The 57,671-nt window shown below is 72.6% G+C and carries 48 protein-coding genes, 1 tRNA gene, 1 other RNA gene and 1 pseudogene (1 of these 51 running past the window's edge); 17 read left to right on the top strand and 34 right to left on the bottom strand.

Annotated elements, in window-relative coordinates; all coding sequences use genetic code 11:
• The 9 genes from prmC to BGP79_RS00400 all read right to left on the bottom strand — a co-directional run.
• Positions 1-559 carry the 5' portion of a peptide chain release factor N(5)-glutamine methyltransferase gene (prmC, locus tag BGP79_RS00440; RefSeq protein ID WP_083701429.1) on the bottom strand. The gene continues 410 nt to the left of window position 1, outside the view, so 559 of the gene's 969 nt are visible here — the first part of the coding sequence; it begins with the start codon at positions 557-559; its stop codon lies off the left edge, out of view.
• Positions 556-1,638, bottom strand: a complete 1,083-nt coding sequence (prfA, locus tag BGP79_RS00435) for a peptide chain release factor 1 (protein WP_076692733.1) — start codon at positions 1,636-1,638, stop codon at positions 556-558. Before prfA ends, prmC begins: the two co-directional genes overlap by 4 nt.
• Positions 1,639-1,797: 159 nt before the next feature.
• A complete protein-coding gene (gene rho / locus BGP79_RS00430; RefSeq protein ID WP_233121045.1) occupies positions 1,798-3,831 on the bottom strand; it encodes a transcription termination factor Rho in 2,034 nt (677 codons plus the stop codon).
• Between the two features lie 726 nt (positions 3,832-4,557).
• Complete coding sequence (thrB, locus tag BGP79_RS00425; protein WP_233120990.1) at positions 4,558-5,568, bottom strand: homoserine kinase; 1,011 nt, start codon at positions 5,566-5,568, stop codon at positions 4,558-4,560.
• A 10-nt stretch (positions 5,569-5,578) separates the two neighbouring features.
• Complete coding sequence (gene thrC, locus BGP79_RS00420; RefSeq protein ID WP_076692732.1) at positions 5,579-6,679, bottom strand: threonine synthase; 1,101 nt, start codon at positions 6,677-6,679, stop codon at positions 5,579-5,581.
• Position 6,680: 1 nt separating this feature from the next.
• Complete coding sequence (locus tag BGP79_RS00415; RefSeq protein ID WP_076692731.1) at positions 6,681-8,003, bottom strand: homoserine dehydrogenase; 1,323 nt, start codon at positions 8,001-8,003, stop codon at positions 6,681-6,683.
• Positions 8,003-9,532 carry a diaminopimelate decarboxylase gene (gene lysA, locus BGP79_RS00410; protein WP_076693232.1) on the bottom strand — a complete coding sequence of 510 codons (1,530 nt, stop codon included), beginning with the start codon at positions 9,530-9,532 and terminating at the stop codon, positions 8,003-8,005. The genes BGP79_RS00415 and lysA overlap by 1 nt, the downstream gene beginning before the upstream one ends.
• A 17-nt stretch (positions 9,533-9,549) precedes the next feature.
• Positions 9,550-11,199 (bottom strand): arginine--tRNA ligase, encoded by a 1,650-nt coding sequence (gene argS, locus BGP79_RS00405; RefSeq protein WP_076692730.1) that lies wholly within the window; start codon positions 11,197-11,199, stop codon positions 9,550-9,552.
• 151 nt (positions 11,200-11,350) lie between these two features.
• Positions 11,351-12,658, bottom strand: coding sequence for an MFS transporter (locus tag BGP79_RS00400; RefSeq protein ID WP_076692729.1), 1,308 nt, complete (start codon positions 12,656-12,658; stop codon positions 11,351-11,353).
• Between the two features lie 114 nt (positions 12,659-12,772).
• On the opposite strand from BGP79_RS00400, the gene BGP79_RS00395 reads away from it, so the two are divergent.
• Positions 12,773-12,848, top strand: a tRNA-Arg gene (locus tag BGP79_RS00395).
• A gap of 109 nt (positions 12,849-12,957) precedes the next feature.
• Positions 12,958-13,500 (top strand): YbaK/EbsC family protein, encoded by a 543-nt coding sequence (locus tag BGP79_RS00390; RefSeq protein ID WP_076692728.1) that lies wholly within the window; start codon positions 12,958-12,960, stop codon positions 13,498-13,500.
• A 50-nt stretch (positions 13,501-13,550) separates the two neighbouring features.
• On the opposite strand, the gene BGP79_RS00385 is transcribed toward BGP79_RS00390, so the two are convergent.
• Together BGP79_RS00385 and BGP79_RS00380 are read right to left on the bottom strand one after the other, a co-directional pair.
• Positions 13,551-15,554 (bottom strand): amino acid transporter, encoded by a 2,004-nt coding sequence (locus BGP79_RS00385; RefSeq protein ID WP_076692727.1) that lies wholly within the window; start codon positions 15,552-15,554, stop codon positions 13,551-13,553.
• 141 nt (positions 15,555-15,695) lie between these two features.
• Complete coding sequence (locus BGP79_RS00380; RefSeq protein WP_076692726.1) at positions 15,696-16,256, bottom strand: DinB family protein; 561 nt, start codon at positions 16,254-16,256, stop codon at positions 15,696-15,698.
• A 105-nt stretch (positions 16,257-16,361) separates the two neighbouring features.
• On the opposite strand from BGP79_RS00380, the gene BGP79_RS00375 reads away from it, so the two are divergent.
• Genes BGP79_RS00375 through hrpA form a run of 4 tightly spaced genes read left to right on the top strand, consistent with a single transcriptional unit; the run spans position 16,362 to position 23,188 of the window.
• Complete coding sequence (locus tag BGP79_RS00375; RefSeq protein WP_076692725.1) at positions 16,362-17,405, top strand: YafY family protein; 1,044 nt, start codon at positions 16,362-16,364, stop codon at positions 17,403-17,405.
• A gap of 10 nt (positions 17,406-17,415) precedes the next feature.
• Positions 17,416-18,219, top strand: a complete 804-nt coding sequence (locus BGP79_RS00370) for a fructosamine kinase family protein (protein ID WP_076692724.1) — start codon at positions 17,416-17,418, stop codon at positions 18,217-18,219.
• The gene (locus BGP79_RS00365) at positions 18,216-19,163 is read left to right on the top strand and encodes a putative protein N(5)-glutamine methyltransferase (RefSeq protein ID WP_076692723.1); all 948 of its coding nucleotides are present in this window, start codon (positions 18,216-18,218) and stop codon (positions 19,161-19,163) included. Before BGP79_RS00370 ends, BGP79_RS00365 begins: the two co-directional genes overlap by 4 nt.
• An 11-nt stretch (positions 19,164-19,174) precedes the next feature.
• The gene (gene hrpA / locus BGP79_RS00360) at positions 19,175-23,188 is read left to right on the top strand and encodes an ATP-dependent RNA helicase HrpA (RefSeq protein ID WP_076692722.1); all 4,014 of its coding nucleotides are present in this window, start codon (positions 19,175-19,177) and stop codon (positions 23,186-23,188) included.
• A gap of 511 nt (positions 23,189-23,699) precedes the next feature.
• Here the strand turns inward: hrpA and BGP79_RS00355 are convergent.
• The 4 genes from BGP79_RS00355 to BGP79_RS00340 all read right to left on the bottom strand — a co-directional run bounded on the left by BGP79_RS00355 (position 23,700) and on the right by BGP79_RS00340 (position 27,315).
• Positions 23,700-24,218 carry an HIT family protein gene (locus BGP79_RS00355; protein ID WP_083701425.1) on the bottom strand — a complete coding sequence of 173 codons (519 nt, stop codon included), beginning with the start codon at positions 24,216-24,218 and terminating at the stop codon, positions 23,700-23,702.
• 399 nt (positions 24,219-24,617) lie between these two features.
• Complete coding sequence (locus BGP79_RS00350; RefSeq protein ID WP_076692721.1) at positions 24,618-25,478, bottom strand: sulfurtransferase; 861 nt, start codon at positions 25,476-25,478, stop codon at positions 24,618-24,620.
• A 40-nt stretch (positions 25,479-25,518) separates the two neighbouring features.
• A complete protein-coding gene (locus tag BGP79_RS00345; RefSeq protein ID WP_076692720.1) occupies positions 25,519-26,583 on the bottom strand; it encodes a magnesium transporter CorA family protein in 1,065 nt (354 codons plus the stop codon).
• 72 nt (positions 26,584-26,655) lie between these two features.
• A complete protein-coding gene (locus BGP79_RS00340; protein ID WP_076692719.1) occupies positions 26,656-27,315 on the bottom strand; it encodes an MBL fold metallo-hydrolase in 660 nt (219 codons plus the stop codon).
• 119 nt (positions 27,316-27,434) lie between these two features.
• Here BGP79_RS00340 and BGP79_RS00335 point away from each other — a divergent pair, with 119 nt between their 5' ends.
• Positions 27,435-27,878 carry a Fur family transcriptional regulator gene (locus BGP79_RS00335; protein WP_076692718.1) on the top strand — a complete coding sequence of 148 codons (444 nt, stop codon included), beginning with the start codon at positions 27,435-27,437 and terminating at the stop codon, positions 27,876-27,878.
• Positions 27,879-27,925: 47 nt separating this feature from the next.
• Here BGP79_RS00335 and BGP79_RS00330 read toward each other — a convergent pair whose 3' ends face one another.
• The 6 genes from BGP79_RS00330 to BGP79_RS00305 form a co-directional block, all read right to left on the bottom strand.
• Positions 27,926-28,834, bottom strand: coding sequence for a metal ABC transporter permease (locus BGP79_RS00330; RefSeq protein WP_076692717.1), 909 nt, complete (start codon positions 28,832-28,834; stop codon positions 27,926-27,928).
• Position 28,835: 1 nt separating this feature from the next.
• Positions 28,836-29,645 carry a metal ABC transporter ATP-binding protein gene (locus BGP79_RS00325; RefSeq protein ID WP_076692716.1) on the bottom strand — a complete coding sequence of 270 codons (810 nt, stop codon included), beginning with the start codon at positions 29,643-29,645 and terminating at the stop codon, positions 28,836-28,838.
• On the bottom strand, positions 29,642-30,652 hold the full coding sequence (locus BGP79_RS00320) for a metal ABC transporter solute-binding protein, Zn/Mn family (protein ID WP_076692715.1): 1,011 nt from the start codon (positions 30,650-30,652) through the stop codon (positions 29,642-29,644). Before BGP79_RS00320 ends, BGP79_RS00325 begins: the two co-directional genes overlap by 4 nt.
• 152 nt (positions 30,653-30,804) lie before the next feature.
• Positions 30,805-31,860: a hemolysin family protein gene (locus tag BGP79_RS00315; protein WP_076692714.1), complete on the bottom strand. Its 1,056-nt coding sequence runs from the start codon at positions 31,858-31,860 to the stop codon at positions 30,805-30,807.
• Positions 31,857-33,338, bottom strand: a complete 1,482-nt coding sequence (locus tag BGP79_RS00310; protein ID WP_083701424.1) for a hemolysin family protein — start codon at positions 33,336-33,338, stop codon at positions 31,857-31,859. The genes BGP79_RS00315 and BGP79_RS00310 overlap by 4 nt, the downstream gene beginning before the upstream one ends.
• 261 nt (positions 33,339-33,599) lie before the next feature.
• A complete protein-coding gene (locus tag BGP79_RS00305; RefSeq protein WP_076692713.1) occupies positions 33,600-35,072 on the bottom strand; it encodes a GuaB1 family IMP dehydrogenase-related protein in 1,473 nt (490 codons plus the stop codon).
• Positions 35,073-35,418: 346 nt separating this feature from the next.
• Here BGP79_RS00305 and BGP79_RS00300 point away from each other — a divergent pair, with 346 nt between their 5' ends.
• Together BGP79_RS00300 and BGP79_RS00295 are read left to right on the top strand one after the other, a co-directional pair.
• The gene (locus BGP79_RS00300; protein WP_076692712.1) at positions 35,419-39,279 is read left to right on the top strand and encodes a multifunctional oxoglutarate decarboxylase/oxoglutarate dehydrogenase thiamine pyrophosphate-binding subunit/dihydrolipoyllysine-residue succinyltransferase subunit; all 3,861 of its coding nucleotides are present in this window, start codon (positions 35,419-35,421) and stop codon (positions 39,277-39,279) included.
• A 127-nt stretch (positions 39,280-39,406) separates the two neighbouring features.
• Positions 39,407-40,021 (top strand): GDSL-type esterase/lipase family protein, encoded by a 615-nt coding sequence (locus BGP79_RS00295; RefSeq protein WP_076692711.1) that lies wholly within the window; start codon positions 39,407-39,409, stop codon positions 40,019-40,021.
• Between the two features lie 61 nt (positions 40,022-40,082).
• On the opposite strand, the gene BGP79_RS00290 is transcribed toward BGP79_RS00295, so the two are convergent.
• The gene (locus tag BGP79_RS00290) at positions 40,083-40,481 is read right to left on the bottom strand and encodes a VOC family protein (RefSeq protein WP_076692710.1); all 399 of its coding nucleotides are present in this window, start codon (positions 40,479-40,481) and stop codon (positions 40,083-40,085) included.
• Positions 40,482-40,667: 186 nt separating this feature from the next.
• Between BGP79_RS00290 and BGP79_RS17075 the strand changes: the two genes are divergently transcribed.
• Positions 40,668-40,742, top strand: a complete 75-nt coding sequence (locus BGP79_RS17075; RefSeq protein WP_369299106.1) for a 50S ribosomal protein bL37 — start codon at positions 40,668-40,670, stop codon at positions 40,740-40,742.
• Positions 40,743-40,823: 81 nt separating this feature from the next.
• Here BGP79_RS17075 and rsrA read toward each other — a convergent pair whose 3' ends face one another.
• Together rsrA and BGP79_RS00280 are read right to left on the bottom strand one after the other, a co-directional pair.
• Positions 40,824-41,087, bottom strand: a complete 264-nt coding sequence (gene rsrA / locus BGP79_RS00285) for a mycothiol system anti-sigma-R factor (protein ID WP_076692709.1) — start codon at positions 41,085-41,087, stop codon at positions 40,824-40,826.
• Positions 41,084-41,800 (bottom strand): sigma-70 family RNA polymerase sigma factor, encoded by a 717-nt coding sequence (locus tag BGP79_RS00280; RefSeq protein ID WP_076692708.1) that lies wholly within the window; start codon positions 41,798-41,800, stop codon positions 41,084-41,086. The genes rsrA and BGP79_RS00280 overlap by 4 nt, the downstream gene beginning before the upstream one ends.
• A gap of 227 nt (positions 41,801-42,027) precedes the next feature.
• Between BGP79_RS00280 and BGP79_RS00275 the strand changes: the two genes are divergently transcribed.
• The 3 genes from BGP79_RS00275 to BGP79_RS00265 all read left to right on the top strand — a co-directional run bounded on the left by BGP79_RS00275 (position 42,028) and on the right by BGP79_RS00265 (position 45,397).
• The gene (locus BGP79_RS00275) at positions 42,028-42,780 is read left to right on the top strand and encodes a DoxX family protein (RefSeq protein WP_076692707.1); all 753 of its coding nucleotides are present in this window, start codon (positions 42,028-42,030) and stop codon (positions 42,778-42,780) included.
• Between the two features lie 29 nt (positions 42,781-42,809).
• Positions 42,810-44,192 carry a 3-phosphoshikimate 1-carboxyvinyltransferase gene (gene aroA / locus BGP79_RS00270; RefSeq protein ID WP_076692706.1) on the top strand — a complete coding sequence of 461 codons (1,383 nt, stop codon included), beginning with the start codon at positions 42,810-42,812 and terminating at the stop codon, positions 44,190-44,192.
• A gap of 80 nt (positions 44,193-44,272) precedes the next feature.
• Complete coding sequence (locus tag BGP79_RS00265; RefSeq protein WP_076692705.1) at positions 44,273-45,397, top strand: ribosome small subunit-dependent GTPase A; 1,125 nt, start codon at positions 44,273-44,275, stop codon at positions 45,395-45,397.
• Positions 45,398-45,431: 34 nt separating this feature from the next.
• Here the strand turns inward: BGP79_RS00265 and BGP79_RS00260 are convergent, their stop codons facing one another.
• Positions 45,432-46,157 (bottom strand): CDP-alcohol phosphatidyltransferase family protein, encoded by a 726-nt coding sequence (locus BGP79_RS00260; protein WP_076693230.1) that lies wholly within the window; start codon positions 46,155-46,157, stop codon positions 45,432-45,434.
• Between the two features lie 155 nt (positions 46,158-46,312).
• Between BGP79_RS00260 and BGP79_RS00255 the strand changes: the two genes are divergently transcribed.
• The 4 genes and pseudogenes from BGP79_RS00255 to BGP79_RS16825 all read left to right on the top strand — a co-directional run.
• Positions 46,313-47,413 carry a lysylphosphatidylglycerol synthase transmembrane domain-containing protein gene (locus tag BGP79_RS00255; RefSeq protein ID WP_076692704.1) on the top strand — a complete coding sequence of 367 codons (1,101 nt, stop codon included), beginning with the start codon at positions 46,313-46,315 and terminating at the stop codon, positions 47,411-47,413.
• Positions 47,413-48,252, top strand: coding sequence for a histidinol-phosphatase (gene hisN, locus BGP79_RS00250; RefSeq protein WP_076692703.1), 840 nt, complete (start codon positions 47,413-47,415; stop codon positions 48,250-48,252). Before BGP79_RS00255 ends, hisN begins: the two co-directional genes overlap by 1 nt.
• A 260-nt stretch (positions 48,253-48,512) precedes the next feature.
• A complete protein-coding gene (locus tag BGP79_RS00245) occupies positions 48,513-49,703 on the top strand; it encodes an Nramp family divalent metal transporter (RefSeq protein ID WP_076692702.1) in 1,191 nt (396 codons plus the stop codon).
• A pseudogene (locus BGP79_RS16825) lies at positions 49,673-50,134 on the top strand (metal-dependent transcriptional regulator); the annotation flags it as partial. The gene BGP79_RS00245 and the pseudogene BGP79_RS16825, both read left to right, overlap by 31 nt.
• A 433-nt stretch (positions 50,135-50,567) precedes the next feature.
• Here BGP79_RS16825 and BGP79_RS16820 read toward each other — a convergent pair.
• The 9 genes from BGP79_RS16820 to BGP79_RS00195 form a co-directional block, all read right to left on the bottom strand.
• A complete protein-coding gene (locus BGP79_RS16820; RefSeq protein WP_143588249.1) occupies positions 50,568-51,092 on the bottom strand; it encodes a YrdB family protein in 525 nt (174 codons plus the stop codon).
• Between the two features lie 2 nt (positions 51,093-51,094).
• A complete protein-coding gene (locus BGP79_RS00230; protein WP_076692699.1) occupies positions 51,095-52,930 on the bottom strand; it encodes an alpha-glucosidase in 1,836 nt (611 codons plus the stop codon).
• A complete protein-coding gene (locus BGP79_RS00225; RefSeq protein ID WP_076692698.1) occupies positions 52,927-54,366 on the bottom strand; it encodes an MFS transporter in 1,440 nt (479 codons plus the stop codon). The genes BGP79_RS00230 and BGP79_RS00225 overlap by 4 nt, the downstream gene beginning before the upstream one ends.
• A complete protein-coding gene (locus BGP79_RS00220) occupies positions 54,363-54,587 on the bottom strand; it encodes a hypothetical protein (protein ID WP_076692697.1) in 225 nt (74 codons plus the stop codon). The genes BGP79_RS00225 and BGP79_RS00220 overlap by 4 nt, the downstream gene beginning before the upstream one ends.
• Before the next feature lie 108 nt (positions 54,588-54,695).
• Entirely contained in the window at positions 54,696-55,466 is a 771-nt protein-coding gene (locus tag BGP79_RS00215; RefSeq protein ID WP_076692696.1) for a dienelactone hydrolase family protein, read from the bottom strand.
• A gap of 158 nt (positions 55,467-55,624) precedes the next feature.
• Positions 55,625-55,996, bottom strand: a transfer-messenger RNA (tmRNA) gene (gene ssrA, locus BGP79_RS00210).
• A gap of 136 nt (positions 55,997-56,132) precedes the next feature.
• Positions 56,133-56,537 (bottom strand): hypothetical protein, encoded by a 405-nt coding sequence (locus BGP79_RS00205; RefSeq protein WP_143588248.1) that lies wholly within the window; start codon positions 56,535-56,537, stop codon positions 56,133-56,135.
• Positions 56,530-57,015: an SsrA-binding protein SmpB gene (smpB, locus tag BGP79_RS00200; protein ID WP_076692694.1), complete on the bottom strand. Its 486-nt coding sequence runs from the start codon at positions 57,013-57,015 to the stop codon at positions 56,530-56,532. The genes BGP79_RS00205 and smpB overlap by 8 nt, the downstream gene beginning before the upstream one ends.
• A 141-nt stretch (positions 57,016-57,156) precedes the next feature.
• The coding region (locus tag BGP79_RS00195) for a M23 family metallopeptidase (RefSeq protein WP_143588247.1) at positions 57,157-57,671 on the bottom strand (515 nt) is incomplete at its 5' end.

The following is a 57,671-nucleotide window of genomic DNA, read 5'->3' as shown; positions in this document are numbered from 1 at the left end:
GCCCGGCCAGGGCGGTGCGGAAGTCCCCGGCGAGCAGGTCGACGCCGGTGCCGGCAAGATTGCGCTGCGCCCAGGCGAGGGCGAGTTCGCTGCGTTCGACGGCCACCACGCGGGCGCCGGGCACCTCGGCCGCGACGGCGGCGGCGATCGCACCGGACCCGGTGCCGAGATCGGCGACCACCGGAGCGCTCAGCCCCTCGTCACGCAGCCAGTCCAGGGCCACCTGCACGACGGACTCGGTCTCGGGCCTCGGGATGAACACGCCGGGTCCGACCGCGAGGTCGACGGTGCGGAAGGAGGCGGTGCCGGTCAAGTGCTGCAGCGGGATGCGGTGCGCCCGTTCGGCGACCAGGTCCGCCAGCCCCGCCGGCGCGTCGGCGCCGGTCAGCGCCAGGGCTCGGACCCGCCCGCGGTTCACGCGCAGCAGGTGCGCGGCGAGCAGTTCCGCATCGACGCGGGGCGAGGGCACACCGGCCTCGGCGAGGGCGGACTCGGCGTCGCGCAGCGCCGCGGCCAGGTCGGTGCGACCGGCGTCGGAGAAGCCGGCGTCCCCGGTCACGCCACGTCCTCCCCGAGCGCCGCGAGGCGGGCCGCCTCGTCGGCGTCGATGCAGGACTGGACGACCGGGCCGAGGTCGCCGTCCATCACGGCGTCCAGGTTGTAGGCCTTGTATCCCGTGCGGTGATCCGCGATGCGGTTCTCCGGGAAGTTGTAGGTCCGGATCCGCTCGGAGCGGTCCATCGTGCGGATCTGCGACTTGCGCTGCGCCGAGTTCTCGGCGTCGATCTGCTCCTGCTGGTGGGCCAGGATGCGGGCGCGGAGCACGCGCATGCCGGCCTCACGGTTCTGCAACTGCGACTTCTCGTTCTGCATGGCGACGACGATGCCGGTGGGCAGGTGGGTGATCCGCACCGCGGAGTCGGTCGTGTTGACGGACTGGCCACCGGGACCGGAGGACCGGTAGACGTCGATCTTCAGGTCGTTGGCGCCGATCTCGATCTCCTCGGGCTCGTCCACCTCGGGCAGCGCGAGCACGCCGGCCGCCGAGGTGTGGATCCGGCCCTGGGACTCGGTCACGGGCACCCGCTGGACGCGGTGCACCCCGCCCTCGTACTTCAGGTGGGCCCAGACGCCCGCCGCCGGGTCGCTCGCCGATCCCTTGACGGCCACGGACACGTCCTTGTAGCCCCCCAGGTCCGAGCCGGTCTCGGCGATGATCTCGGTCTTCCAGCCCCGGCCCTCCGCGTACCGCGTGTACATGCGCAGCAGGTCGCCGGCGAAGAGGGCGGACTCCTCGCCGCCCTCTCCCGCCTTGATCTCGAGGATGACGTTGCGGCCGTCGTCGGGATCGCGCGGGATCAGCAGCCGGCGCAGCCGCTCGGTTGCGGCGTCCAGGTCGGCCTCCAGTCCGGGCACCTCGGCGGCGAGCTCCGGGTCCTCGGCGGCCAGTTCGCGCGTGGCCTCCAGGTCACCGGAGAGACTCTCGTACCGCCGGTAGGCCTCGACGATGCCGTTCAACTGCGCGTAACGCCGGCCGAGCTGACGGGCGCGCCGGGGGTCGGCGTGCACCGCCGGGTCCGCCAGCGAGGTCTGCAGTTCCGTGTGCTCGGTGAGCAACCCGTGGACCGACTCGAACATGGTCTCCTCTTCTCCTGCCGCTGTTCCTGCGTCGACGACCGCTGCCGCCTCGACGTCCTCCTGCACCGACGACGCCGCCCCGCCCGCGCGGCCCGGCCGCGCCCCTCAGGAGGAGGGAACGGGACCGGACCCGCGCGATGCGGGGCGGCGGTGACGGAGCTAGTTGTCGTCGGACTTGCTGGCGAGGGTCGTGCGACCCACCGTCATGAGGAACTCCGCGTTGGACTGCGTCTCGCGGATCTTGCCGGTCAGCAGCTCCAGGGCCTGCTGCTGCTCGAGCCCGGAGAGGACGCGGCGCAGCTTCCACATGATCTTGACCTCCTCCGGCGAGAGGAGGTTCTCCTCGCGCCGGGTGCCGGAGGCGTTCACGTCCACGGCCGGGAAGATGCGCTTGTCCGCGAGGTTGCGGGACAGGCGCAGCTCCATGTTGCCGGTGCCCTTGAACTCCTCGAAGATCACCTCGTCCATCTTCGAGCCGGTCTCGACCAGCGCGGTGGCGAGGATCGTCAGCGAACCGCCGTTCTCGATGTTGCGCGCCGCACCGAAGAACCGCTTCGGCGGGTACAGGGCCGCAGCGTCGACACCACCGGAGAGGATGCGCCCGGAGGACGGGGCCGCGTTGTTGTAGGCACGGCCGAGGCGGGTCATCGAGTCGAGCAGGACGACGACGTCCATGCCCATCTCGACGAGGCGCTTGGCACGCTCGATGGCGAGCTCGGCGACCGTCGTGTGGTCGTCGGCCGGGCGGTCGAACGTCGAGGCGATGACCTCGCCGCGCACCGACCGCTGCATGTCGGTGACCTCTTCCGGACGCTCGTCCACCAGCACCATCATCAGGTGCACCTCGGGGTTGTTGGTGGTGATCGCGTTGGCGATGGCCTGCAGGATCATCGTCTTGCCGGCCTTCGGCGGCGAGACGATCAGACCGCGCTGGCCCTTGCCGATCGGGGCGACGAGGTCGATGACGCGCGGGCCGATCCGCTTGGGATCGGTCTCCAGACGCAGTCGCTCGGACGGGTAGAGCGGCACCAGCTTGGTGAACTCGACCCGGTCCTTGTTGTCCTCGGGGTTCTTGCCGTTGACGCTGGTGAGCTTGACCAGGGCGTTGAACTTCTGGCGTGCGCTCTGGCCCTGGTTGTTGTTGTTCTCACCGTCACGCGGGGCGCGGATGGCGCCGACGACGGCGTCACCCTTGCGCAGGTGGTACTTCTTCACCTGGTTCAGCGAGACGTAGACGTCGTTCTGGCCGGGCAGGTAACCGGACGTGCGGACGAACGCGTAGTTGTCCAGCACGTCGAGGATGCCGGCGACGGGCAGCAGGACGTCGTCCTCGGTGACCTCGGTGTCGTCCACCTCGGGGCCGGCGTTGCGGCGGCGGCGATCGCTGCGGTCACGGAACCGGTCGTTGCGGTCGTCCCGGTTGTTGCGATCGTTCCGGTCGTTGCGGTTCCGGTTGCGCCGGTTCCGCCCGCCGCGGGAATCGTCGTCGTTCCGGTTGTCGTTCCGACCCTCGCTGCGGTTCTCGTTCCGGTTCTCGTTCTCGTCACGATCCCGGTTGCGGTTGCGCTCGCGACGGGACTGGCGGCTCTCCTGGCGGGAGCCGTTGTCGTCGCCGGACTGCTGGTCCTGCTTGGCCTGGGTGTTCTGGCCGTTCTGGCCCGCCTGGTTGTCCTGGCCGGAAGCGTTGTTCTGGCCGTTCTGGCCTGACTGGGTGTTCTGGCTCGACTGGCCGTTCTGGCCGTCGCGCTTCTCGTCGCGGTTCCGGTTGCGGTTGCGCTGGCGTCGGCTCTCGTTCTCGCCGGACTGCTCGCCGTCACCGGACTGCTCGGTGCGCTGGCCGTTCTGGTCCGGCTGACCCGCCGACTGCTCGGACTCGGTCGCCGACGGCGCTGCCGCCTCGACGACGCCCGTGCTGCTCGCCCGGCGGCTGCGGCCCCGGCCGCCGCGCTCGGGGGCGGTGCCGTTCGACTCACCGGCGGCGCCGTTCTGGGGAGCGCCGTTCTGGGTGGTGCCGTTCTGGGCGGCGCCGTTGTCGCCGGCACCGGCGTCGGACCGGGCCTGCGTGGGCCGGTCGGCGACGGAGGAGCCGCGCTGGTGGGCGCTGATGGCGGTCACGAGATCGCTCTTGCGCATCCGGGAGCCGCCGCTGATGCCGAGCTGGCCGGCGAGGGCCTGCAGCTGGGCGAGCTTCAGGCCGGCGAGCCCGTTGGCGCGCGGGCCCTCGGACGCTTCGTCGGCGCCGGAGGTCGTGGTGGTCGACTCCGCCGTCGCCGGCGTGGTCGGGCGGCTCGCGGTGCGCGTGCCGGCGGCGCTCGCGGCGCCCTGGTCGGCCGTCGTGGCCGGGACGGTGTCCCCGGCGACGCGGTCGTTCTCCGTACCTGGCAACAGGTCGGTGGTGTTGGTCACGAAGGATCCTTCCCCCTCGATATCCGGTCGTCACTGGACGACGACCGTCGGGTAGTGGCTGAGCCGACCGCCATGCGACCGGCTCCACGCGCCCCCGCACCCGCGGCGGAGAACTGCCTGCTCAGGGTCGGGGCGGTGTTGGCGTCTTCTCACCAGCGCCGGCGGATGCCCGGTCCGGGACTGATCCGTGCCCGGAGCGGGGGTGCTCCGAGGACGGCAGGAAGGAGAAGAACTGCACCAGGTGCGGCGGCGGGAACGAGCCGTGCGGGTCGGCCGGGAAACGGCCGGACCGCGGGAGGTTTCGCCCTGCTGGGCGCACGAGCCGTATGGCGACACGGGAAACATAACATCTGACGCAGCGCGTTCGCGGAACGTCCGCCGTGGGTCGGCGCCGCGTGTGGACACGGTGATCGCACGGTGTTCGGCATTCGCGAAGCACTGCTGTACAGGATGGCCTAGGTTCGAGGCCTCCGTCTGTCAGGCGTCCGTCTCTCACACGGTGTACTGGCCGCCTCAGTCTCGGTGCTCTTCGATTCTAGCACCCTCGCGCCCGACCCCCGGGGTGATCACGGTCCACCGGTCGCCGTCGCCGGTGCGGCTCCGGTGCTCCTGGACGGCCCGCACGACGGCGTCGCGCTGCGCCGGATCGACGGCGAGCGTGAGCACGCTGGGGCCGGCTCCCGAGATGACGGTGGCGAAGCCGAGGGCGCGCAGTGCACGGAGCAGGTCGGCGCTCGCGGGCATCGCCGCGGCGCGCACGTCCTGGTGGAGGTAGTCCCGGGTCGCGGGCGGCAGCAGCTCCGGCGCCGAGCCGATGGCGTGGACCAGCAGGGCGGCCCGGCCGCTGTTGGCCGCCGCCTGGGTGTGCGCCACCGACGGCGGCAGCAGACCCCGGCTGACCTCGGTGGACAGTTCCGTCGTCGGGATCGCCATCACGGGGCTGACGGCCGGGTGGACCGGAACGACCGCGTGACCGACCGTGTCGTCGTCACGCTCCCAGGAGAGCACGAGCGATCCGAAGATCGCGGGCGCGACGTTGTCCGGGTGCCCCTCGAGGTGGGAGCACCACTGGAACATCGCCTCCTCGTCGGCGCGGGCGTCGGCCGGCAGCAGCGCGTTGGCGGCCAGGACACCGGAGACGATGGCGGCGGCGGAGGAGCCCAGACCCCGGCCGTGCGGGATCACGTTGACGGCGCTCAGGTGCAGCGCCGGTGCCGCGTATCCCGCTCGCTCGAGCGTGCGGCGGATGGTGCGCACCACCAGGTGCCGCTCGTCGGTGGGCACCTGGCCGGCGCCCTCCCCCACCACGTCGACGGTCAGGGCCGGGCCCGGCGTCGTGTCCACGGTCAGCTCGTCCCGCAGGTCCAGGGCCAGGCCGATGCAGTCGAACCCCGGGCCGACGTTGCCGACGGTCGCCGGCACGCTCACCCGGACCCGCTGCCCGGCGGCGACGGGTGTCAGTGCCCGTTCGCCGGTGGCGAGGGCGGGAGTGGGGCCGCCGGAGGTGCCCTCGTCGATGGTCACGCCCGTCATCTCACTGCAGGCCGAGGGCGTCGGCCACGCTGACGACGTCGAACGGCACCCGGGTGGGTTCGATCGCGGAGCCGTCGGCCGACTTGAGCGCCCAGTCCGGATCCTTGAGGCCGTGCCCGGTGACGGTGATGACGATCGTCTGGCCCGGCTCGACCTCGCCCGCGGCGTGCTTCTTGAGCAGCCCCGCGACACCGGCGGCGGAGGCGGGCTCGACGAACACGCCCTCCTTCGCGGAGAGCCAGCGGTGCGCCTCGAGGATCTGCTCGTCGGTGACGGACTCGATCACGCCGCCGGACTCGTCGCGCGCGGCCTCGGCCTGCTCCCACGAGGCGGGGTTGCCGATCCGGATCGCGGTCGCGATGGTGTCCGGCTCCGTGACCGGGTGGCCGAGCACGATCGGCGCGGCGCCCGCGGCCTGGAAGCCCCACATCCGCGGCCGGCGGGTGGCCACCGGGGCGACGGTCTCGCCCGCCTGGTTCTCCCACGGCGTCGAGTACTCGACGTACCCGCGCCAGTAGGCGGTGATGTTGCCCGCGTTGCCGACCGGCAGCAGGTGCAGGTCCGGGGCGTCGCCCAGCGCGTCGACGACCTCGAACGAGCCCGTCTTCTGGCCCTCGATGCGCGCCGGGTTGACCGAGTTGACGAGGAACACCGGGTACGCCTCGGCGAGCTTGCGCGCCACCTCGAGGCAGTTGTCGAAGTTGCCGTCCACCTGCAGCAGGGTCGCCCCGTGGGCGAGCGCCTGGCTCAGCTTGCCGAGCGAGATCTTGCCCTCCGGCACGAGGACGGCGCAGGTCAGGCCGGCCTGCTTGGCGTAGGCCGCCGCGGAGGCGGACGTGTTGCCGGTCGACGCGCAGACCACGGCCCGGGCTCCGGCGGCCTTGGCCGCCGTCATCGCCATCGTCATGCCCCGGTCCTTGAAGGAGCCGGTCGGGTTCATGCCCTCGACCTTGATCCGCACGTCACAGCCGGTCAGCTCGGAGAGGTGCCGGGCGGGGACGAGCGGGGTGCCGCCCTCGCCGAGAGTCACGACCTCGGTCTGCTCGGTGACCGGCAACCGGTCGGCGTACTCGCGGATCACGCCGCGCCACTGATGAGCCATCTCAGGCCCCTTCCACTCGCAGGATGCTGGTGACCTCGTGCACGACGTCGAGCTGCCCGACGGCCTCGACGGTGCGGCGCAGGGCCGTGTCGAGAGCGCGATGGGTGACGATGCGCAGCTCGGCGTCGCCGGCCTCGTCACCGCCCCCGTCGGCGTGCGTCGACTGGCGCATGGTCTCGATCGAGACGCCGTGGTCGGCGAAGACGGCGGCGATCGCCGCGAGCACGCCGGACGCGTCGGCGACCCGCAGGCCGATCGCGTAGCTGGTGACGACGGCGTCGAGTCCCACCGGGGTGATGCTCGCGGCGACGCTCTCGGTGACGCCCGGGCCGCCGAGCACGCGACGGCGGGCGGAGCTGACGATGTCGCCGAGGACGGCGGAGGCGGTGGGCACGCCCCCGGCACCGGCGCCGTAGAACATCAGAGAGCCGGCGTACTCGGCCTCGATGTAGACGGCGTTGTACGCGCCGCGCACGGAGGCGAGCGCGTGCTCGCGCGACAGCAGGGTCGGGTGCACGCGCACGGCGACGCCGCGGTCGCCGTCGGGGGCGTCCGGGTCCGCGGGCACGGCCTCGCAGATGGCGAGGAGCTTGATCACGTAGCCGGCCTCGCGGGCCGCGGCGACGTCCTGCGCGGTGATCGCCGTGATGCCCTCGCAGGACACGTGGGCCGGGTCGAAGCTGGTGTGGAAGGCGAGCGAGGCCAGGATGGTGGCCTTCGCGGCAGCGTCCAGGCCCTCGACGTCCGCAGTCGGGTCGGCCTCCGCGTAGCCGAGGCGCTGGGCGTCGGCGAGGGCGTCCGCGAAGGAGGCCCCGGTGGCGTCCATCGCGTCAAGGATGTAGTTCGTGGTGCCGTTGACGATGCCGAGCACCTTGGTGATGTTGTCGCCGGCGAGGTTGTCGCGCACCGGCCGGATGATCGGGATGGCGCCGGCGACGGCGGCCTCGTAGGCCAGCTGAACGCCCGCCTCCTCGGCGGCCGCGTACAGCTCCGGGCCGTGCTCGGCCAGCAGTGCCTTGTTGCCGGTGACCACCGTGGCGCCGGCGGCGAGCGCGTCGAGAATCAGCGTCCGGGCCGGCTCGATGCCGCCCATCAGCTCGACGACGAGATCCGCGCCGGCCAGCACGGCCGTCGCGTCCGTGCTGAGCAGCTCGCGGGGCAGCTCCACCGTGCGGGGGGCGTCGACGTCGCGCACGGCGATCCCGGTCAGTTCCAGCCGCGCGCCCACGCGCGCGGCGAGGACGTCGGCGTCCTCGAGCAGGATCCGGGCCACCTGGGCGCCGACGTTGCCGGCCCCGAGCAGGGCCACCTTCAGCGTCTCCATCACACTCCCGTCTGCCCCGCCGGTTCCGGGACGTCCCGGGCCAGCAGGTCGGTCTCGGTCTCGCCGCGCACGATGGGGCGGGCCGAACCGTCGAGGACCGCCGTCACCCCCGGCCGCGGCAGGTAGTTGTAATTGCTCGACAGGGACCAGCAGTAGGCCCCGGTCGCGGGCACGGCGAGCACGTCCCCGGCGCGCAGGTCCGCGGGCAGGTAGACGTCGCGCACGACGATGTCCCCGCTCTCGCAGTGCTTGCCGACCACCCGGCACAGGGCGGGCCCGGCGGTCGAGGTGCGGGAGGCGAGCACCGCGGAGTAGTCCGCGTCGTAGAGCACGGGCCGCGGGTTGTCGCTCATGCCGCCGTCGACCGAGACGTAGCGGCGGACCGCCGTCGCGTCATCGGCGGCGTTCTGTCCCTCGGCGACGTCCACCCGGACGTCCTTGATCGTGCCCACCGTGTAGAGGGTGATGCCGGCGGTGCCGACGATCGCACGGCCCGGCTCGATCGAGATCCGGGGCACGGTCAGCCCGAGCTCGCCGCAGGTCTCGCGCACGACGGCCGCGGTCGCGGCGGCGATGTCGGCCGGGGCGCGCGGGGCGTCGCCGGGCACGTAGGCGATGCCGTGACCGCCGCCCAGGTCCAGCTCGGGCAGTTCGACGCCGTGCCGGTCCTTCACGTGGGCGAGGAAGCCGAGCAGCCGGCGGGCCGCCGCCTCGAAGCCGTCGGGCTCGAAGATCTGGGAACCGATGTGGCAGTGCACGCCGATCAGGTCGAGGTGTTCGGCGGCGAGCGCGGCGGCGACGGCGGCCTCGGCGGGCGACCCGGTGAAGCCCGGCGTCCCGGCCTCGCCGTCGTCGCCGGTCTCCCGCGTGTCCCCCGCCAGGGAGAGCCCGAACTTCTGGTCCTCGTGGGCGGTAGCGATGAAGTCGTGCGTGTGGGCGTGCACGCCCGGGGTGAGCCGCAGCATCACCGGGGCACGGACCCCGGCCTCGGCGGCGAGGGCGTCGAGGCGGGCGAGCTCGGGCAGGCTGTCGGCGACGATCCGCCCGACGCCGGCCTCCAGCGCGCGGCGCAGCTCGGCGTCGGACTTGTTGTTCCCGTGCAGGCTCATCCGCGCGCCGGGCACACCCGCGCGCAGGGCGACGAGCATCTCGCCGCCCGACGCGGTGTCCAGGCACAGGCCCTCCTCGATCACCCAGCGGGCGACCGCGGTGCACAGGAACGCCTTGCCGGCGTAGTAGACGTCCACGGTGGTGCGCTGCGTCTCGTCGTCGCCGGCGGCGAAGGCCTCGGTGAAGGCGTCGCGGAAGGCACGCGCGCGGGCGCGGAACTCGCCCTCGGAGAGGATGTAGGACGGCGTGCCGAACCGGTCGGTCAACTCGGTCAGGCCGACGCCGCCCACCGTCAGGGCGCCGTCGTCGTCACGGACGGCGTCAGCGGGCCAGAGGCCGGGCACGAGCGCGTCGACGTCGTCGGGCACGGTCAGCCACGCCGGGGCGAGGGGGCTCGCGTTCACGCCGGTCTTGCTCACGCTGTTCACCTGCTCGTTCACATGCGCTCCGGCGCGCTGACGCCGAGCATGCCGAGGCCGTTGGCCAGCACCTGACGGGTCGCGTCGTTGAGCCAGCGGCGGGACCGGTGCGTGTCCGTGACCTCCTCGCCGGAGAGCGGCGTCACGCGGCGCACGTCGTACCAGCGGTGGTAGGTACCGGCGAGCAGTTCGAGGTGGCGGGCCACGCGGTGCGGCTCGCGGAACTGGGCAGCCTGCGCGACGACGCCGGGGTACTGGCCGAGCGCCGCGAGCAGGGCGGACTCGGTGGCGTGGTCGAAGACGGACGCGTCGAACGCGTCGGCGCTGCGATCCACCCCGGCGGCGTCGGCGTTGCGGCCGACGGCGCAGGTGCGGGCGTGCGCGTACTGGACGTAGAACACGGGGTTGTCGTTCGAGTGCCGGACGAGCAGATCCAGGTCGATGTCGATGTTCGAGTCGACCGAGTAGCGGGTCAGCGCGTAGCGGGCGGCGTCGACCCCGACGGCCTCGACCAGATCCTCCATCGTCACCACGGTGCCGGCCCGCTTGGACATCCGCATCGGCTTGCCGTCGCGCACCAGGTTGACCATCTGCCCGATCAGCACCTCGACGGTCGCCGGGTCGTCGCCGAGGGCCGCCGCGGCCGCCTTGAGCCGGGCCACGTACCCGTGGTGGTCGGCGCCGAGCATGTAGAGGCACAGGTCGAAGCCGCGCGAGCGCTTGTCCTTGAAGTAGGCGATGTCACCGGCGATGTAGGCGGCGTTCCCGTCGGACTTGATCACCACGCGGTCCTTGTCGTCCCCGTAGTCGGTGGACCGCAGCCACCACGCGCCGTCGGCGAAGTAGAGGGTGTCCGAGGCCTTCAGCTGTTCGAGCAGCGTCTCGACCGAGCCGGCGGTGAACAGCGAGTCCTCGTGGAAGTAGACGTCGAAGTCGACCCCGAAGTCGTGCAGGGAGCGCTTGATCTCGTCGAACATCAGGGTCACGCCGACCGACCGGAACACCTCCTGCGGGTCCGGGTCGCTCAGGGCGTCGGGCCGCAGGGCGAGCACCTGGTCGGCGATCTCGGCGATGTACTCCCCGCCGTAGCCGTCCTCGGGCGCGGCCTGCCCCTGGGCGCGGGCCAGGAGGGACCGGGCGAAGCGGTCGATCTGTGCGCCGTGGTCGTTGAAGTAGTACTCGCGGACGACGTCGGCGCCCTGCGCGGTGAGCACGCGGGCCAGCGCGTCGCCGACCGCCGCCCAGCGGGTTCCGCCGAGGTGGATGGGGCCGGTCGGGTTGGCCGAGACGAACTCGAGGTTCACCCGGGTGCCCGCCATCGTGCTGCCGGTGCCGAACGCGGTGCCGGCCTCGACGACGGTGCGGGCCAGCTCGCCCGCGGCCGCGGTGTCCAGCACGATGTTGAGGAAGCCGGGACCCGCGATGTCCACCGAGGCGACGCCGTCGACGGCGGCAAGCCGGCCCTGCAGCAGGGTCGCGATCTCGCGCGGCGGGCGGCCGGTCGGCTTGGCCAGCTGGAGGGCGACGCTGGTGGCCCAGTCCCCGTGCTCCCGGTTCTTCGGTCGCTCCACGCGCACCGCCGGAACCGTCGTCAGCGCCAGATCGCCGGCGTCGACGGCGGCCTGGAGGCAGGCAGCAAGAGCGGAGGAGAGTTCTTCGGGAGTCACCCGTTCAGGGTACCGGCGCGGCGTGTCGGGCCTCGAATCGTTGCGTCGCCGCGCTTCCCCCTCGCGCAGCTCGTCAATTGATGTCGTGGCGAGACCCTGATGGACACCGGATGGGACACCTATCGACGAGCGGGCGCATGAACAGGAGCCGTCAGGGGCGGGCGAGCTGGTCCTCGAGCATCCGCGGACGGCAGCACACCGCGCCGCCGACGGCCACGACCACCAGTCCCCCGCACAGCAGGATCACCGGGGCGAGCCAGCCGCCGGTGGCCTCGTGCAGGATGCCGACGAACAGCGGGCCGAGGCACGCGAACCCGTAGCCGAGGCCCTGGGCGAAGCCGGAGAGCGCCTGCGCGCCGCGGTACGTGCGCGTGCGCAGGTTGATCAGCACGAGGGCCAGCGGGAAGCTCGCCTGACCCACGCCGAGCAGGCAGACCCACAGCCACACCGTGCCGGGCGCGGAGCCGAGCAGGCCGAAGTAGGCGACGGCGTAGGTGATCACGCCCGCCAGGCACAGCGGATAGGGGTTGCGCAGGCGAGCGGCCAGCACGGGGACGATCAGGCTCAGCGGCATGCCGATGAAGGCGAAGAGGGAGAGCATCGCCCCGCCCCCGGCACGGTCCAGGCCGGCATCGAGCACGATCTGCGGCAGCCACGTGAACATGGAGAAGGTGTTGAACGAGGTGAAGCCCATCATCGCGACCAGTCCCCAGGCCAGCGGCGAGCGCCACGGCTTGAGCGCGACCTCGGGTTCGGCGGGATCGGCGCCGTGCTCGCTGCCCGAGGCCGGCCGTTCCGACGCCGTCCGATCGGACGCACGCTGATCGGATGCCGTGCGCTGGGGACCGGTCGCGTCGTCGGCGGCGTCTCCCAGCGGCCTCCGAGCTCCCCGTCCCCGCGACCGGACGAGACCGAGCCACGGCAGCGCCGCGACGAGGCACGCGATCGCCCACGCGCCGGTGGACACCCGCCAGTCGGTGGCCTCGGCGAGCGGCACCGCGACCAGCGGCGGCACGGCGGTGCTCAGGGCGAGGATCGTCACGTAGAGCGCGGTGACGGAGCCGATGGCGTCCGGGAAGTACTTCTTGACCAGCGGCGGGAGCAGCACGTTGCCCACGCCGAGACCCGCGACCGCGAGCACCGAGAGGGCGAGGAAGACGCCGGTGTCCGACGTGAGGGCCCGACCCACCTGCCCGACGATCGAGACCGCCATCGCGAGGACGGCGAGCCACTCGCCGCTGATCCGGCGCAGCGCGGCCGGGGTGAGCACACCGAAGACGGCGAAGGCGATGGGCGGCAGCATGCCGAGCAGACCCGTGGTGGTCGCGTTCAGCGGCACGTCCCGGGCGATGGCGCTGACCAGCGGTGTGACGTCGGTGACGGCCACCCGGAGGGTGAATGCCAGCAGCATGATTCCGGCCAGGGCCAGCAACCGGCCCCTCCAACGCGTCCACTCCACCCTGCGAGGCTATCGGCTGGCGAGCCACCGGGCCGTGACGAGTCGGACGGCTCCGTGGATGCCCGCAGGATTCGGTGTCCGGGTGGCGACGCTGGTACGCTGAGGGACGCACCAGCCCGCGTAGCTCAGTGGATAGAGCGTCTGCCTCCGGAGCAGAAGGCCGTAGGTTCGAATCCTATCGCGGGCACCACAGCAGCACGAGAGCCCGGACCCGTCAAGGGTCCGGGCTCTCGTCATGTGTGCGGCCCCGGCAGCGCCGGTCACCCGTCGGTCCACCTCGCCCGTGGCAGGATCGGCGCATGGCCCTGTACACCCTCGGTTCCCTGTCCGCCGTCGCCGCCACCGACCGTCCCGACCTGCTCGGCGAGCCCGTGCGGGCGGCGCTGAGCGCGCTCGGCTGGCTGGACCGCGTCGGCGTCGTCGAGATCGACCCCGACCTCTCCGACACCGCCGCAACGGAGGAGGCCTACGGCCTGGACACGCAGACGCTGGTCAACTGCGTCGTCGTCGCCGGCAAGCGGGAGGGCATCGAGAAGGTCGCCGCCTGCGCGGTGCCGGCCACCACCCGCGCCGACGTCAACAGCACCGTCAAACGGCGCCTCGACGTGCGCAAGGCCTCGTTCCTGGCCCGGGAGGACGCCGTCGAGCGCACCGGCATGGAGTTCGGCGGGATCAGCTCGATCGGTCTGCCGGCCGACTGGCCGGTGCTCGTCGACGCCCGCGTTCCGGCGCTGCCGGTCATCTGCATCGGCTCGGGCGTGCGCCGCTCGAAGCTGCTGCTGCCCGGCGCGATGCTGGCCGACCTGCCGGCCGCCGCCGTGATCGAGGGCCTCGGCATCTGAGGCCTCTTTACCGCCCCGGCACAGCCCTGTGACGCGCGGACCCGCGGACGTCAGCCGACGTGCACGTGCGGCCGCAGCAGCACCATCGGCTCGGCCCGGCGCAGGATCTCCCGCGTCACCGGCGCCACCTCGCCCTGCCCGGAGAAGACGAAGCGCGCCAGGTTGGTCAGGGGGTTGCCCTCCGTCCACTCGAAGTAGACGTGGGGCACCTCGTCGGTCAGGTCGCGGATCTGCAGCAGCACCGCGGCGATGGTGTTCGGCACCACCGGGCTGGTGACCCGCAGGACGTCCGCGTCGCCCACCCGGATGCCGCGCACGTCGAGCTCGACGGCGAAGTCCGAGGAGTCGACCACGGTCACCTCGAGGAAGAGCGGGTGGGCACCCGAGGGCAGGTGATCCCGGCCCGTCACCTCCTGCAGCTTCTCCGCGTACTGCCCCGGGCCGCCGTGACCGGCCTCGTGGGCGATCACGGTGACGCCGTCCGGACTGTTCGCCTCCTTCAGCATCGCCAGGGCCGCCTCGTCGAAGGTCACATCGGTCTCCCGCAGCTCGAACGAACGCATCACCCGGGAGACGAAGGAGACGACGAGGATCGCCAGGATGAAGATCGCCGCGATCCGCACGCCCTCGGGGCGTTCGATGACGTTCGCGACCGTCGTGTAGACGAAGACGACGGTCACGGCCGCGAACGCGATGGTCGCCCGCCGGGTGCGCCGCCGGGCGACCGCGAGGGTGACCGCCACGGCCGCCGACGTCATCAGCACGAGCACGCCCGTGGCGTACGCGCCGCCCTGGGCGTTGACGTCGGCGTCGAACACGACGGTCACGAGCACCGCGGCGGCGAAGAACACGGCGATCAGGGGCCGGACGGCCGACGCCCACTCGGGCGCCATGCCGTAGCGGGGCAGGTAGCGCGGCACCAGGTTGAGCAGGCCGGCCATGGCGGAGGCACCCGCGAACCACAGGATGGTGATGGTGCTCAGGTCGTAGACGCTCGCGAACACCGGGCCGAGGTAGGCGTGCGCGACGTAGGCGAGTGCCCGCCCCTCCGCCTGGCCGCCCGCCTGGAACTCGGCCGGCGGGATGAGGATCGTGGTGGCGAAGCTGGAGGTCAGCAGGAAGACGCTCATGATGGCGGCCGACGTCGTCAGCAGCCGCCGGGCGCCCCGGATGCGTCCCTGCAGGCCGTCGTCACCCGCGGCAGCGGAGCCGGAACCGGCCTTGGAGCGGGACCGGGAGCTGGAACGCGAGCCGCGGATCTGCGGCATCACCGCGACGCCGGTCTCGAAACCGGACATGCCGAGCGCGAGCTTGGGGAAGACGAGCAGGCTCGTGCCGAGCACGGCCCAGCCGCCGCCGTGCACCGTGGTGACCGCGTCGACCCAGTGGTTCAGCAGCGCCGGGTGCGCGGCGACCTGCAGCAGGGCTGTGCCGACCACGACGACGTTGAGTGCCAGGTAGACACCCACGAGGACGACGGCAAAACCGATGGCCTCGGCGAAGCCGCGCAGGAAGACGACGGCGAGCAGGGTCAGCAGCACGATGGTCACCCACACCTGGCCGCCGTGCAGGAACGACGGCGCGAGCGGGTTGCCGATCAGGTGCGCCGAGGCGTCCGCCGCGGAGAGCGTCATGGTGATCATGAAGTCGGTGGCGGCGAACCCGAGCAGCACCAGGACGAAGACCTTGCCCCGCCAGCGCGGCATCAACCGTTCGAGCATGGCCACCGAGCCGGCGCCGTGAGGACTCTCCGCCGCGACCCGCCGGTACACCGGCAGCGCCCCGAACAGCGTCACGGCGATGAGGATGATGGTGGCCATCGGGGAGAGGAAACCCGCCGCGAGCGCGGCGATGGCGGGCTGGTAGCCGAGGGTGGAGAAGTAGTCGACGCCCGTCAGGCACATGACCTTCCACCACGGGTGGCGGGGATGCTCCTCCGCCGGCTGGGCGCCCGGGCCCTGGTGCGATCCCGCCTGGTCGTTCAGGCCCTCGAGGAACCAGTTGCGCAGACGACCGCGTCGTTCCTGCCGGTCCAGCAGGGACGGGTGTGCCATCGGGTCCTCCTCGTCGCCCGCGCACGCCGGACGATCCTGCCCGGGCCGGTCGGGCCGATCCTGACCCGAACCTACACCCGGCGCGGGGCGGTACCGGAGGGGTGTCGGACCAGCCTGTTCCTCCCGGATCCGCCGCCGGTTTCAGCCGGTCAGCGGCCGGTGGGCGTACAGGTCGCGCAGCAGGGCGATCTCGGCTCCGTGGTGGATCACCTCGCGGTTGATGTGCACGACGAGTTCGAGCATCGAGTGCTCCGCCCACTCCCCCTCCGCCTCCCCGATGGGCGCGGCGGCCCGCTCCGGGGTGAGGGCGGCGACGCCGTCGTTCCACCCGGCGTACACCCGGTCGAGCTGGGCGAGCGCCTCGTCCGCCGTCGCGGCGTAGGCGTGGCCGCGGTAGTCCATCGGCTCGCCACCGAAGTGCGAGGCGACCCGTGTCCCGAGGACGCCGACGATCAGGTGCCCGAGACGCCAGGCGATGGTCGTGACCGGGGCCGGCTCCGGCTCGGGCAGGGCGAACTCGATCCGGTGGGTGCCCGTGCCGACCGCCATCGGCGCCGTGATCTGCGCCTCGGGTCGGACGTTCCAGCACCCGGCGACCGGCTCCCAGACGTACTCGTCGTCGGTCAGACCGGCCAACCGGGGCTGCAGCTGGTGGTCCCAGTGCCAGCTGGGCTGATCCCGGACGATCGTGATCGGATCCATGGCTGTCCCTCATCTCTGACGGGGTGGGTGTCTCCACCGGCGTGATGCCAGCGTAGGAGCGGCTGCGGACGGAAACTGTCCGCAGGACTCGCCTAGGCTGAGACCGTGATCCAGACGTCCGCGCGCCTGCTGGCCCTGCTGTCCCTGCTCCAGGTGCGCCGCGAGTGGTCGGGACCGGACCTCGCCGACCGGCTGCAGGTCACCGAACGGACCGTGCGCCGTGACGTCGACAAGCTGCGCACCCTCGGCTACCCGATCCGTTCCTCCCCCGGCGCCTCCGGCGGCTACCAGCTCGGCGCGGGCGCGAACCTGCCCCCGCTGCTGCTCGACGACGACGAGGCCCTCGCCGTCGCGCTCGGACTGAACGCCGTCTCGATCAGCCCCGTCGCCGGTGTCGGCGAGGCCTCGGTGCGGGCGCTGGCCAAGCTCCAGCAGGTGGCCCCGCCCCGGCTGCGCGGCCGGTTCGCGTCGCTGCGGGACTCGGTCTCCGCCCTCGGCGGCCCGTCGGCGCACATCGACGCGACCGTGCTCACCGCCATCACGACGGCGATCACGGACCGGCGGGTGCTGCCCTTCGACCACGTCGGCCGGGACGAGACGGCCACCCGGCGGCTGGTGGAGCCGTACCGGCTGATCGATGCCGGCCGCCGCTGGTACCTCGTCGGGTTCGACCTGGACCGGGACGACTGGCGCACCTTCCGCGTCGACCGGATCGAGCGCACGGCCACGCCCCGCGGACGGTTCGCCCCGCGGCCCCTGCCGGCGGCCGACCTGACCGACTACGTGCAGCAGACCATCACCCGCTCCCCCTACCGGTACGACCTGTGCGTGCGGATCGGCGCCCCCGTCGAACGCGTGACCGAACTGCTCGGTCCGCTCGTGGCGCAGGTGGAGGCGGAGGACGGCGGCAGCACCCTGGTCCGCGTCGGCGCGGACTCCCTGGACTGGGCCCTCGCGCAGCTGATCGGCACCGGCGAACCGTTCACCCTGATCTCCCCGCCGGAGCTGCTCGACCGGGCCCGCGTGCTGGCCGACCGGCTGGCGGAGGCCGCCGTCGGCGACGTCGCCGCTCCCCCGGACGCCGAGGGTCCTCCCGGCGCCGTCGTTCCGCGGGATCCTGCCGTTCCCCCCGACGCTGCGCGCACCTAGGCTGGGTCGCGTGCCCACCTTCCGCAAACAGCGCACCGGTGCGCCCCCGGGATTCTTCGCCTGCGAGGCCGCCGGTCTGCGCTGGCTGACCGAGGCGCAGGGCGTCCCGGCCGTGACGGTGCTCGAGGTGGACGAGGACCACCTGCTGCTCGACAGGCTGGTCGAGGTCGCCCCGACCCCGCCGTCCGCCGTCGCCTTCGGTCGGGGCCTGGCCACCACGCACGACGCCGGTGCCCCCGCTTTCGGCGCCCTGCCCGCGGGGTGGGACGGGGACGGCTACTTCGGCCCGATGGACGATCCGCTGCCGATGCCCGCGGCGGCGGAGTCGGACTGGGGTCGTTTCCTGGCGCGCGCGCGGCTCGAGCCCCTGCTGGACCACCCGCGGGCCCGGGACGTGTTCGCCCCGCGCACCGAGGACGTCATCCGCGACGTCGTCGACCGCCTGCTCGACGGGGACTTCGACGACGGCGACCCGCCGGCCCGGCTGCACGGCGACCTGTGGAGCGGCAACGTGATGTGGACGTCCGACGGCGCCACCCTGATCGACCCGGCGGCCCACGGCGGGCACCGGGAGACGGACCTGGCCTTCCTCGCCCTCTTCGGCTGCCCCCTGTTCGACGACGTCCTCGAGGGCTACCGGCAGGTCCATCCCCTCCGCGCCGGATGGCGGGCGCGCATCCCCCTCCACCAGCTGTATCCGCTGATGGTGCACACCGTCCTCTTCGGCGCCGGCTACGCCGACCGGACCGACCGGGCCGCCCAGGCCGCGCTCGCCCTGCCCGGCGTCACCGCGGGACGGGACCGGTCGCGGTGAACGGGGCCGCTGTCGAGGCGCAGCGGGAGGACGTGATCGGCCGGTTGCGCCGCAGCGGGTGCGTCTTCGCCGAGGAGGAGGCCGAGCTGCTGTTCGCCGCCGAGCAGGACGACGCGGCCCGGGAGGACCTGATCCGGCGCCGGGTGGCCGGCGAACCGCTCGAGCACGTGCTCGGCTGGGCCGCGTTCGGGGACCTGCGCGTGGTGGTCCACCCCGGCGTCTTCGTCCCCCGCCGTCGCACCCTGTTGCTCGCCCGGCTCGCAGCCGCGGCACTGCACCGCGTCGAGGGAGCCCGCGTCGATCCGGGCCACCCGCCCACGGCGCTCGAGCTGTGCTGCGGCGTCGCGGCCGTCACGGCCCGGCTGGCCCGGCTGACTCACCGCCCCGACCGCGGCGCGCCCCGTCGCGACGCGGATCCCGCGCCGCCCGCCGCGTCGGCCGTCTCACCGGTCCGGCTGATCGCCGCCGACATCGACCCGGACGCCGTCGCCTGCGCCCGCCTCAATGCGCCGGGCGCCCTGGTCCTCGAGGGTGACCTGTTCGCGGCGCTGCCGCGCGGCGTGGCGGGGACGATCGACGTCGTCGTCGCCAATGCTCCCTATGTCCCCACCGCCGCGATCGGCTCGATGCCGCCGGAGGCCCGCGACCACGAGCACCGCGTGGCGCTCGACGGCGGCGCCGACGGCCTGGACGTCCAGCGCCGCATCGCCGCGGACGTCGGGCGCTGGCTCGCTCCCGGCGGCACGGTGATCGTCGAGACCAGCGTGCGGCAGGCCCCGGCCAGCGCGGGCCTGTTCCGGGACGCCGGCCTGCGGACGCGCGTCGTGCGGGACGACCGCGTGGAGGGCACCGCCGTCGTCGCGCGCGCACCCCGCCGGGCGCTCGATTCAGCCGGCCGAGAAGCCGGCGAGCGCCACACCGGAGCCGCCGCGCACGACGCCTAGACTGGGTCATCGTGCCGGCCACCATCAGCTACCCCGCCGCGCTGCCCGTCAGCGCACGCCGCGAGGACATCATGGCCACCGTCGCCGCGAACCAGGTGACGATCATCGCCGGGGAGACCGGCTCCGGCAAGACCACCCAGATCCCCAAGATGTGCCTCGAGCTGGGCCTCGGCGAGCGCGGTCTGATCGCCCACACCCAGCCGCGTCGTCTTGCCGCCCGCACCGTCGCCGAACGCATTGCCGAGGAACTGGGCGAGAGCATCGGGGAGACCGTCGGCTACCAGGTACGGTTCACGTCCGTGAACGGCCCCGACAGCCGGATCCGGCTGATGACGGACGGCATCCTGCTCGCGCAGATCCAGAACGATCCGAAGCTGCGCCGGTACAGCGTCATCATCATCGACGAGGCGCACGAGCGCAGCCTGAACATCGACTTCCTGCTCGGCTACCTCAAGCGGCTGCTGCCGACCCGGCCGGACCTGAAGGTGATCATCACCTCCGCCACCATCGACCCGGAGCGGTTCGCCGAGCACTTCGCGCTGCCGCGCCCCGGCGAGGACGGGAGCACCGAGCCCGAACCGGCGCCCATCCTCGAGGTCTCCGGCCGCACCTACCCCGTCGAGATCCGGTACCGGCCGCTGACCGAGCCGGCCGAGGACGACGACGAGGACGGGGACACGCAGGCCGAGGGCCGGGACCCGTTGGACGCCGTCTGCGACGCCGTCGACGAGCTCTCCCGCGAGGCGCCGGGCGACATCCTGGTCTTCTTCTCCGGCGAACGGGAGATCCGCGACGCGGCCGAGGCCCTGCGGGCTCGGCTGCCCGGCAACCGGCGACTCGCGGACGCCGAGGTGCTTCCCCTCTTCGGCCGGCTCTCCATGGAGGAGCAGCACCGGGTGTTCTCCCCCGGTCCGCGGCGCCGGATCGTGCTCGCGACCAACGTCGCCGAGACGTCGCTCACCGTGCCCGGCATCCGGTATGTCATCGACCCCGGCACCGCGCGCATCTCCCGCTACAGCGTACGGACCAAGGTGCAGCGCCTGCCGATCGAACGCATCTCCCAGGCGTCGGCCAACCAGCGCGCGGGCCGGTGCGGGCGCGTCGCGGACGGCATCTGCATCCGGCTCTACTCGGAGGAGGACTTCGAGGCACGCCGCGAGTTCACCGACCCGGAGATCCTGCGCACGAACCTGGCTGCGGTCATCCTGCAGATGGCGGCGATGGGCATCGCGGAGGGGCCGAAGGAGGTCGCGGCCTTCCCGTTCGTCGAGCCCCCGCAGGAGCGGGCGATCAACGACGGTGTCACGCTGCTCCGCGAGCTCGGGGCCCTCGCGCCGGCCCGTGCCGCCACCGGCCGGGCAGGCGACCTGGCCCCGGCCCGCGGCTCGGGCCTGACCGAGGTCGGCCGGCAGCTCGCCCAGCTGCCCGTGGACCCGCGGCTCGGCCGGATGATCATCGAGGCCTCCAGGCGCGGGTGCGCCAAGGAGGTGATGATCCTCGCCGCGGCGATGACCATCCAGGACCCGCGTGAACGGCCCACGGACAAGGAGACGCAGGCGAAGCAGCAGCACGCCCGCTTCGTCGATCCGACCAGTGACTTCACCGGATTCCTGCTGCTGTGGAACCACCTGCAGGAGCAGCAGCGGGAGCTCTCCGGCAACGCCTTCCGCCGGCTGTGCCGCGCCGAGTTCCTCAACTACCTGCGGATCCGCGAGTGGCAGGACCTGTTCGCCCAGCTGCGGCAGCTGGCCAAGCCGCTCGGCATCACCCTCGCCCCGGGGCGCGACGTCGACGCCGTCGCCGGGCACGACGCCATCCACCAGTCCCTGCTCGCCGGGCTGCTCAGCCAGGTGGGCCTGTGGGACGAGCGCAAGCGCGAGTACACGGGCGCCCGCGGCACGCACTTCGCCCTCTTCCCCGGGTCCTCCCTGTTCCGGAAGAACCCGGAGTGGGTGATGAGCGCGGAACTGGTCGAGACGTCCCGGCTGTGGGCCCGCGTCAACGCGCGGATCGACCCGGCCTGGGTCGAGGACCTCGCCCCGGACCTGATCAAGCGCTCCTACTCCGAGCCGCACTGGTCCGCGAAGAGCGGTGCCGTGATGGCGTGGGAGAAGGTCACCCTGTACGGGCTGCCGGTGATCGCCCGGCGCCGGGTCAACTTCGGCCGGATCGACCCGGAGCTCTCCCGCGACCTGTTCATCCGGCACGCCCTGGTCGAGGGCGACTGGCGCACCCACCACCCGTTCTTCCGCCGCAACCGGGAGCTGCTGGACTCCGTCGAGGAGCTGCAGACCCGGATGCGGCGCCGCGACCTGCTCGTGGACGACGAGACGCTCGTCGACTTCTACGACGCGCGGTTGCCCGCCTCCATCGTCTCGGGCCGGCACTTCGACTCGTGGTGGAAGCGCGAGCGGCACGAGCACCCCGACCTGCTCGATCTGGACCGGAGCCTCGTCCTGGCCGGCGGCGACGACCTGGACACCGACGCCTTCCCCACCGTCTGGCGGCAGCAGGGTCACGAGCTGGCCCTGACCTACGCGTACGACCCGGCCGCCGAGCGCACCCACCAGCCCGGCGCCGACGACGGCGTCAGCGTGACCGTGCCGGTGCTGTTCCTGCAGCAGCTGGACGCCGCGCCGTTCGCCTGGCAGATCCCGGGGCTGCGCATCGAGCTCGTCACCGCCCTGATCCGGTCCCTGCCCAAGGCGGTGCGCAAGAACGTCGTGCCCGCGCCCGACGTCGCACGCGCGGCGGTCGAGGCGCTGAACGCCGACTTCGACGCGTCCTCCGACGAGCTGCTCCCCTCGCTCGCCCTCGTGCTGCGCCGGTTGCGTGGCATCGTCATCGACCCGGCCCTGTTCGACCTCGACGCGATCCCGGCGCATCTGCGGCTGCGGTTCGTCGTCGTCGACGGCACCGGGCGGGTGCTCGGCGAGGACACCTCGCTGGAACGGCTGCAGGCCGGCCTGGCCGACGCCTCACGGCGCGCGATCGCGGCGACGCTCGGCGGCGAGAGTGGCGCTCCGTCGCCGGCCGGCGCCCCCGGCGACCGCCGGCGCGGCCGGGGTCGGAACGGCCGGGGTCGGAACGGCCGGGGCGGTGCCCCGGCACCGGCGGCCTCGTCGGCTCAGGCGACCTCGGCTCCCGCCGCCGTCTTCGCCGAGCTCACCGGGCTGACGGCGTGGCCCGGTGAGAGCATCGAGCGGGAGGTGTCGACGACGGTCGCTGGGCACGCGGTCCGCGGGTTCCCGGCCCTCGTCGACGACGGCGGCAGCGTCTCCCTGCGGGCGCTGACCGACCGGGACGAGGCGACGCAGGCGCACCGCCGCGGCGTCGTCCGGCTGCTCGCGCTCCGCGTGCCGTCCCCGCAGCGGTACGTGCTGGACCATCTCTCCAACCGGGAGAAGCTGACGTTCACGCAGAACCCGCACGGCTCCGTCGCGTCGCTGATCGAGGACTGCACCCTCGCCGCTGTCGACCGGCTGGTGCCGGCGGACCCGCCCTGGACGCGCGCCGCATTCGACGGCCTGTTCGAGCATGTCCGGGCGGAGCTGATCGACACCGTCTTCGCCGTCACGGCCGTCGTGGAGCGCGTGCTCGCCGAGGCCGCCCAGGTCCGCCGGTCGCTCAAGGGCACCACGTCGCTGGCCCTGATCAGCGCGCTGAACGACATCAAGGCGCAGCTGGAGCACCTGGTGTACCCGGGTTTCGTCGCGGCGACCGGCTGGGCGCAGCTGCAGCACTACCCGCGCTACCTGACGGCGATCAGCCGACGGCTGGAGAAGCTGCCGACCAACGTCCAGCGGGACGGGCTGTCCATGGCGGCCGTGCAGGGCCTGGAAGACGAGTTCGACGCCGCGGTCGCGGCCCTGCCGCCGGGCGCCCGCCCTTCCGCCGCGCTGACGCACGTGCGCTGGATGATCGAGGAACTGCGGGTCAGCCTGTTCGCCGTCGAGCTCGGCACGGCCTATTCCGTCTCGGAGAAGCGGATCCGCACCGCGCTCAAGGCGGCCACGAGCAGCTGACGGATCGGGCGGCGTCGCTGCGTTGCCGCGCGGCGTCGCTGCACGGCGGGTCGCCGCGTCGCGGCGTCGGTACCCCGGCACGACCGTCCTTCGCCGAGTGGACGGATAACACATCCATTCGCCGACGATGACAGCGTCAACCGCACACTCGACGTTGCCCCCTCGCCGAGTGGACGGTTGGTGCGGCGAAACCGGCCGCTCCGCGACATCGTCCGCCCACTCGACGACGTGCTCGCGTCGAGTGGACGGATAACGCACCCATCCGCGGCTCATAACGACGTCAACCGCCCACTCGACGACCCGTGTGCGCCGAGTGGACGGTAGATGCGGCGAAACCGGCCAGCTTGCGACATCGTCCGTCCACTCGAAGAGCTACGCGCGCCGAGTGGACGGATGACGCACCCATTCGCGTCGAATGACGACGTCAACCGCACACTCGACGTGGGGGGCGGGGCGTCGGGAGCGCCACCAGTGCCGGGCAGCGCCGGCACGGACGGTCCCCGAGCGGAGGTCAGTCCGCCGGGACGGTCGCCTCGTGGCCGGCCTTCCGCAGCGCCGCGCGCAGGGTCCGGCCGTTGGCCGCCAGCCGATCCCGGTCCGGATCCTTCTCAGCGTTGGCGAAGCTGAACTCCTGCTCGGAGGTGGCCGGGAAGACGTGGACGTGGGTGTGCGGGATCTCGAAGCCGGCGATGATGACGCCGATCCGCTCCCCGTCGAAGGCCTGCAGCTGCGCCTTCCCCACGATCTGGGCGACCTCCATGATGTGCGACATCAGGTCGGCGGGCAGGTCGGTCCAGGCATCCACCTCGGCCCGCGGCACGACGAGCGCGTGCCCGTCGGCCAGCGGCCCGATCGAGAGGAACACGACGACGGCGTCGTCCTTCCACACGAAGTCGCCGGGGATCTCGCCGTCGATGATCCGGGTGAACAGGGTCGGCTCCGCCTTCTCGGCGGGAGCGCCACCCGCCGAGTGGTCCTGCGCGGTGAACCGAGTGCCGGGCTGCGGGGGCTTGGGTCGTCCGAAGGTCATACCGGCACGCTACCGGCGCCGCGGCCGACGGCGCCACGGTTGGCCAGCGACCATCGTGCAGCGGCGACAACTCGGTGAGTCCGTCGGTACCGCCCCCAGGCCGTGGCCAATGACCGGGGCGCGCGGGCACAACCGACGGACTCACGGCAGAGCACGCACCGACCACCCCGGCGGCTCAGCCGACGGCGCCGAGCCTCCTCGATGCACGCCGGACCCACTCCGCGGTGAGTCAGCCGGTTCTGCGCCAGAACGGTCCTCAGCGAGCGCGGTGTCTGCCGCGGACGCGGCTGAATCAGCGGCGGGACGCGCCGCGCGGTCTCAGCCCGGATCGCCGCCGGTCGCCACGCGGCGGTCCGAGGCCGCGGACGCGGCTGACTCAGCGACGCGCGTCGCGCACCCTCAGCCCGGCTCGACGCCGGTCGCCACGGGCCGGTCCGTCGCCGCGTACTGCGACCACGACCCCGGGAACAGCGCCGCGTCGATGCCGGCCCGGCGCAGCGCCAGCACCTCCTGCGCGGCGCTCACCCCGGACCCGCAGTAGGCGGTGACCGGAACCGCGCCGGTGACGCCGAGCGCGTCGAAGCGAGACCGCAGCGCGTCCGCCGGCAGCATCGTCCCCTCCGCCGTCACGTTGTCCGCGGTCGGGGCGCTGAGCGCCCCCGGGATGTGTCCGGCCTTCGGGTCCACCGGCTCCGTCTCGCCGCGGTACCGCTCCCCCGCGCGGGCATCCAGGAGCACCCCGTCGCGGGCGGCCGCGTCGACGTCGGGCAGCTCCACGACCGGCATCCGGCCCCAGCTCAGGCCGACGGTGCCCGGTTCCGGCGTCACCGTTCCCTGCTCGATCGGGTGGCCGGCCGCGATCCAGGCGCCCAGTCCCCCGTCGAGGACCCGGACGTCGTCGTGACCCGCGTGCCGGAGCAACCACCAGGCGCGCGCCGAGCCGAAGCCGCCGGCGTCGTCGTAGGCGACGACGGTGTCGCCGTCGTTCACGCCCCACCCGCGGACCGCCGCCTCGAACCGCTCCGGGTCGGGCAGCGGGTGACGTCCGGAGGTGGCGGTCGGCTCCCCGGAGAGCTCACGGTCGAGGTCCACGTACACGGCGCCGGGCAGGTGGCCGTCGCGGTAGTGGTCGGCCCCGTGGGGGTCGCCGAGCTTCCACCGCACGTCCAGCAGCACGACGCGCCCGCCACCGGGGGGCGGGGCGGCGAGCCCCGCGGCCAGCTCCGTCGCGGAGATCAGGTCATCGGGTCGTTCCGTCATCGCAGTCCTCCGTCGTCGTCGGTCATCGTCGCCCGGTGCTTCACAGCCAGTCCCGCCGCCGGAACTGCCACCACAGCGCGCCGGAGCACACCACGATGAGCAGGCACGCGACGACGACCCCGGAGACCGTGTCGAAGCCCGGGTAGGGCACATTCATCCCGTAGAAGCCGGTGATCAGGGTGGGTACGGCGATGATGGCGGCCCAGCTCGTCACCTTCTTCATCACGACGTTGAGGGTGTTGCCCTGGATGGTCAGGTGCGTCTGCAGGACCGTCGTGGACATGTCCCGGGCGGACTCGGTCCAGTCGATCGCGCGCAGCACGTGGTCGTTGACGTCCTGCAGGTAGGCAGCGAGTTCGGCGAGCTTCTGCGCCTTCTTCTCGTCCTGCGGCGGCCGGCCCCCGGTGGCCGTCGAGTCCCCGCCGTCGCCGTTGGCGGCGTCCTCGTGCACGTGCCGCAGCAGCGTCGCCGTCACCTCGCGCATCGGCACCAGCACCCGGCGCAGCGCGACGATGGTCTTGTGCAGCACGAAGCCGTTGCGCTGCAGCGATCGCCGGGGCGAGCCGTCGTCCTCCGCGAAGAGGTCGTCGCCGAGGGAGTCGGCCGCCTCGTCAAGCTGTTCGGCGGCGGCCAGCTGACTGTCGGCGAGGTAGTCGACGAGGGCGTGCACGAGCCGCCACACGCCGGTCCCGGCCAGTTCCTCGTTGTCGCTCGCGCGGCTGAGCACGTCGTCGGCGTCGAAGCCGTCGTCCTCCGCGAGCACGATCAGGACGTTGCGGCGGATCACCACCGACACCTCCGTCAACGCCAGCGTCGGCATCCGGTTGCCCCCGCGCCCCTGCTCGGTGCGCACCGCGTACGCGTTGAGGAACAGGTGGTCCGCATAGCGCTCCAGCTTGGGCCGCTGGTGCTCGGTCACGACGTCCTCGACGGCGAGCTGGTGCACGCCGAGCGCCGGCAGCAGGCGGCGGACGTCGTCGGTTCGTCCCGCCGGCAGGCACACCCACACGCACGCGTCAGGGTCCCGGGACAGGGCGGCGACCTCGTCCACGTCGAGCCGGCGGTCCTCGTGCCGGCCGTTCCGGAACACCCTCGCGTTGAGCATGGGGTCAGCCTAGGCCGACGCGCGGACGCGTCCGTGCAGGTGAACCCCCGGTCGCGGCTCGCTCACCGCGGGTCAGACCTCGATGCTCTGGCCCGGGTCCAGGTGCTCGACGGAGACGCCGTAGGCACCGGCGTGGGTGCCCAGGTGGGTCTCGGCCATGCCGCGGCCTGTGTCGGTCAGCAGGGCGTCGTGGATCGGGACGGCCCGCGGCGCCCGGACGGCGATGGCGAAGTCGATCACCTCGGCGGTCTTGGACCACGGGGCGTGCAGCGGCACGAGCAGCGTCGTCACGGCGTCGCCGTCCGGGACGATGAAGCAGTCGCCCGGGTGATAGACGGAGCCGTCGATGACGTAGCCGATGTTCGCGACCATCGGGATGCGCGGGTGGATCAGCGCGTGCTGCCCACCGACGGTCCGCACCGAGAAGCCGGCGACGTCGAACGTCGTTCCCGGCTCGGCCGTCGTGATCCGGTCGGCCACAGCGGCGTCGGCGTCGGCCCGAAGCTTGCCGGCCACCGACGCCGGCGCGTGGACGGTCAGCTCCGGCGCGGCCGCGAGCGCGGCGAGCAGCGTCTCGGGCACCACGTGGTCGGGATGCTCGTGCGTGATCAGGACGGCGTCGGCGCCCGCCAGCGCGGTGTCCACCTCGGAGAACGAGCCGGGATCGATGACCAGCACCGCCCCGTGATCCTCGAGCCGGACGCAGGAATGGGTGTACTTCGTCAGCTGCATGTCCCCAGCGTAACCAGCGTCACGTCGGCCTGCCGGGGTGGTCCGCCGGGCCGGGGAACGGCAGGGTCGCGCTGCTAGGCTCGACGGAGCAGTTTTCCCGCCGCAGGAGGCATCCACCCGTGTCGAGCCCTTCGTCCTCACCCGCCGCGGACGCCTCGGCCTCGCGTCCGCCGGAGCGAAACACCCGTCAGCGTGCCGCGGTCTCGCGTGCGCTGGACGAGCTGGACGACTTCGTCAGCACCCAGGAGCTGCACCGCATCCTCACCGAGCGTGGCGAGCGGGTCTCCCTCGCGACCGCGTACCGGGTGCTGCAGTCGATGGCCGACGACGGCCGGGTGGACGTGCTGCGCGCGGCGGACGGTGAAGCCGTCTACCGCCGCTGCGAGGTCTCCGTCCACCACCACCATCTGGTCTGCCGCGTGTGCGGCAAGGTGGTCGAGGTGCAGGCGCCCGCCATCGAGTCGTGGGCCGAGCGGATCGCCGCCGAGAACGGGTTCACCGCCGTGGAGCACACCGTCGAGGTGTTCGGGCTCTGCCCGCGCTGCTCCGCCGAACGCCGCTGAGCTCAGCCCCGCAACCCTGATGGCCGGGGCGCGAGTGAGGGTCGGTGTCAGGGGACGGCGACGACGTCGTCGGGCGCCGGCTCCACCGCTCGCCGACTCCCCGCCCGGCCGCCACGGCGTTCCCGCACTGCGCCGGTCGCGCGGCACACCAGGTAGATCAGGAACGAGATCGTCGTGACGTAGGGGCTGATCGGGATCGTCCCACCGAGGGCGAGCAGGATGCCCCCCACCGCGGCCGTCACGCCGAACACCACGCTCAGCACGGCCACCAGCCACGGCGTCGACGTCACCCGCAGCGCGGCGGCCGCGGGCGTGATCAGCAGCGAGAGCACGAGCAGGGCCCCGACCACCTGGATGGACAGCGCCACGGAGAGCCCGAGCAGCACCATGAACGCCACCGACAGCAGCCCGACCGGCAGGCCGCGGGCGGCCGCCATGTCCGGGTCCGCGCTGGCGAACATGAGCGGACGCCACAGCAGGGCCAGACCGGCGAGCACGATCACCGCGACGACGAGCAGCCACTGCAGCTGCACCGCCTCGACGGCGACGATCTGTCCCGTCAGCAGCCCGAACTTGTTGGCGGACCGGCCCTGGTAGAGGGAGAGGAACAGGATGCCGAGGCCCAGGCCGAACGGCATCAGCACCCCGATGGTGGAGTTGCGGTCCCGGGCGCGCACGCCCATCAGGCCGAGGACGACGGCGGCGAGCACCGACCCGACGAGGGAACCCGCGACGACGTTGACGCCGATCAGCAGGGCGAACGCGGCACCGGCGAAGGAGAGCTCGGCGATGCCGTGCACGGCGAATGCGAGGTCGCGCATCATCACGAACACCCCGATCAGGCCGCCGACCAGGCCGAGGACGGCGGCGGCGATCAGCGAGGTGGTCACCAGGGGCAGCAGCTCGCCGTAGTCGGAGAAGTTGATGATCGAACCCCAGAGGGCGTCGGCGTCCACGTCAGTCCTCCTCGTCCGTGTCGAAGTCGTGGTGGTGGTGGGTGGTCGCGTCGGGCAGTCCGACGACCACGAGCCGGCCACCGGTCTCGATCACCTCGACGCGGGATCCGTACATGTCGGAGAGCACGTCGGTGCGCAGCACCTCGGCCGGGGTGCCCAGCCGGAACCGGCCGCCGACCAGGTACAGCACCCGGTCCACGTGGTCGAGGATCGGGTTGATCTCGTGGGTGACGAAGACGACGGCGCTGCCCTGCTCGGTCCGCTGCCGGTCGATCAGCTCGGCGACCGCCTGCTGGTGCTTGAGGTCCAGGGAGAGCAGCGGCTCGTCGCACAGCAGCAGCCGCGGCCGGGTGGCCAGCGCCTGCGCCACCCGCAAGCGCTGCTGCTCGCCGCCCGAGAGCGCCCCGACGGGGGCGTCCGCCCACGCCGTCGCCCCCACCCGCGCCAGCAGGTCGTCGACCCGGCGCGCGTGCTCCCGCCGCTTCAGCCGCAGTCCGAGGCGGGTGCCGTCCAGCCCGAGACCGACCAGATCGCGGGCGCGCAGCGGCGTGTAGGGGGCGAACGGACGCTGCTGCGGGATGTACCCGGTGCGGGAGGAGGCGCGGCCGGGCGCGTGCCCGTCGACGGTCACGGTGCCGGCGTCGAGGTGCTGCAGCCCGAGCAGGGTACGCAGCAGGGTCGTCTTGCCCGAGCCGTTGGGGCCGAGGACCGCGAGGAACTCCCCGGGCTCGACCGTCAGGTCCAGGCCGTCGAAGATGCGGCGGTCGCCGAAGGAGAGGGTGGCTCCGTCCAGTCGGGCGGCCGGACTCACCGCTGCGTCCGGAGCGCGGACTCGACGGCGCCGATGTTCGAGGACATCCAGTCAGCGTAGTGCGTGCCCTCGGGCAGGGTCTCGGTGAAGTCGGCGATCGGCACGCCCGCACTCCTCGCCGCCGTGGCCACGGCCCGCGTCTGCTCGCTCTCGGACTGGGTGTTGTACGCCAGCAGCGCGACCTTTTCCTGCTGCATCAGCGCGCGCACGGTGTTCAGGTCGGCCGGGGAGACATCGCCGCCGTCCTCGACGGCCGCGGTGAACGCGGGCGGGGTCACGTTGTGCAGACCGGCATCCTCGAGCAGGTACAGGGGGACGGGCTCGGTGATGGCGACGTCGTGGGTCGCGCCGTCCTGCTGCACGCTCGTCCGCACCGCGGCCAGCCGATCCCGCAGGGCGCTGATCCTCGACGTCAGGGCGGCGGCGTTGGTGGTGAATGCCTTTGCCTCGGACGGCCGCTCCGCGGTGAGCTTGTCCCGGATCGCGGCGACCAGCTTCTCCGCCGTCGGCAGGCTGTACCAGACGTGCTCGTTGAACGCGCCGTGATCGTGACCCGCGTGGGCGTCCGACGACGAACCCGCGCCGGCGCTGCCCGTGCCGCTCGTCCCGTTCTCCTCCAGGCCCGACGTCGCCACCGCGTCGATCACGGCGTCGCCGGCCACGTGGTCCGCCGCGACGAGCGCGTCCATGAACGGGTCGTATCCCCCGCCGTTGACGATCACGAGGTCGGCCTTCGAGACCGCGAGGCGGTCCCGCACCGTCGCCTCGTACGAATGGGGGTCCTGGTCCGGCCGGTTGATCAGCGAGGTCACCGCAACGGCGTCGCCGCCGACGGTCGCGGCGATGTCCCCGTACACGTCGGTGGACGCGACCACCTGGACCCGGCCGTCGCCGCCGGAGGACGCGGCACCGGCACCGGTGGTACCGCCATCCGCGCTGCACGCGGCCAGCGGCAGGAGCAGAGCGGCGACGACGAGCACGGACAGCGAGCGGGCGGGGCGGGGCACAGGGGACCTCGGTTCCGGGAGGGGTGCCGGCCGAGTGGAACGGCGGCCGACGGCGGTAGATGACAACGAGTCGCATCAAGCGACCGTCTTCATCCTAACCGCAATCGCGAACGATTCGCATCTGGCGCCGACGTGGCCCGGCGCTCATGTCGTCACCCGTGGCGGCGGGAGTCCTGCGTCTGGGTCGCGTCGCGGATCTCCCCGACCAGCTGTTCGATGATGTCCTCGAGGAACAGCACGCCGAGGGTCCGGCCGCGGCCGTCGATGACGCGGGCCAGGTGCGAGCCGGTGCGCTGCATCAGGGCCAGCGCGTCCTCCACCTCCTCGTCGGGGGCGAGGTTGACCAGCGTCCGCACCTGCGACTCGGGGATCGGCCGCTGGTGGGCGGCCGGGTCGATGCCGAGGACGTCCTTCAGGTGCAGGTAGCCCGTGAGGTTGCCCGTCTCGTCCACGAACACGAACCGGGAGTAGCCGGTCCGCCCGACCATGCGCTCGAACTCCTCCGGCGTCGCGCCGACGCCGATGGTCACGAGGTCCTCGACCCCGACCATGGTGTCCCGCGCGTGGTGCCCGGAGAACTCGAGCGCCCCGGAGATGATGCCCGCCTCGTCGTCCACCAGCCCGGTGCGCGTGGACTCCTCCACGATCGAGGACAGCTCGTCCAGGGTGAAGGTCGAGGTGACCTCGTCCTTCGGCTGGACGCCGACGAGGCGCACCACGTGGTTGGCCGTCCAGTTCAACGCCATGATGACGTGCTTGACGAGGCGGCCGATGAACACCAGCGGCGGGGCCAGCACCAGGGCGGCGCGGTCCGCGACGGAGACGGAGATGTTCTTCGGCACCATCTCCCCGAGGGTGACGTGCAGGAACGTGACGATCAGCAGCGCGGCGGCGAACCCGACGACGGAGGCCACCTCGTACGAGAGCCCGACGGCCTCGAGCGGATCGGCGATCAGGTGGTGGATGGCCGGCTCCGCGACCTGCAGGATCAGCAGGGAGCAGACGGTGATGCCCAGCTGCGCGCAGGCGAGCATGAGGGAGACGTGCTCCATCGCCCACAGGGTGGTCCTCGCCCGGCGGTTCCCGGTCTCGGCCAACGGCTCGATCTGGCTGCGCCGAGCGGACATGATGGCGAACTCGGCACCGACGAAGAACGCGTTGCCGATCAGCAGGACGACGAGCCAGAGAATGCCCAACCAGTCACTCATCGGACGGGCCCTCCCGTCTCGGTCGAGGTGACGGCGTGCGAGCCGGACGGCTCCCTTGCGGACCGCTCCACCGGTGGGACGGCGTGCGCACCGCGGGCGGGCACGGCACGCGCGGGCTGGGACGCGTCGTGGGGCTGGGCGGCGTCGTCGGGCTGGGAGGTCTCATCGGGCTGGGCGGCGTCGTCGGGCAGCTGCGTGAACCGGATCCGGTCGATGCGCCGGCCGTCCATGCGCTCGACGGTGAGGACGCCGGACTCGAGGTCGACGGTGTCCCCGGTGGCCGGGATGCGGCCGAGCTCGCTCATCAGGTAGCCGCCGACCGTCTCGTACCCGGACTCGTCGGGCACGGTGAGGCCGGGGATCTGCTCGCTGACCTCGTCGGGGCGCATCAGGCCGGGGAAGTACCAGTCCCCCGCCGCGCTCTGCAGTACGCCGGGCTTGACCCGGTCGTGCTCGTCGGAGACCTCCCCGACGATCTCCTCGACCAGGTCCTCCAGGGTGACGATGCCGGCGGTGCCGCCGTACTCGTCCAGCACCACGGCCAGCTGGAGGTTGCCGTCGCGCAGTTCGGCGAGCAGCGCGTCGAGGTGGACGGTCTCGGGCACGCGCAGCACGTCGGTCATGATGACGCCGACGGCCAGGTGCGGGCGCCGCTCGGCGGGCACGCCGATCGCCTTCTTCACGTGCACGACGCCGCGGATCTCGTCGACCGAGGAGCCGAGGACGGGGAACCGGGAGTACCCGGTGCTGCGGGCGAGTTCGACGACGTCGGCGACCGTGGCCTCGTCGTCCACCGAGGACATCCGGGGCCGGGGGGTCATCACGTCGGCGGCCGTCTGGCTGGCGAAGCCCAGCGTCCGGGAGACGAACGTCGCGGTGCCGGCGTCGAGCGTGCCCAGCTGGGCCGAGCGTCGCACCATCGAGGAGAGCTCCTCGGGCGAACGCGCCCCGGAGAGTTCCTCCTTCGCCTCGAGACCGAGCAGGTGGAGGATGCGGTTGGCGAAGCCGTTGAGCACCACGATGGCCGGCTTGAACACGGCCGTGAACATCAACTGCGGCCGGGCCAGGGCGCGGCCGAGCGGCAGCGCCATCGCGATGGCGATGTTCTTGGGCACGAGCTCGCCGAGCAGCATCGAGAACAGGGTGGCGACGATCATCGCCACCACCAGCGCGACGCCGTGCTGCAGTCCCTCGGGCACCCCGACCGCGGCGAGCGGGCCGCCGAGCAGGGTCGCCAGCGACGGCTCCATCACGTAACCGGTGAGCAGCGTGGTCAGCGTGATGCCGAGCTGGCAGCTGGAGAGCTGGGTCGAGAGGCTCTTGAGGCAGCGCAGGAGCGCTTCGGCGCCGGGTTCACCGGCCGCGACGGAGCGCTGGACCTGCGTCTGGTCGAGGGCGACGAGGGAGAACTCGACGGCGACGAAGAAGCCGGTGCCGAGGACGAGCAGGATGCCGGCGACCAGGAGCAGCCATTCCATCAACGGCTCCGGTGCGGCCACGGCGGCCGGGTCGCCCGCGGGGCGGGGCTCGTGCGGAAGGCCCCGAGGGGCCTGGAGGAACTTCGACCCGGGGCAGCGTCAGCTGCGCCCGGGTGGCTCCTCATGGATCGGCGGGGTGAGTGTCTTCCCATAAGAGTTCCAGTCTACAAGAGCCCTCCGACCGGAAGCCGAGCGAATGCTGCCGGCGCCTCCGGCCGTGACGGACCGCCCCGCCCCGGTCCGGGAGGTGTGGTTCGCCGCTCACCAGCTCTGCGCGAGCGGGCGACCCTCCTCGTACCCGGCGGCGGACTGGATGCCGACGACGGCGCGCTGCCGGAACTCGGTGAGCGTGCGCGCCCCCGCGTAGGTCATCGAGCTGCGCACCCCGGAGGTGATGCCGTCGAGCAGGTCCTGGACGCCCGGCCGCGCGGGGTCCAGGTACATCCGCGAGCTGGAGATGCCCTCCTCGAACAGTCCCTTGCGGGCCCGCTCGAAGGCCTCCTCCTGCTGGGTGCGGTTCTGCACGGCGCGCGCCGAGGCCATGCCGAAGCTCTCCTTGTACTGCCGCCCGTCCGCGCCCTGCTGCAGGTCGCCGGGGCTCTCGTGCGTGCCGGCGAACCAGGAGCCGATCATCACCTGGCTGGCGCCGGCGGCGAGCGCGAGGGCGACGTCACGGGGATAGCGCACCCCGCCGTCGGCCCACACGTGCTTGCCCAGCGCCCGCGCCGCGTCCGCGCACTCGAGCACGGCGCTGAACTGGGGGCGCCCGACGGCGGTCATCATCCGGGTGGTGCACATGGCGCCGGGGCCGACGCCGACCTTGACGATGTCGGCGCCCGCATCCACCAGGTCCCGCACCCCGGCCGCGCTGACGACGTTGCCGGCGACGACGGGCACGTGCGGGGCGAGGGATCGGACGGTGCGCAGCGCGTCGATCATCCGGCGCTGGTGGCCGTGGGCGGTGTCGACGACGAGGGTGTCCACGCCGGCGTCGAGCAGGCCGCGGGTCTTGGCGGCGACGTCGCCGTTGATCCCGACGGCGGCGGCCACCCGCAGCCGGCCCTGCGCGTCGACGGCGGGGCGGTACAGCCCGGAGCGCAGCACGCCGGTCCGGGTCAGGGCGCCGGCGAGGACGCCGTCCCGAACCACGGGCGCGAAACCGGACGCCGTGGCGTTCAGCACCGCGAAGGCCTCCCGCAGGGCGGCCTCGGCACGGTCGGGGTCCGAGGCGAGGTCCGCGGCGTCCAGTGCGGCCGCGTCGATGGTCGGCACGGCGCGCAGGACGGACTCCAGCGAGGCGTAGCGGTCCACCCCGGCCAGGTCGGACGCCCCGGCGATGCCGAGCACGCGCCCCTCGTCGTCGGCCACGACCACGTAGCCGTGCGCGCGCTTGCCCACCAGGTGCAGCGCGTCGATCACGGTGTCCCCCGGGCCGAGCCGCACCGGCGTCTCGAAGACGGTGTGCCGGCCCTTGACCCAGGCGGTCACCTCGGCGATCACGGACAGCGGCACGTCCTGCGGCAGCACGCCGAGGCCGCCGCGGCGCGCGACCGTCTCGACCATGCGCCGGCCGGTCACCGCGGTCATGTTCGCGACGACGATCGGGATGGTGGTGCCGGTGCCGTCGTCGGTCGCGAGGTCGACGTCGAGGCGCGAGGCCACGTCGGACGCGGACGGGACCATGAACACGTCCGCGTACGTCAGGTCGGTCGTGGGCTCGGTGAGGAACTTCATGGCGGCGCTCTCCTGCGGGCAGATCCGGACGGCAAACCGCACCACGATACCGTCCGCGCGAGGGCGGCGACAAATCAGCACCGACCGGCAGCACGGGCGGCACGCCCGGATCCGCGGGCCCCGGACGTGGCCGAGATCACGCCGTCGGCGATGACGCCGCCGGTGGTGCGGTGATTAGCCACCCCCCACCATCGTCACTAGACTGGGCCGTGGTCTCCGCTGCCCAGGCGCGACCACGCGCGGCCTGATGACGAGCCGACCACGGACGTCCGGCGCGTCGCGCGTGCAGGCCTGAGCGGACGGGGCGACGGTGGATCGGGCAGCACAGACGGAAGAGGCGAATTCATTGCCACACCAACCACACCAGCGCATTCCCGAGGAGTTCGCGGGCAACGAGTGGCTCGTCGACGAACTGTACGAACAGTTCGTCAAGGACCGGAATTCGGTCGACCAGAAGTGGTGGCCGATCTTCGACTCGTTCGACGCGGACGCCCCGAACGGACAGGCGGGCAACGGTGCCGCCTCCCCCGCCCCGGCGTCCTCCAACGGCAATCGTGTTCCCCAGGCGCAGCCCTCGCAGGACCGGGCGCCGCAGCAGCGCTCCCCCGAGGAGTCGCGCGGGACCGGTTCTGACGTGAGCGACGAGGGCCCGGCGACCAACCCCGCCGACCCCGACGCCGACGCGAAGGGCTCCCGCTCGACGATCCTGGGCGCCAAGCCCGTCCCGATCGCGGAGCCGGGCACCAACAGCACCCGCATCCGCACCCCCATCCCGGCGCAGCTGCCCGCGAACGACCGCGACCAGCGCACCGAGGAGGACACGCGCACCGTCCTCAAGGGTGTCGCGAAGGCCGTCGCCGCGAACATGGACGCCAGCCTCACCGTGCCGACCGCCACCACCGTGCGGGCCGTGCCGGCGAAGCTGCTGGTCGACAACCGCATCGTGATCAACAACCACCTGCGCCGGGCGCAGGGCGGCAAGGTCTCCTTCACCCACCTCATCGGCTTCGCCGTCGTGCGGGCCCTGGCCGCGTTCCCGTCGCAGAACGTGCGCTACGAGGTGGTCGACGGCAAGCCCACCGCCGTGCAGCCGGCGCACGTGAACTTCGGCATCGCCATCGACCTGCCGAAGCCCGACGGCACGCGCACGCTCGTGGTGCCGAACATCAAGAAGGCCGAGACGATGAATTTCGTCGAGTTCTGGACGGCCTACGAGGGACTGATCAAGCGGGCCCGCGACAACAAGCTGACCATGGAGGACTACGCCGGGACCACGGTCTCCCTGACCAACCCGGGCGGCATCGGCACCGTGCACTCCGTGCCGCGGCTCTCCGCCGGCCAGGCCGCGATCATCGGCGTCGGCGCGCTCGAGTACCCCGCCGAGTTCCAGGGCTCCAGCGAGAAGACGCTCGCCAAGCACGCGATCAGCAAGATCATCACGCTGACCTCGACCTACGACCACCGGGTGATCCAGGGCGCCGGCAGCGGCGAGTTCCTGCGCCTCGTGCACCAGCTGCTCCTCGGCGAGCAGGACTTCTGGGACCACATCTTCGAGGTGCTGCGGATCCCCTACGAGCCGATCCGCTGGGCGCAGGACGTGCAGGTCGACCCGATCGAGCAGATCAACAAGGTCGCCCGGATCCAGCAGCTCATCCACGCGTACCGCGTGCGCGGCCACCTGATGGCCGACATCAACCCCCTCGAGTACGTCCAGCGCAAGCACCCGGACCTCGACATCCGCACCCACGGCCTCACCCTGTGGGACCTGGACCGGGAGTGGCCGACCGGCGGCTTCGGCGACAAGCCCAAGCTGCTGCTGCGCGACGTCCTCGGCGTGCTGCGCGACGCGTACTGCCGCAACGTCGGCATCGAGTACATGCACATCCAGTCCCCCGAGGAACGCCAGTGGTTCCAGGACCGGCTGGAGCACCCGTACAAGAAGCCGGACCGTGAGGAGCAGCTGCACATCCTCGGCAAGCTCAACGCGGCCGAGGCGTTCGAGACGTTCCTGCAGACCAAGTTCGTCGGGCAGAAGCGCTTCTCCCTCGAGGGCAGCGAGTCGCTGATCCCGCTGCTCGACGCGATCATGGACGACGCGGCGGACGACGGGCTCGACGAGGTGGCCATCGGGATGGCGCACCGCGGCCGGCTCAACGTCCTGACCAACATCGCCGGCAAGACCTACGCGCAGGTCTTCCGCGAGTTCGAGGGCACCGTGGACCCGAAGTCCGTGCAGGGCTCCGGCGACGTGAAGTACCACCTCGGCACCGAGGGCTCCTTCGTCTCCGAGCGGGGCAACCGGACCAAGGTCTACCTGGCCGCCAACCCGTCCCACCTCGAGGCCGTCGACGGCGTCGTCGAGGGCATCGTCCGGGCGAAGCAGGACCGGCTGAACCAGGGCTCCGACGGCCCCACCTCGTTCCCGGTGCTCGCCGTCCAGGTGCACGGTGACGCCGCGTTCGCGGGCCAGGGCGTGGTCGCGGAGACGCTGAACCTCTCCCAGCTGCGCGGCTACCGCACCGGCGGCACGATCCACGTGATCGTCAACAACCAGGTGGGCTTCACCACGGCCCCGTCGTCAGGGCGCTCCTCGGTCTACTCGACCGACGTCGCCCGGATGGTGCAGGCGCCGATCTTCCACGTCAACGGGGACGACCCGGAGTCCGTGGTGCGCGTCGCGCAGATGGCGTTCGCCTACCGCCAGCGGTTCCACAAGGACGTCGTGATCGACATGATCAGCTACCGGCGCCGCGGTCACAACGAGGGTGACGACCCCTCGATGACGCAGCCGATGATGTACACGCTGATCGAGCACAAGCGCTCCACCCGGAAGCTGTACACCGAGGCCCTCGTCGGCCGCGGCGACATCAGCCAGGAGGAGGCGGACCAGGCACTCAAGGACTACCAGGAGCGCCTCGAGCGGGTGTTCTCCGAGACGCACGCCGCCCAGACGTCGCCGATGCCCGTGGTCTCCCGGGACAGCGAGGCGGTCTCCGACCTCGAGCGCCCGACCGCGCAGCAGGAGGACGACGGCGGCAACAGCGTGCCGGACTCGACGGCGATCAGCGTGGACCGGCTCGCCCGGATCGGGCAGGCGCACCTGGACATCCCCGAGGGCTTCACGGTGCACCCGAAGCTCAAGGCGCTGCTCGAGAAGCGCGAGCAGATGTCCCGCGAGGGCGGCATCGACTGGGGCTTCGGCGAGCTCGCCGCGCTCGGGTCGCTGCTGATGGAGGGCGTGCCCGTCCGGCTCGCCGGCCAGGACTCGCGTCGTGGCACGTTCGTGCAGCGCCACGCGGTGTTCCACGACCGGATCACCGGCGACGAGTGGACCCCGCTGACGCACCTGACCGAGGACCAGGCGAAGCTGTGGATCTACGACTCGCTGCTGAGCGAGTACGCGGCCATGGGCTTCGAGTACGGCTACTCGGTGGAGCGTCCGGACGCCCTCGTCCTGTGGGAGGCCCAGTTCGGCGACTTCGCCAACGGGGCGCAGACCATCATCGACGAGTTCATCTCCTCCGCCGAGCAGAAGTGGGGGCAGCGGTCCTCGCTCGCCCTGCTGCTGCCGCACGGCTACGAGGGTCAGGGCCCGGACCACTCCTCCGCCCGGATCGAGCGGTACCTGACGATGTGCGCTGAGGACAACATGACGGTGGCCAACCCGACCACCCCGGCCTCGCACTTCCACCTGCTGCGGCGGCACGCGTTCAGCAAGCCGCGCCGGCCGCTGATCGTGTTCACGCCGAAGCAGCTGCTCCGGCTCAAGGCCGCGGCCTCCTCGGTCGAGGACTTCACGCAGGGCACGTTCCAGCCGGTGATCGGTGATCAGGCGAACCTGCGGGCGGAGGACGTCAAGCGCGTCGTCATCGTCTCGGGCCGGCTGTACTACGATCTGGCGGCGCACCGCGACAAGCAGGGCATCACCGACACGGCGATCGTCCGCGTCGAGCGTCTCTACCCGCTCCCGCTGGAGGAGGTGCGCGCCCAGCTGGCCGCGTACCCGAACGCGGAGATCGTGTGGGCGCAGGACGAGCCGGCGAACCAGGGTCCGTGGCCGTTCATGGGCCTGAACCTGGTTCCCCAGCTGGATCGTCCGGTGCGGCTCGTGTCGCGTCCCGCGTCGGCCTCGCCCGCCACGGGCTCGGCCAAGCGGCACGCCCTGGAGCTGCAGGGGCTCGTCTCCTCGGCGTTCGCCACGAACTGACCCACGTGAGCGGGCGCCGTGGCTCGGCCACGGCGCCCTCTCCCGTTCCGGTGGATCGCCATTCCCGCCGGTCCTGCCTGAACGGTCTGACCTCTGTCTCCCGCCCCCCCGTCCCCTGCCTGAAGGGATGTCCTCCGCTGTGTTCGAGCAACGCACCGTCCGCATCAGCGCCATCGGCGACGAGCTGCTGGCCGGGGTGGGCGACCCCCGCGCCCTCGGCTGGTTCGGCCGGGTGATCGCCCGCACCCCCACCGAGGACCTGGACCTGGCCGCCTACACCCTCGCCGCCCCGCAGGAGGGCACCGAGGCTCTCGCCGCCCGCTGGCAGGACGAGGTGGGCCGCCGGTTCGAGGACGGCGCGGAGAACCGCCTCGTCGTGGGCCTCGCCGCGCACGACCTGGACGTCGAGGTCTCCAGCGCGCGCAGCCGGCTCAACCTGGCCAACATCATCGACGGGGCGTCCCAGCAGGGCATCCCGGTGATCGTCGTCGGGCCTCCCCCGGGACTCGACCCGGTGCGCAACCGGCGCCTGGCGGACCTGTCCGCCGCGTTCGCCGACGTCACCACGCGGCGCCGGCACATCTACGTCGACACCTTCACCCCGCTGCAGCACCACGAGCAGTGGCGGGCGGACCTCGCCGCGAACGACGGCCGTCCCGGGCAGGCCGGCTACGGGCTGCTCGCGTGGCTCGTGCTGCACCGCGGCTGGTACGAGTGGATGCGGCTGCCCGTCCCGGCGTGACCACGTCGTCGGTCCGCCGGATGATCCGGCGGTCCCGGCAGTCCCGATCCGGCGGTGTCCGTTATCGGTCCCGCGAGGAGAGCAGGCAGAACTCGTTGCCCTCCGGGTCCCGGAACACGTCCCACGTGACGTCCGGTCCCTGACCGACGTCCGCACGCGTGGCCCCGAGCGCCAGCAACCGGTCGGCCTGCTCCTGGCGGTCGAGGCTGGTGTGCGGGGCGAGGTCGAGGTGCAGGCGGTTCTTGCCGACCTTCTCCTCGGGCACCGGCACGAACACCAGGCCCGGGCCCACCCGGTCGAACGGGGTCGCGGCCATCTCCTCCTCCGACCACCGCGGGATGATCACGGCCTCCTCGTCGGACTCGAAGACCACCTGCCAGTTCAACACCTCGGCCCACCACCGCGCCTGCGCGGCGATGTCGCGGCTGTCGATGACGATCGAGTACCAGCGCAGATCCATGGTTCCTCCTGCGGTTCAAGCTGAGGTCACTGCTGACAAGCAGGAGTGTAGGAGGCGGTGCGGACAGGTGCTGTCCTCCTCCGGAGTCCTCCGGCGGAGGCTCGTGGTCGGCCGCCGTCCGGAACACCGCTCCCACTGTGGGAGAATGGACGGCGACGATGACGACCGACGGCGAAGGAGGCAGTGATGAGCAAGCGGGCACGTAAGCGCCGCGACCGCAAGCGCGGTGGAGCCAACCACGGCAAGCGGCCGAACACCTGAGCCGTTGACGGCATGACGAAGGGCCCCGGACGATGTCCGGGGCCCTTCCGCGTGCCCGGCGGGAATGCCGGGGCGACGACGTCAGCGGGAGACGCGCACGGCCGTGATGCGGCTGATGATCGTGGCCTTGAGTGTCTCCGGAGCGGTCTCGGCGCAGCTGCGGCGCACCACGGTGCGGATCACGCGCTCGACCTCCTCCTCCTGGACGCACTCGGGGCAGTGGTCGAGGTGCGCCTTGATCTCGGCGATGTCCTCCCACGCCAGGGCGCCGTCGAGGTACTCGTAGAGTCGCTCGATCCGCGCGTCCGTGCAGCCCCCGAGGGCCGTGCAGTCTTCCTCACTCATGTTGTCTTCTCCTTGGTGCTGCTCACCTTCATGCCGCGGTCGACGGCGTAGTCGGAGAGCTTCTCTCGCAACAACCTCCGGCCGCGGTGCAGCCGGGACATCACGGTGCCGATGGGCGTGCCCATGATCTCCGAGATCTCCTTGTAGGCGAAGCCCTCGACGTCGGAGAGGTACACGGCCAGCCGGAAGTCCTCGGGGATCTCCTGCAGGGCGCGTTTGACGTCGGAGTCCGGCAGGTGATCGAGCGCCTCGGCCTCGGCCGAGCGCAGACCGGTCGACGTGTGCGACTCGGCCCGGGCGATCTGCCAGTCCTCGATGTTCTCCGACTGCGACTGCTGGGGCTCACGCTGCCGCTTGCGGTAGAGGTTGATGTAGGTGTTGGTCAGGATCCGGTACAGCCAGGCCTTCAGGTTCGTGCCCGGCTTGTACTGGTGGAAGGCCGAGAAGGCCTTGGCGTAGGCCTCCTGCACCAGGTCCTCGGCGTCGGCGGGGTTGCGTGCCATCCGCAGCGCCGCCGAGTAGAGCTGGTCGACGTACTGGAGCGCGTCCCGCTCGAAGCGGGCGCGTCGTTCATCCGCCGTCTCGCTGGCGACGTCGACGTCGGGGGAATCGGTCGGCGCGTCGCTCGCGGCGGCGCCGGCCGCCGGAGGGGGCGTGCGTGGTGCTGAAGTCATCGTCGCCCAGTCTACTGGGGTCGCCTCGAGCACCGGCATGGCTTCTCCTCCCGTGTCCGTTCCTGGTGTTCCTTCCGACAGATGCCAACCGGTTCGTGGCCGTCTCTTATTCCCCGTCACCGGGCCCTCCCCGTCACCTCGGGTGTGCGAGGGGACGAAAAGATGGAAAACTGACAAGCACCGACCCTCGGCGTCGGTGCGGATCGCCGGTCACCATGGCCGACGCCGCAGGTCGGCGCCGTGTCCCCACCGCCTGGAGGCAGATCATGACGCTCGTTCGTTTCTTCGCTCGCCCCGCCCTCGCCGGCACCTTCGTGCTGTCCGGCATCGACCGTGTCAAGAACGCCACGACCCAGGCCCCCTCCCTGCAGCCCGTGCTCGGCAGCCTGCGCTCGGTGGCCCCGCAGGTCGCCCAGTACACCCGTGACGAGGTCACGGTCACCAAGGTGCTCGGTGGCGTGCAGGCCGGCGCCGGCGCGCTGCTGGCGGTCGGCAAGTTCAGCCGCCTCGCCTCGACGGTGCTCGTCGGCACCCAGGCCGTCAACGCGTGGGTCGAGTTCTCCCAGGCGCCGGCGGAGACCGCCGAGGAGAAGACCGCGCGTCGCACTCAGCTGCTCAAGAACGTCGGCCTCGCCGGCGGCGCCGCCCTGGCCGCCGTCGACCGCAACGGCAAGCCCTCCCTGGCCTGGCGCGCCGAGCACGCCGCCGCCGGCGCGAAGCGGTCCGCTGCCCGGTCGGAGACGCGCAAGAACATCGTGAAGACGGCCGAGGACACGAAGAAGAACGTGCGCAACGCCGCCGCGGACACGAAGAAGAACCTGGCGAAGAACACCGCCGATGCCCGGAAGAACCTGCAGAAGAACACCGCGGACGCCCGCAAGAACCTGCAGAAGAGCACGGCCAACGTCCGCGACACCGCCGCGAAGACGTCGAAGAAGGTCAGCAGGAACGCCTCGAAGAACGCCTCCGAGTGGCAGAAGAAGGCCGAGAAGCAGCTCAAGGCCGCCGGCATCCTCTGAGCTCCCGTCCCGGCAGCGACCCGGCCACGATGACCGGCACGACCGACGCACCGCAGCGGAGCCTCCCCTGGTGGGAGGCTCCGCTCGCGACGCAACCCGTGGACGCCGTCCTCAGCGTGCCCGGCTCGAAGTCGCTGACCAACCGGTACCTCGTGCTCGGCGCCCTCGCCGGCGGGGGCTCCCGCCTGCGGGCCCCGCTGCACTCCCGGGACGCCCACCTCATGCTCGCCGCCGTCCGCGCCCTCGGCGCCCGGGTGGAGGAGGTGCCGGGCGACGGCGCCTTCGGCCCGGACTGGCGCTTCACCGCGGCGATCCCCGCCGGCTCGGCCTCGACCCCCGGCCCCGGCTCCGACTCGGCCTTGACCTCCGGCTCCGACTCCGACGCGCGGTCCGTCGACTGCGGACTGGCCGGCACCGTGATGCGGTTCGTGCCGCCCCTGGCCGCCCTGACCGACGGCCCGGTGCGCTTCGACGGCGACGAGGGTGCCCGCCGCCGGCCGATGGGCGCCGTCCTGGACGGGCTGCGCGGACTCGGCGTCACGGTCGAGGACGAGGGACGCGGCACCCTGCCCTTCACCGTCCACGGCACGGGCACCGTCACCGGCGGCCGCGTCGTCATCGACGCCTCCGCCTCCTCCCAGTTCGTCTCCGCGCTGCTGCTCGCCGCACCTCGTTTCGCGTCCGGGCTGCGGCTCGAGCACGCCGGCCCGCCGATCCCGAGCCTGCCGCACGTGGAGATGACCGTGCAGGTGCTGCGCGAGGTCGGCGTCGTCGTCGACGACGGCACCCCGGACGTCTGGACGGTCGAGCCGGGTGACGTGCGCCCGTTCGACGTCGCCATCGAGCCCGATCTCTCCAACGCCGGCCCGTTCCTCGCGGCCGCCCTGGTGACCGGCGGGCGCGTCACCGTCACCGGCTGGCCCGAGCACACGACCCAGGGCGGGGACCACTGGCGGCACATCCTGCCGGCCTTCGGCGCCACCGTCACGCGCGGGCCCGAACTGGTGACCGTCACCGGACCCACCCGGCTGCGCCCCGTCGACCTCGACCTCTCCGCCGCCGGTGAACTGGCCCCCACGGTCGCCGCCCTCGCCGCCGTCGCCCCCGGGCGCTCCCGGCTGCACGGCATCGCCCACCTGCGCGGCCACGAGACGGACCGGCTGGCCGCCCTGCGGGAGGAGTTGACTCGCGCCGGCGCGCCCACCACCGAGACGGACGACGGCCTCGTGATCGACGGCGGCGACCTGCACGCCGCCGACCTGCACACCTATGCCGACCACCGGATGGCCACCTTCGGCGCCGTCCTCGGGCTGGTCACCCCCGGCGTGCGCGTCGAGGACATCGCCACCACCGCCAAGACGATGCCCGAGTTCGCCGACCTGTGGGCGCGCATGCTCGCCGGCACGGCCTGAACCGTGGCCGTCCCCGTGACCTTCCTCCCGTCGTTCCACTTCCCCGTCCTCTCCCGCGCCACCCCCGCTCGGCGGCGCCCGTGAGCGGCCGCGAGTGGGACGAGTCCGACGTCCGGATCCGCCCCAACAAGCGCGGGACCCGGCCCCGGACGAAGGACCGCCCCGAGCACCGGGACGCCGTCGTCGGGCGCGTCATCACCGTGGACCGCGGCCGCTACACGACCGTCGTCGGCGAGGACACCGCGGACGAGCGGGTGGTCGTCGCTGCCCGGGCCCGGGAACTGCGTCGCACCGCGATCGTCCCCGGTGACGCGGTCGACCTGGTCGGCGACGTCAGCGGCGGGGAGGACTCCCTCGCCCGGCTGGTCCGGATCCGGGAGCGGGCGACGGTGCTGCGGCGCAGCGCCGACGACACCGACCCGGTGGAGCGCGTCGTCGTCGCCAACGCGGACCAGCTCGTCATCGTCACCGCCGCCGCCCGGCCCGAGCCGCGCACCGGCTTCGTGGATCGCGCCCTGGTGGCCGCCTACGACGCCGGCATCACCCCCCTGCTGTGCCTGACCAAGGCCGACCTCGCCGACCCGGCGCCGTTCCTCGCCAACTACGCCCACCTGGACCTGCCCGTCGTGATCAGCCGGACCGGTGCGGCACGGGGCGGGGACGCCGTCGCCGGCGATGAGGACGATGAGGGCGACGACGATGCCGCCCTCGACCCGGACGCGATCCGCACCCTGCACGACTGGCTGGACGGGCGGATCAGCGTACTCGTCGGCCACTCGGGGGTCGGCAAGTCCACGCTCGTCAATGCGCTCTCCGCCGCGGACCGCGCCACCGGCTCGGTGAACGACGTGACCGGCCGCGGCCGGCACACCTCCTCCTCGGCCCTGGCCATCCGGGTGGCCGACTCGGCGCCGGGCAGCTGGATCATCGACACCCCCGGCATCCGGTCGTTCGGGCTGGCGCACGTGTCCGCCGACACCCTGCTGCGGGCCTTCGAGGACCTCGAACCCGGCGCCGACGAATGCCCCCGTGGCTGCGAGCACCGCAGCGCGGAGGACGGCTGCGAACTCGACGCCTGGGTGGCCGACGGCGGAGCCGGACCGGCCGGACCCGCCCGCCTGGCCTCGTTCCGGCGGTTGCTCGGCGTCGGCGAGGCCGAGGCGTCCGCCGAGAAGGAACTCGGCTCGACCGACGAGGCTCCCTGACGTCAGCCCCGCCGTCGAGGGCTGTCGGGACGCGTCAGTGGGACCGGGACCGGCGTTCGAGCGTCACGACGTCCCGCGCGAACGAGATGGTGAGCAGGAGCAGGGCGACCGCGACGACGACGGTCGCCACGGGCACCGGTACGACCGGCACCAGCGCCACGACCATGGCCACGGACTGGACGGCCGCGACGATGCGGCGGAACCGGCTGTAGTCCAGCGGAGCCCGCAGCGCGGGCCGGAACCGGGATGCGGCCACGAACACGTAGCGCATCAGCCCGACCGCCAGCACCCACGGTCCGAGCACCATCGCCAGCGGAATCGAGAACACCACCAGCAGTGCCGCGTCGGTCTCCATGTCCAGCCGGGATCCCGGCTCGGACGCCGTGCCGGTGCGTCGTGCCACCGCGCCGTCCACGGCATCGAGCAGCACCGCCGGGGCGGCGAGCAGGAGCAGCCACCACGACCGGGGCGGCACCACGCCGAGCAGGGCGAGCACGACGACGGTGGCGCAGCCTCCACCGAGCACCGCCCGGCTCAGCGTCACCCGGTCCGCGGGCGTGGAGAACAGGGGCCGGCGTCGGACGATGTTCAGCACGCCCACCGCCACGAGCGTCAGCCCGCTGATCACGGCGGCCGCGCTGCCGAGTGGCGATGCCCCACCGAACTGGACCAGCAGGATGCCGACCCCCAGCGCGCTCAGGACCGTGACGACGACATCGAGGATCGCGCGCCGGCCGACACGGTCCGCTGTACGGTGCATCCGGCCCTCCTGCATCTCTCGGGAACCTCCTGCACCTCTCGGGAACGACGAGGGCCGACGATCGACGACCCCGACCCCGGACTGGTGGACCCATCCTCTCCCGCGGTCCCTCCGGCGGCCAGAGCCGGGCTTCGGGCCCCGGATAGACTGCGGCCATGGGACCAGACGGGCGAGGTGGACCGGCCGCGCCCGGCATCCCGCCGCCCCGCGAGGCGATCCCCGCCGGCTCACGCGAGCCGTCCGCCCGGACGCCCCTGTCCGCCCGTCCGCTGATCGTGGCGCTGCAGGTGACCGTCACGGTCGGGATCCTCGTCTGGGTCGTGGCCGCGTGGGGACCCGCGCCGTTCATCGCCGCCACCCGCGTGCTGACCTGGCCGGCCGTCGTCGCCGGACTCGTCCTCGGTGCCCTCGGCATCCTCCTGCAGGCCCACCGCTGGCGGCTCGTCGCCGCCGCCCAGGGTCTGCGCGTGAGCACGTCGGCGGCCGTCGCGCGCTGCTGGCAGGCGGCGTTCCTGAACGCCGTCCTGCCCGGTGGTCTCGCCGGGGACGCCGTCCGCGCCGTCGAGCAGCCGTCGCGACGGGCCGACGCGTCATCCCGGCCCCTGCGGGAGACCCTCAAGCGCAGCGTGGGCGCCGTCGCGGCCGAACGGCTGGCCGGCACCACCGTCGTCCTCCTCGCGGCGACCGTGACCCTGGCGCCCGTCCACCTCGGGGCCGCGCTGCTCTGCCTCGCCATCGCCGCGTCGACCGCCGCCGTCGCATCGCCGTGGCTGCGTCGCCTGCCCCGGCGGACGCTCGGGCTGGTGATCCTGCTCTCGGTCGCGGGCTGGGCCGTGTTCGCGGCGATCTTCGTGGTGGCCCTGCTGACCGTGGCCCCCGCCGTACCCCTCGCGCAGGCCCCCGCGCTGGCGGCCATCTCCCTCGCCGGCATGTCCGTGCCGCTGAACGTGGCAGGGTGGGGACCCCGGGAGGGTGCCGCGGCGCTGGGCTTCACGCTGCTCGGCCACCCGCCCGCGCAGGGGGTGGCCGTCTCGGTCGCCTACGGGCTGCTGGCGCTCGTGTCGGTGCTGCCGGGCGCCGTCGTCCTGTTGACCCGTACACTGCGCAGTGGCCGTCCGCACCCCGCACGCACCTCCCGGACCGGCCCCGAGGACGGCCCGACGATCCACCCGGTTGCCGCCGCACCGAGCCCGCAGCCTGCCCCGTCCGACCACCACCGACCACGCCACGCCCACCGGGCGACACAGGAGAGATGATGACGACCCGCGACCGGACCTCCTCGCCCTGGACCGAGGACCTGCGCCTGGCGCACGTGATCGCCGATTCGGTCGACGCCCAGACGATGGCCCGGTTCAAGGCCCAGGATCTGACGGTCGAGACCAAGCCGGACCTGACGCCGGTCAGCGACGCCGACACCGCCGCCGAGGAGTCGATCCGCGCGCAGCTCGCCCGCGTGCGGCCGCGTGACGCCGTGCTCGGTGAGGAGTTCGGGTCCACCGGTTCCGGACCGCGCCGCTGGGTGATCGACCCGATCGACGGGACCAAGAACTTCGTCCGCGGCGTGCCGGTGTGGGCGACCCTGATCGCGCTGATCGACGAGGGCCGGCCCGTGGTCGGCGTCGTCTCGGCGCCCGCGCTCAACAAGCGCTGGTGGGCCGCCGAGGGCGGCGGCGCCTTCACCGGCCGCTCCCTGGCCGCGGCCACCCGGCTGCGGGTCTCCGACGTCGGTACCCTCGCCGACGCCTCCCTCTCCTACTCGTCGTTGAGCGGGTGGAAGGAACGCGGCGCCCTGGACGCGTTCCTCGGCCTCACCGAGGACGTGTGGCGCACGCGCGCGTACGGCGACTTCTGGTCCTACTGCCTGGTGGCCGAGGGCAGCGTGGACATCGCCTGCGAGCCGGAGCTGAACCTGCACGACATGGCGGCGCTGGTGCCGATCGTGACGGAGGCCGGCGGGCGCTTCACGTCCCTCGACGGCGTCGACGGGCCCTTCGGCGGCAACGCGCTGGCCACCAATGCCCGCCTGCACACCGACGTCCTGCGCCGGCTGAACCCCGGCCTGGACGAACTCGCCCTCACGCCCGCGCAGGGCTGACCTCTCCGCCTCCGTGTGACCTCGCTCGTCCGCGCCCGCCCATGTCCTGCCGGGTCGGGCGGACGTTGCCGTGCGCCGGCTCCGGCGGGTAATTTTCAGGTATGCCTAACTCTGCCGGCCGAGCGTCGGATGCAGCACCGCCGGGTGCGGCGCCGTCGGGTGCGGCGCCGCCAGGAGCGGCGCCGTCGGGTGAGGCCACGTCGGCGACGGCCACTGCGGACGCCGAACCGGCGTCACCGCGCCGCCGCCGCTGGCCCTCGGTGGCCCTCCTCGGCCCCGCCTTCGTCGCCGCCGTCGCCTACGTCGACCCGGGCAACGTCGCCGCCAACCTGACCTCGGGCGCGAGCTACGGCTACCTGCTCGTCTGGGTGCTCGTCGCCGCCAACGCCGTGGCCGTGCTCGTCCAGTACCAGTCCGCCAAGCTGGGCATCGTCACCGGCCGTTCCCTGCCCGAGCTGCTGGGCGAACGCCTCCCCCCGTGGCCGCGGCGGGCGTTCTGGCTCCAGGCCGAACTGGTGGCGCTGGCCACCGATCTCGCCGAGGTGGTCGGCGGAGCCATCGCGCTCCAGCTGCTGTTCGGCCTGCCCCTGCCGATCGGCGGGGCCGTCGTCGGCCTCGTTTCGATGGGCGTCCTCCTCGTGCAGACGCGGCACGGGCAGCGGCCGTTCGAGCGCATCGTCGTCGGCATGCTCGCCGTCATCACCCTCGGGTTCCTCACCGGGCTGGTCTTCAGCCCGCCCGATCCCGGAGGCGTCCTCGGCGGCCTCGTGCCGCGCTTCGCGGGACCGGAGTCCGTGCTGCTGGCCGCCAGCATGCTCGGGGCCACCGTCATGCCGCACGCCGTCTACGTGCACTCGGCGCTCAGCCGCGACCGGCACCACGCCCGGCGCGACACCGGGCTCGTGCTGCGGGCCACGCGCGTCGACGTCGGCGGGGCGCTCGCCGTCGCCGGCGTCGTCAACATCGGCATGCTGCTGCTCGCCGCCTCGACGCTGGGCGGGGTGGAGGGCACCGACTCGATCCCCGGCGCCCACGCCGCGATCGTCGCCGCGCTCGGCCCGGTGATCGGCGTGCTGTTCGCCGTCGGGCTGCTGGCCTCCGGTCTCGCCTCGACGTCGGTGGGCAGCTACGCCGGGGCGGTCATCATGGGCGGCTTGATGCGCTGGCGCATTCCCCTGCTGCTGCGCCGCGCCCTGACGTTGATCCCGGCCATCGGCCTGCTCGCCGCCGGCGTCGACCCGACCTGGGCACTCGTGATCTCCCAGGTGGTGCTCTCCTTCGGCATCCCGTTCGCCGTCATCCCGCTGGTCCGCTACACCGGCCGGAGCTCGCTGATGGGCCGGTACCGGGACCCCGTGGTGACGCGGGTGCTCGCCTGGACGGCGGTGGCGCTGGTCGTGACGCTCAACGTGCTGCTGCTGTGGTTGACCGTCACGGGCGCCGCCTCGTGAGCCCGGGACGGCAGCCCGCCGCCGGCGGACCGGGGCGGTCCGGGACGAAGGCCAGCGCCAGCGTCGAGGACTACGTCAAGGCCATCCACGCCCACACCGAGTGGCACCCGGGCCCGATCACGACGACCGCCCTGGCCGCGCGGCTCGGCGTGACCGCGGCGTCCGCGTCGGAGATGGTCCGCCGGCTCGACGAACGCGGACTCGTCGTCCACCGGCCCTACCGGCCCGTCGAACTCACGCCGGCGGGGCAGACGCTCGCGGTGGCCATGATCCGCCGGCACCGGCTGCTCGAGACGTGGCTGGCCACCGAGCTCGGGTACGGGTGGGACGAGGTGCACGACGAGGCCGAACGGCTCGAGCACGCGGTGTCCGACCGGCTGATCGAGGCCATCGCGGACCGGCTCGGCGATCCGGACCAGGATCCCCACGGGGACCCCATCCCCCGCGGCGACGGCACCCTGGCCACCGTCGACGCTCGCCCGCTCGCCGGTTTCGACGCCGGCCACCCCGTGCTCGTGCGCCGCGTCAGCGACGCCGACCCGGCCGCGCTGCGGCAGCTCGCCGCGCTCGGGATCGGACCGCTGAGCGAGCTGACCGTGCTGACCGCGGCGGACGACGCCGGGCAGCCCGGCGCCGGCGGCCGACACCTGCGCGTCCACCGGGACACGAGGGCAGCAACCGCCGTTCACAGCGGCGGGCGACCTGGCGAGCGAATCGACGGGCACAACGACGAGCGCAGCGGCGGGCCGAGCCGCACCACCGGCACCGCGGAGACTCCGCTCGACGGCGCGGACGTGCGGCTGCCGGCCGCCACGGTCGCCGCCGTCTGGGCGGTCAGCCGTGGCGAGCACGACGGGTGCACCCTCAGCCCGGAGCCTCCGGGCGCTGGTGCGATTCCGGCCGCTGAGGTTCCGGCCGCGACGACTCCGACGGGGAGGACTCCCGCCGCGCAGACTCCGGGGTCGCGGCCCGCGGCCGGCCGGGCCGCTGCCGTGGACCGGACGGGTGCCTGACCGCGCGCACCCGGCGTTCCTCGTCCGGCCCGACGCCGAGCTGTTCGAGCACGAACAGCACGACGGCGCCGACGGCCATCAGCAGGCCCTGCCACCACACTCCGGAGAGAACCAGCAGGGCCGCGGCGAGCAGGAAGAAGCCGGCCGCGAGCAGTGGCCGCGCCGGGCGGCCGACCCGGTGAGCCGCGCGCGGCGCCATCCACCGTCCCCAGGCGAGCACCAGGACCACCAGTGCGGCGATCGCCACGGGCACCGCCGACTCGTGCGGCAGCAGGTGGAAGGCGGCCACGCCGAGGGCGATCAGGGCGCCGATCTCCAGCAGGAACGAGAGCAGGGACCGCAGCAGCAGCACGCCCGGCCGCACCCGCCGCGTCATGCTCACACCCCGGCGTCGGCGCCCGACTCGCCGCCGTCCACGGACACGGCCACGACTCGGACCTCCCAGGGCCGCAGCACCGCCGCGTCCCCGTCGTCCGTCCCCTCCGTCGCATTGGTCAGGACGAGGTCGGCGCCGGCCCGGCGGCAGCTCGAGGGCAGCGCGCAGGGCTGCCCGCTCAGGTTCGCGGTCACGAGCAGCGCACGGTCCCCGAGCGTCCGGGTGTAGGCGAAGAGCTGCTCGTGCTCGGGCTCGAGCAGGTCGAACCGACCGAAGGCGACGACGTCGTCGGTGTGCCGCAGCGCGATCAGCCGCTGGTAGAAGCGGAAGATCGACCGGCTCGAGGCGCGGTCCGCCGCGGCGTTGATCATCGCGTAGTTCGGATTGACGGGCATCCACGGGGTGGCGTCCGGCTGGTCCGAGCCGGCGCTGAAACCGCCGTGCACCGAGTCGTCCCACTGCACCGGGGTGCGGGCGTTGTCACGGGTCATCAGGCGCAGCGCGGCGAGGACGTCCCGCGGGTCCGCGCCCTGCTGCTGCACCGCCTCGGCATAGTGGTTGACGGCCTCGACGTCGAAGAAGTCGTCGATGCCGGCGAACGGGACGTTCGTCATGCCGAACTCCTCGCCCTGGTAGACGAACGGCGTCCCCAGCTGCAGGTGCAGCACCGCGGCCCACGCCGTGGCGGAGGCGTACCGCACCCGCTCACCGTCCTCGACGTTCCCCTGCTCGACGGCCGCCTGGCCGTCGTCCCCGAAGCGGGAGACGAGCCGGGGCTGGTCGTGGTTGTTCAGGTAGAGGGAGTTCCAGCCCCGGCCGTACAGCCCGTCCTGCCAACGGGCGAGGTTGGCCTTGAGGTGCCGCAGGTCCAGGGTCGCCGGATCCCACTTGCCGCCCTTGCCGTGGTCGAGGCCGACGTGCTCGAACTGGAAGATCATGTCGACCTCGGCGCGGGTCGGGTCGGTGTAGAGCTGGGCGTGCTCGAGCGGGGTGCCGGGCGTCTCCCCCACCGTCATCAGTTCGGCGTCCCGACCGGCGAACACCTCGCGGTGCATCTCCTGCAGGTACTCGTGGACGCGCGGCCCGTTGGCGTACTGCTCGGCGCCCAGCGGCATCGAGGAGGTCGCCGGTTCGACGTCGACGTACTCGCCCTTGGAGATGAGGTTGATGACGTCCATCCGGAAGCCGTCGACCCCGCGGTCCAGCCACCAGCGCATCATCGCGTACACGGCGTGGCGCACGTCCGGGTTGTCCCAGTTCAGGTCCGGCTGCTGGGAGGCGAACAGGCGCAGGTAGTACTGGCCGGTGGCCTCGTCCCACTGCCACGCCGGCCCGGAGAAGAAGGACCGCCAGTTGGTCGGCTCCGCGCCCGGCGTGCCCCCGGTGAAGCCCGGCCGCGGGTCCCGCCACACGTACCAGTCGCGCCTGGCGGCGTCGCGGGAGGACCGGGACTCGGTGAACCAGGCGTGCTCGTCGGAGGTGTGGTTGACGACGAGGTCCATGATCAGCTTCATGCCGCGCTCGTGGGTCGCGGCGAGCAGCTCGTCGAACTGCTCGAGCGTGCCGAAGCGTGGGTCGATGTCCTGGTAGTCGGCGATGTCGTACCCGTTGTCGTGCTGCGGGGAGGGGTAGATCGGGGACAACCACAGGACGTCGACGCCGAGATCGGCGAGGTGGTCCAGGCGGGAGCGAATGCCCGCGAGGTCGCCGAAACCGTCCCCGTCGCCGTCGGCGAAGCTGCGGGGATAGATCTGGTAGACCACCGCGCGCGTCCACCAGGGCGCGTCGGCCGGATCGATCGGGTGGGTCTCGGGAGCGTTCGCCGTGTGCTGGGTCATCGGTCCATGATGCCAGCGGTCCCGGGCGCGTCGCCGTCAATCCGGCGAGCGGCCGCGTCGACGTCGGGGCGGCGGATGCCCACCGCCGAGATCACGCCGCCGACGGCAAGCAGCAGCGCGCAGGTCAGCAGCACCCGGTGCAGGCCGTCGGTGTCGAGGCCGGTGCCGAGGAGCAGACCGGCCGAGGCCGTCGTCACCAGGCCCGCGATCCGGGCGATCGCGTTGTTGATCGCCGAGCCGACCCCGGCGACCGTGGCCGGTACCGCGCCGAGGATGGTGGAGGTCAGGGGCGAGACGGTGATGGTCAGGCCGACACCGAACAGCACCACCCCGGGCAGCAGGTCGGTGACGTAGTCCAGGTCCGGGCCCACCCGCAGCATCAGCAGGTGGCCGGCGGCGGCGACGAGCGGACCCACGGTCATGAACCAGCGCGGCCCCCAGCGGCCGGCGAGCCGGCCGACGCGGGCGGAGAAGAGGATCATCAGCACGGTCACCGGCAGGGTGGCCATGCCGGCCTGCGTGGCGCCGAGGTGGACGACCTGCTGCAGGTAGAGCGAGAGCACGAGGATGCTCAGGCCCAGGGCGCCGTAGATGACGAAGGTGGCGGCGTTGCCCCATGCCACGTTGCGGACCTTCAGCAGCGCGGCCGGGATCATCGGCGCCGGGGTCCGGCGTTCGTGGACGACGAGCGCGACCAGGGAGAGGACGCCGATCGCCGCGCTGGCGAGCACGGTGGGGTGGATCGCCGAGAGCCGGCCGGCCTCGATCAGGGCGAACACGAGGCCGCCGAGGCCGAGCACGGTCAGCAGACCGCCCGCCAGGTCGATCCGGGTGTCCGGTCGCTGGTCCTCGCGGTCGGCGCGGAGCAGGACGGGCAGCAGCATCAGGCACGCGGCCACGGGCAGGAGGTTGACGAGGAAGATGATGCGCCACCCGATCAGGTCCACGCCCAGCCCGCCGATGAGTGGCGCGACGATCGTGGCGGCGCCGGTCGACCCGGTCCAGGTGCCGATCGCGGCGGCCTGGTCGGCGCCGTCGAAGTGGGAGGTGATCAGGGCGAGCGCGCTCGGGACGAGCATCGCCCCGCACACGCCCTGCAGGGCCCGCATCACGACGAGGAAGGTCGGGTCCGGGGCCAGCGCGCACAGCAGCGACGTGACGCCGAAGCCCCAGAGCCCGATCTGCAGGATCCGGCCGCGTCCGATCACGTCGGAGACGGAGCCGGCGAGCAGCATGAAGGCGCCGAGGGTGAGCAGGTAGCCGTCGACGATCCACTGCTGGGCACCGAGACCGCCGCCCAGGTCGCCGGCGATCGCCGGCAGGGCGAGGTTGACGACGGAGCCGTCGAGGATGGCGATGAAGGAGGCGAGGATCGCGACGACGAGCACGCGTCGCTGCAGGGGCGTCGTCCAGGTGCGGGCGCTGGGCGGGCTCACCGCATGCGCCGGCGTGTGAGCAGGCCGCCGAGCAGGAACGCGAGCCCGACGAGGATCGTGACGAGCGTCCAGAGGGTGTGGGTGCCGCCGACCACCGTCAAGACGAGGATGAAGACGAACGCGCCGGTGAGGATGAGCAGGCCGATGACGATCAGCCAGCGCCCCGGGTGCGGGGGCGGGATCGGCGGCAACCAGGGCGGCCGGTGGTCGGTCCAACTCACCGGTTCAGTCTAGGACCCGGCCCGACGGCGGGGTCCCCCGGTCGCGACCCGCCAGCGATGCCGACGGGCCGCCGGACGGGACCAACCGGGCGCCCCAGCGCAGACGTCTCAGCGACCGTCCGGCAGGGTTGCGGCGAGGAAGTCGAGGGTCCGGCGCCACGAGTCCTTCGCGGGTTCGGCCCGGTAGGCCAGCGGGTTGGTGTCGTTGAAGAAGGCGTGCCCGGCGTCGGGGTAGACGATCCCCTCGAACGGGACGCCGATCGCGCCGAGGGCACCCTCGACCTGCGGCCGGCTTGCGGTCACGTGCTCGTCCTCCTCGCCGTAGAAGGCGAGGACCGGGCAGGTGACCGTGCTCAGCTGCTCGGCGTCCATGGGAGCGCCGTACCAGCTGACCGCCGCGCGCAGGCGGTCGTCCGCCGCCGCCAGGGCCAGGCTGTAGGTGCCGCCGAAGCAGAAGCCGAGCACGCCGACGCGGCCGGCGACCCGGTCGTCGCTGAGCAGACGGTCGACGGCGGCGCGCAGGGCGGCGATCGCGGGGCGCGCGAACTCGGGTGAGCGGGTCGGGGCGAGCAGCTCCCGGAACCGGGGCTGGATGGCGTGGCGCTCCTCGTCGGTGCCGTGCGATCGGATCCGTCCGAGCTCGGCGGCCTCCTCGAGGTCGACGCCGAGGGCGAGGATCTCGGGGGCGATGACGACGTAGCCCTCGGCGGCGAGACGACCGGCGATGTCGGTGATGTGGTCGTTGACGCCCCACACTTCTTCGATCAGCACGAGACCGCCGCGTACGGGCGCCCCGGGAGCCGGCTCCGCGAGCCAGGCGGAGACGGCCTGGCCGGTTCCGTTCGTGGTGTTGTCACTGGTCAGCTCGATGGTGGGCATGCTCTCGAGTCTAGGCCCCGGAATGACAGGAGGCTGATGATCGGCCGCACGGGGCCGCGCCGGCGTCGAGAGACCCCGGGAACGACCACGGGCCGGCACCGTGAGGTGCCGGCCCGTGACCGTGTCGCCGACCCAGCGAGGCGGGTGACGTGGTGGATGAGTGGAGATGGGGGGAATCGAACCCCCGTCCGGTGTGGTGTTGTCAGGACTTCTCCGGGCGCAGTCTGCGTCGGGTGTTACTCGGCCCCAGCCATCCTGCAGACAGGTGGCTGACCCGGGCCCAGCCGTATGAGTGTCCCCTCAGTCCCTACGGCGAGGACTGAGAGCAGTGGCCCCCTAATCGACGCCAGTCACCGGGGCGGGAGCATCCCCGGGCTGACGGACTCATTCTGGCTGCTCAGGCAGCGAGAGCGAAGTCAGTGCGCTTAGAATTGGCACTTGTTGTTTTGCAGAGAGCGTTGACGAGATGACCCTGCATCCTCGGCCCGCTTCCCCTGTCGCGACTCACATCGTCGAAACCTGTCATCCCCATATGCAGTTGCCAAACGCTGTTCCCGGTCCCCCGGAAGCGGCGCCTTTTCGGATCTCATCCGTCCGGAACGTGTCCGGACCATCCAGCATAACGCACGCCGGGCCCGCCGTCTTCCCGGGTCGGTTCCCGCCCGCTCAGCCCGCGGCGAGCATCCCGACGACGACGGCTCCGATCACGAGTACCGGTACCAGCAGCCACGGCCAGCGGCGCTGCCGGATCAGCACGATGATGAGGACGGCACTCAGCGGCACCGTGACGAATGCGGCGTACGCGGCCAGGACGAGCACCATCAGCAGGTACCACGAGTACGTCTGGTCCACGAACGAGGACAGCGCGAAGGCGATGGCGGTGCCGCCCAGCGTGAAGACGAGCCAGATCAGGTCGAGCACGATCAGCGTCGTCGTCCACCAGGGCATCGACGTGGAGCGGGCGCTCGCCGCCGGGGCGGACGCTCCCCCGCGCCGCACACCGGCCGGCCGCTGATCCGGCCGCTGAACCCGGCGCTGCGCCGGTCGCCGGGCCGGGCGGCGGTCAGCCACGACGGTTGCGTGCTCGCATCTCGCGAGCGGCCTCGCGCTTGTCCTGCGCCTCGCGCAGGGTCTGCCGCTTGTCGTAGTCGCGCTTGCCGCGGCCGATGCCGATCTCGACCTTCGCGCGGCCGCCGACGAAGTACAGGGAGAGCGGGACGATCGTGAAACCGGACTCCCGGGTCTTCTGAGAGATCTTGATCAGCTGCTCACGATGCAGGAGCAGCTTGCGACGCCGGCGGGCGGTGTGGTTCGTCCAGCTGCCCTGGCTGTACTCGGGAATGTGGACACCCTCGAGCCACAGCTCGTCGTTGTAGAAGATGGCGAACCCGTCGGTCAGGTTCGCGTGACCCTCCCGCAGCGACTTCACCTCGGTGCCCTGCAACACGAGGCCGGCCTCGAAGGTGTCGGAGATCAGGTAGTCGTGCCGAGCCTTCCGGTTCAGCGCCACCGTCTTGCCGCCGTCGCGGGCGCTGCGGTCCTGGGGCACGACGTCCTCCTGCCGGGGTGGGCGCGTCGGGGCTTCCGGCGCGCGAGTGCGTGGGTCCGGCGGCCGGCTGGCCGCCTCCGCCCGGGTGGGCGACTCACCAGTCTACGCGCCGCCGCCCGGCCGCAGCGGCGCACGGGCGGGTCAGAGGTAGGGCGCCGGGTTCACGAGGGAGCCGTTCACCATGACCTCGAAGTGCAGGTGGCAGCCGGTGGAGTTGCCGGTGCTGCCGGTGTAGCCGATGATCTGACCCTGCGTGACCCGCTGCCCGGGATGCACGAGGAAGGACGTCAGGTGGTAGTAGATCGTCGAGACCGCGTTGCCACCGATGATCCCGTGGGTGAGGACGATGCGGTTGCCGCCGGTCGGCACGGCGCCGTCCGCGAACATCACCTCGCCGTCGGCCGGCGCGAGCAGCGGGGTGCGGCACGCCGCCCCGAAGTCCTGACCGGTGTGCAGATAGGTGCCGGTGCCGGTGAAGTCGATGGTGCCCTTGGGCACCGGACGCAGCCCGTACGGGGATGTCACGGGCACACCGGCGGGGACCGGGTGGATGAAGCCGAAGCCGCCGGACGGCGCCGACGCGGGGTCGCTCTCGACCGGGGCGGGGGCCAGGGCCCGGCCTGCCGCGGCGGCCGCGGCGGCGGCACGCTGCCGGG

It is taken from the genome of Tersicoccus sp. Bi-70 (assembly GCF_001968825.1).
Classification (GTDB): Bacteria; Actinomycetota; Actinomycetes; order Actinomycetales; family Micrococcaceae; genus Tersicoccus.
Note: the sequence above shows the minus strand (reverse complement) of the source record. Positions and strands in the feature narration are given on the sequence as shown.

Excerpts from the sequence above, each read along its gene's own strand:
- BGP79_RS16820 (WP_143588249.1), bottom strand. The coding sequence starts at position 51,092 with ATGACGCGGCGGGTGCGGCCGGGCGTGCTGCTGCTGCGGTCCCTGCTC.
- BGP79_RS00315 (WP_076692714.1), bottom strand. The coding sequence starts at position 31,860 with ATGAGTGACTGGTTGGGCATTCTCTGGCTCGTCGTCCTGCTGATCGGC.
- BGP79_RS00290 (WP_076692710.1), bottom strand. The coding sequence starts at position 40,481 with ATGGATCTGCGCTGGTACTCGATCGTCATCGACAGCCGCGACATCGCC.
- thrC (WP_076692732.1), bottom strand. The coding sequence starts at position 6,679 with ATGGCTCATCAGTGGCGCGGCGTGATCCGCGAGTACGCCGACCGGTTG.
- prfA (WP_076692733.1), bottom strand. The coding sequence starts at position 1,638 with ATGTTCGAGTCGGTCCACGGGTTGCTCACCGAGCACACGGAACTGCAG.
- BGP79_RS00310 (WP_083701424.1), bottom strand. The coding sequence starts at position 33,338 with ATGGAATGGCTGCTCCTGGTCGCCGGCATCCTGCTCGTCCTCGGCACC.
- BGP79_RS00305 (WP_076692713.1), bottom strand. The coding sequence starts at position 35,072 with ATGAAGTTCCTCACCGAGCCCACGACCGACCTGACGTACGCGGACGTG.
- BGP79_RS00215 (WP_076692696.1), bottom strand. The coding sequence starts at position 55,466 with ATGCCCACCATCGAGCTGACCAGTGACAACACCACGAACGGAACCGGC.
- rsrA (WP_076692709.1), bottom strand. The coding sequence starts at position 41,087 with ATGAGTGAGGAAGACTGCACGGCCCTCGGGGGCTGCACGGACGCGCGG.
- BGP79_RS00345 (WP_076692720.1), bottom strand. The coding sequence starts at position 26,583 with ATGCTCAACGCGAGGGTGTTCCGGAACGGCCGGCACGAGGACCGCCGG.
- BGP79_RS00255 (WP_076692704.1), top strand. The coding sequence starts at position 46,313 with ATGGGACCAGACGGGCGAGGTGGACCGGCCGCGCCCGGCATCCCGCCG.
- BGP79_RS00340 (WP_076692719.1), bottom strand. The coding sequence starts at position 27,315 with ATGCAGCTGACGAAGTACACCCATTCCTGCGTCCGGCTCGAGGATCAC.
- BGP79_RS00230 (WP_076692699.1), bottom strand. The coding sequence starts at position 52,930 with ATGACCCAGCACACGGCGAACGCTCCCGAGACCCACCCGATCGATCCG.
- hisN (WP_076692703.1), top strand. The coding sequence starts at position 47,413 with ATGACGACCCGCGACCGGACCTCCTCGCCCTGGACCGAGGACCTGCGC.
- BGP79_RS00385 (WP_076692727.1), bottom strand. The coding sequence starts at position 15,554 with ATGGCACACCCGTCCCTGCTGGACCGGCAGGAACGACGCGGTCGTCTG.
- BGP79_RS00415 (WP_076692731.1), bottom strand. The coding sequence starts at position 8,003 with ATGGAGACGCTGAAGGTGGCCCTGCTCGGGGCCGGCAACGTCGGCGCC.
- BGP79_RS00380 (WP_076692726.1), bottom strand. The coding sequence starts at position 16,256 with ATGGATCCGATCACGATCGTCCGGGATCAGCCCAGCTGGCACTGGGAC.
- BGP79_RS00280 (WP_076692708.1), bottom strand. The coding sequence starts at position 41,800 with ATGCCGGTGCTCGAGGCGACCCCAGTAGACTGGGCGACGATGACTTCA.
- BGP79_RS00260 (WP_076693230.1), bottom strand. The coding sequence starts at position 46,157 with ATGCACCGTACAGCGGACCGTGTCGGCCGGCGCGCGATCCTCGATGTC.
- aroA (WP_076692706.1), top strand. The coding sequence starts at position 42,810 with ATGACCGGCACGACCGACGCACCGCAGCGGAGCCTCCCCTGGTGGGAG.
- BGP79_RS00355 (WP_083701425.1), bottom strand. The coding sequence starts at position 24,218 with ATGACCTTCGGACGACCCAAGCCCCCGCAGCCCGGCACTCGGTTCACC.
- BGP79_RS00275 (WP_076692707.1), top strand. The coding sequence starts at position 42,028 with ATGACGCTCGTTCGTTTCTTCGCTCGCCCCGCCCTCGCCGGCACCTTC.
- BGP79_RS00390 (WP_076692728.1), top strand. The coding sequence starts at position 12,958 with ATGGCCCTGTACACCCTCGGTTCCCTGTCCGCCGTCGCCGCCACCGAC.
- BGP79_RS00350 (WP_076692721.1), bottom strand. The coding sequence starts at position 25,478 with ATGACGGAACGACCCGATGACCTGATCTCCGCGACGGAGCTGGCCGCG.
- BGP79_RS00295 (WP_076692711.1), top strand. The coding sequence starts at position 39,407 with ATGTCCTCCGCTGTGTTCGAGCAACGCACCGTCCGCATCAGCGCCATC.